Origin of the sequence: Flavobacterium hiemivividum, assembly GCF_004349145.1 — a bacterium.
Classification (GTDB): domain Bacteria; phylum Bacteroidota; class Bacteroidia; order Flavobacteriales; family Flavobacteriaceae; genus Flavobacterium; species Flavobacterium hiemivividum.
The window spans coordinates 57,672-115,342 of the sequence record NZ_SMFO01000004.1 but is presented as its reverse complement, the minus strand read 5'-3'; the positions used below and the strand labels follow the sequence as shown (position 1 = coordinate 115,342).

Here is a 57,671-nt window from a genome sequence, read left to right as displayed (position 1 = left end):
ATGAGACCTAATAAAGTAACGTACATTAATGCAATTCCCATTTTCACCATGCCTGTACCTTCGTGCACCAATTCTCTAAAAGTAATATTAACAGTTTCAATTTTAATCTTTTTAACGTACAACCATAAAAAAAAAACACTTGAGAATACTGTTATGATAAGAGAAGGCACAATGCCATCATAACCTAAATAATAGTAAATTGGAACAGCTGTAATAAGTCCAAAAATAGAGCCAAATACACCTGCTTTGGCAATTGCTTTTAATTGACGAAGTCCTTTAAGTATGGCCAATTGACCCTCACATAAAATATTAAGAAAAACAACAATCGAAAGCCACATAAATGATATTGCGTAATTATCATTTCCAAATGTCAATATGCTCAAATATTTTGATAATAACAGAGTTATTAACGAACCTAAAAGAGCAGTTATCCAAATAAATCTATTGGTTATATTTATAGTTCTTGAAAACTGAACCCTATCCCCAACTCCATTTACCTCTGATATATCTCGAATTGCACTCTGCGAAATACCTAAACCAGATGCTGTAGTAATTAAATTTATTGTTGATTGATAGAGATTAACTAGACCCAAACCTTCTGCACCCAAAAATACAGCAACAGCTTTATTTACTCCAACACGGGCAAGAATATTGAAAACTTGTACAAATCCGAAAAGGAAAGTAGATTTGAAAATTGTTTTATATGATTGTCCATTATCACTCATTTATCACTACTATTTTTAAATTTGTTTTTGTTCTAAGAAAATAAACGCGGTTAATTATATTAAATTCTAATTCCTGAATAATAACAAATTCAACTTTTAAATATTTTAAATTAATTTTCATACAAGTTTATCTATAACTTACTGAACATCAACCCTATAGCTACCAATAAAACATCTAAAATAATTCCTTTAGCGTTTCCACATTTCTCTTTCATTAGGGGTAAAATAGGTCTGTCAATAATCTGAATTAAAGATGTTTCCTTTCGTAAAGTAACTTTAGCCAATTCCGTTTGTTTAACCAAGTCAGTATAGCTTTATTGGCTTGCACATCCAATTGTCTCTTTGCCGAAGGCGCCCTACGCGCATTCATAGCTGGATTTAATCCAAAAGTATTGCCATTGGCAGGCTACACCAGTAATCGCTCCGTTCAGCTCACGTCGAATGGAATCAGTTTGACGCTCTAAAATCAAGATATTTTCTCGATACTTCTTACTTTTTGTATCGATCTAAAAATCAAAAACTTTTTTTGCTAAGGCCTCACAAAAATATCTGGCAAACAATTCATTAGTCGAACTGACATCAATGTTAATAATTGCTATTTTTTAATCTTTTTGTCCCACAGCCAATCCGGTATTAGACAAATTTTGATAAATCAAGCCCAAAATACTGTAATGAACTCTTGTGAAATTTTTTCGATCTACTTCGGGTAAAAACTGAAGTGTTAAATATTGCCACGCTTGGCATTTAAATTTTTTAAAACCTGGTTGATTAAAATATAAAGTAACTGTATCCTCAGTTTCTCTTCTATCTTCTTGAACTTTTAAAGTATAATATTTCATGCTTTATTTATCCATCTGCATACCTCAAAGTACCAAAGATCATAATTTATAAAAAAATATTTTCTTATTTCTTATCCAACTCTTTCTGATGCACCTCTTTTCTCAAACCACTACTTGAAAAACGATGATCTCTTCTATTAAAATACAAGTCTATCAGTTCTTCCTCGCAATATGTCCTTCCTGTAAAATTTTTCTCTTTATATTCATCTCCAACAATACGAACGTCAATTTTAAATGCACGCAAAATATCTTCTAAATCTTGTTCAGTAGAATAAGGAACTATCTCATCAACAAAGCGACAACCTTTCAATTGTATGTAACGTTCAACAACCGTTTGAGCTGGTTTATTTTTTTCTGGACGGTCAATTGTAGGATCTGTCTGCAAGCCAACAATAAGATAATCACATTGTCTTTTCGCTTCTTCGAGCATTTTAATATGTCCCGCATGTAATAAATCGAAAGTACTAAACGTTATTCCTACTCTCAAATTAACTCTTTCCATAATTACGCTAATTGCTTTAATATTCTTCTAAAAATCAAAACAAAAACCGTTAAGAAACCAGCAAGAAATCCTCCCATCAAAATTCCTTTCGACTTTCCAAATTTTTCTTTTTTCAAAGGCAAAATCGGTTGGTCTATAACTTGAATTAAAGGCGTTTCTTTGCGCAAAGTTACCTTAGCCATTTCAGTTTGCTTTACTAGTTCCGTTAAAATAGCGGTATTGGCCTGAACATCGACCTGTCTGCGAGCAGAAGGCGCACGACGCACATTCATGGCTGGGTTTAAGCCAAAAGTATTGTCATTAGCGACAGCTACTCCAGTTATCGCCCCGTTCAATTCCCTACGAATAGAATCCGTTTGACGTTCTAAAATCAACATATTCTCTCTAGACTTCTTGCTCTTAGTCTCAATATAGAAATCAGAAACTTCTTTAACTAAGGCTTCTGTAAAATATTTAGCAAACAATTCGTTTGTAGAGTTTACATCAATCGTGATAATGGCGATTTTTTTATCCTTTTGACCAACAGTTAAACCATTTGTAGATAAATTAGTGTACATCGCACCTAGAATACTATCGTGTACCCTTGTATAATTCTTTCGGTCAGCATTCGGTAAAAATTGAATGCCTTTATGTTGAGCTTTCTTTTCCCAGCTTTCACGCCATTTATTTTCTTGAATGTACATTTCGGCGAGTGAAATGCGCTTGTCTTTATAGACTACAGGAGTCAATAAAGTTTGTTCTACCATCGAGCGGGACTTAAACAATTCTGTTAGATTTGATCCTGTAAAGATGCTTCCACCTCCGCCACCAAGATCCATACCTAATGAACTAGCTAGTCCTAAAGCTCCACCTAAACCTCCACTTTTTTCATCTTCTAATACAAAGGATAAGCTTGCAGTGTATATTGGTTTTTTAGTAAAAGAATACGCTAGGCCAAGTGCTGCTCCTATAATTCCTGCTAGTACAATTATTTTCCATTGTGAAAGAAGGTAACTAAACCACTCTTTCCCTTTCTCTATTAATTCCTTTAACGATATTTCGTCATTCTGTACTTCCATCAATACTATATTTTAATAACTTCCAGCTAATATTTTTTTCGTTTCCCGTTCTCTCGATCATCGTAGCCAGAACACTCTTCGCACCACTCCTCTACCCGCCCTTCTATTTTTAAACTAGAAAATCGCGGCATGAATTTCAGCCTTGGCCGAAGGGAGTGACCCCCGAGTCGAGTGCGCAGCACGAGCGGCTGGGGTCACGATAGGGAAATACATCCGATGATTTTCAGGATAAAAATAGTCAGGCAGTGATTTTTTTGTTTCTTTTTTGATCAAGCAAAAAAGAAAATATATCCTTCAAAAAACCACTTAATATTCACTACTCACGAATCAGAACTCAAAACCCTTCATACCATACTTCTCGATACAATTTTATAAAAACGCTATCACTATTTATAAAATCACTCGAAGTGACGACAACCCACAACCCACAACCGAGAACCGACAACTCACGATTCACTACTTAAACGCCGTTATTATCAATAACGCCAAACTCGAAATAACACTCCCAATTCCTACCCATTCTCCCGTACTCATCTTCTTAACTTCCGGCTTCTCAGGAACTATGATTTGCGAACCTGGCTTAACCTTAGGATAGGATCTAAAGAATAGGAACGAACTTGCGACTGCAGCTTTTCCGTTCGGGTAAATGATATAGGATTTTTTCTTCCATCCTTTGGCATCTACACCTCCTACAGCATTTAGATAATACTTGAAAGAGCGCCCTTTATCATAAGGGATCTCTGAAGTCAACAGCACATTTCCTGCTACTTTGACTCCTTCATTGTATGTAGCAACTTCAATCTCATCACCTTCAAATAAAGTCACATTAGCCGCATTATTCTGATTTTTAAGAATGGCTTTCCAGTCTAAGGGAATGGTGGCAAACTTAAGTTCTTCCTTAAGTTTTATCTCTAATTTATTTTGAATACTGTCTTTTTTACCCAAATTCACATTCACGTTTTCTAGATCTTCAATTTGCTTCGCTTGAATAGGTCTTTTGATTTTAACTCCTTCAATATCTGCCAAGGATGTCAAACCACCTGCTCTTTGAATTATCTCGTACACCCTTGATTTTTTATTGACCAAGGCGTATTTACCGGCATAATGAACAGCACCACTTACAGTAACCTGTTCTGGTTTATCATAGACTGCCATTTTTCGAATACTCACCACATCAAAGGGTCTTAGTTCGAAATTTTTTGCTTGTTCGTTGTTATCTGGACTGATTTCGATTGCAAACAACTCGGCCTTAGTAGGGTTATTCTCATCTATTTCTTCCGAAGTAACCATACGCGCCACCTCAACTCTTTTGGAAGCCGAACCTGTTAAGCCACCCACCTGAACAATTAGATCGTTTAGGGTTAGATTATCATAATAATCATAGGTACCTGGGTTTCTTACTTCACCATCGATAGTTATTTTATATTCTTCTCTAAAGTCTAAAATAGAGTATATGGTAACCACATCCTCCCTCTTCAAGAGTATATCTTCGTTTGCCTCTCCAGCCAACGCTTTTGCAACATCAAAATTGACGATCTCTGTTGTCAGATCTGATTGTAAACGAACAATTGTTCCTCTTTGACTATAGGCATCTTCTTTTATTCCCTCTGCTTGCGCTATTAGGTCGGAAACATGCATTCCTTCTGTAAACGAATAAAAATCAGGTCTGAAAACCGCTCCTTCAATTTTGATTCTGTTTTCAAATCGGTTTAAAATTTTAGAGACTTTTATAAGATCACCTGATTTTGGCTGGTAACTATTAAATTCGCTTTCCTTAACATCACGAACTTTAAACTCCTTACCCGTTTTTTGCAAAATATTAACTGAGGCCGCGTAGGCAAACTCATTGAATCCCGAAGCAAACGTTAATAGGTCTGCAAAAGTCTCTCCTTTTTTCATTTCGAAAATACCGGGACGTTTTACCTCGCCTTCTACCGTAACCCTTTGGCTATAAGCCGGAATACGAATTACGTCATTATCCTTCAAGCCTACATTGTCAGACTGATCACCGTTTACTAAAAAATGATAGATGTCAATCGTTCGATACACTTTATTATCACGTAATAACTCAATATTTCTATAACTGCCATTAACTCCTGGTCCACCACCTAAGAATAATGCATTATACACCGTTGCTAGAGAAGAAATGGAGTAATTTCCAGGTTGCGCACTTCCAATAATCGTTACTTTGATGGTACGAATGCGGCTTAAACTAACGCTTACTTGAGATAGTCCTGAACTAACAGTGCTATATACTCTAGCCATAGCATTTCTAATTTTTTGGGTTGCTGCTTCAATGCTAATCCCCGAAACCGCAATTTCCCCTACATATTGTATGGCAACTTTTCCCTCAACGCTTACTGGAATACTGGCATTAAATTCCTGAACACCATAAACACTCACCTGCAGTTCATCACCGGGGCCTAAAACATAATTAACGGGAGTCGCTAATTTAAGATTTGGCTCAAAATTTAATGTTGGGTTATCAAACAGTTCCGAACCAAAAACCAAAGGATTTACCTTGTCTTTATTTTTGGCATTGACTATTTCTTCCTGCTTTCTACCCGAGTCTTTCTTGTCTGCAGCAGCGGCATTATTCTCACTACTATTCCCAGTACTGGCAATTCGCGTTTTTAATTTTGCAAATTCGCTAGCCGACATTCCTTTAGCTAAAGCCATTGGTTCTGCTTGCTGAATTGTCATATTATTTGATTGTAGCTGTGCCTTGATTTTCAAAACATCACTATCTGATAAATTATCTACTTGCAGAGTACTTAAATCACTACTTTTTAATAGATCCTGAGCCATGATCGTTAAGGGCTGAAAAAGAGCTACAAAGAGTATAACAACGGTAATAATTTTTTTCATAGGTATGTATTTGAAGAAAAATAGCACTGGAAAATTGGTGCTGTTTCATACTTGTTTTTTTATGCTTTACTAGAACTAAAAAGTTAGTCTTGTAAATGGCTTCGCCCTTGTGACTCCCATTGCTGGCTCACTAACTTTGAATTTTAATTAGATTCTATTCCTTTGTGGTTAAAAACACAAATTCATTTAAATTCCATTTTTGCAAATGTAGTCTTAAAATTTTAAAATTGAAACTTTGTTTTTGCAATCGCTTGATACTGTATTTACACCTCAATAAAGTCTAAAAATAAATCACTAATAACCAATACATTAGATCCTCGGAAGTGAAAACATAGCCAAGTGAATATCACTAAATTTAGTGAGGGATTTTCTTGAGTCGTCAGCCTGCAGTGTTTACGCTGCACATTTCAGTCCCAATAGCTGTCGGGATCAGTGGTCAGTGATCAGAAAACAGACAAAAGATAACCCATAACCCATAACAGATAACCGATAACTCATAACAGATAACAGAACACAAACTATACGGAGATCCCTCCTCTGTCGGGATGACAAACTGTGTGTCGAAGGCAGCCGACTTCTAACACATAACGGATAATCCATAACACTAAACCGATAACAGACAACTCCTAAGAGATAACCACCCAGTCTGTCACGCTGGAAGCGTCTCCCACAAACCATGAAACACAACGTTTGAATTCAAAATTATCCACCCTGCTTACCCACCAGTCTGTCACGCTGGAAGCGTCTCAAACAAACCATGAAACACATCATTTGGCTTCAAAAATTATCCACAAAAGTTTAACCACCCACTTTGTCACGCTGGAAGCGTCTCAAACAAACCTTAAAACATTTAGTTTGTCACAGAGAACCGCCTCTGCAATTTACTTATTGGAGTTCGATATTACTTCTCGTGTTCGTGCAAACCCTCGAGTCCTCCGAAATAACACGCTGTGTCTCGAACTAACTCACAACAGAGTCCAGTGATCAAAAAACGGTAACTCATAACAGACAACCGATAGCAGACAACCGACAACAGAGAACAGAGAACAGAGAACAGAACTCAAACCATACGGAGATCCCTCCTTTGTCGGGATGACAAACTGTGTATCGACGGCAGCCGACTTCTAACGCATAACGGATAACTCACAACAGTAAACCGATAAAAGACAACTCCTAAAAGATATCCACCCACTTTGTCACGCTGGAAGCGTCTCACACAAACCTTAAAACATCTAGTTTGTCACAAAGAACTGTCTCAGCAATTTGCTTATTGGAGTTTAAGATTGCTTCGCCTGTTCAGGTAAACCCTCGAGTCCTCCGAAATAACACGCTGTGTGTCGAACTAACTCACAACAGATAACAGAAAACCGAAAACTCATAACAGACAACCGATAACACAAACTATACGAAGATTGCTTCGCCTGTTCGGGTAAACCCTCAAATCCTCCGGAATGACAAACTAATAGAAAGGGTTTGTGTTTTTAAAACCGAATTATTAATTTTGATAAAAGCAAAAACCAATGATTGAATATACAGAAGGTATTTATAACTTTTATGTTTATATTTTAACCAATAGAAGTAGAACTGTCTTATACACCGGTGTGACTAATGATCTTAGACGTAGGTTGAAAGAACATAAAGATAAGATTAATCAAAACAGTTTTACGGCTCGTTACAATTTAGATTTTTTGATTTATTATGAACATTTTGGATGGATTCAACTTGCGATTGCTAGAGAAAAAGAAATTAAAGACTTGCGAAGAGAATTGAAACTAGATTTAATAAAAGATTTTAATCCAGAAATGGTATTTTTAAATTCTCAATTTGAGTAGTTCTTCTAATTTCGTTTTGATTCCTTCTGAATGAAAAGCAGGTTGTTGAAGCAAAACTTTTATCCTCACATTTTTCCGAGCAGTTTGTCACGCTGGAAGCGTCTCACACAAACCATGAAACACGATGTTTAACTTCAAAATTATCCACCCAGCTTACCCCTAGTCTGTCACGCTGGAAGCGTCTCAACAAAGGTAGACACTCCACAGGAAACCGTCTCAAAAATAGGTTTGTAGGGATTTGAGATCGCTTCGCCTGTTCAGGTAAACCCTCGAGTCCTCCGCAATAACACGCTGTGTGTCGAACTAACTCACAACAGCGTTCAGTGATCAAAAAAACGGTAGCTCATAACAGAGAACAGAACACAAACTATACGGAGATCCCTCCTTTGTCGGGATGACAAACTGTGTGTCCAAGGCAGCCGACTTCTAACGCATAACGGATAATCCACACTAAACCGATAACAGACAACTCCTAAGAGATAACCACCCAGTTTGTCACGCTGGAAGCGTCTCACAAAAACCTTAAAACATCTAGTTTGTCACAAAGAACTGTCTCAGCAATTTGCTTATTGGAGTTTAAGATTGCTTCGCCTGTTCGGGTAAACCCTCGAGTCCTCCGGAATAACACGCTGTGTGTCGAACTAACTCATAACAGATAACAGAAAACCGATAACTCATAACAGACAACCGATAACAGAGAACAATCAACAGAAAACTGCGTTCAGTGGTCAGTAATCGGATAGAAGTGTTCAGAAAACAGAAAAACCGACAACAGATAACCGATAACAGCAAACCTATTCCAACAACCCCGGATTCCTTCTTTCTAATTCATTATACACACTCTTTACATCCTGAGAAAATTCCTTTTTTAGAATTAAGTTGGCTGTTGGTGTATAAACAAAAATGGTGTCTTTTACTCCAATGAAAGCAGTGTAATTAGTAGTTCCAATCACCATATTGCCATTTTCATCTACTGGATGACCAATGGTAATTAAATAATCATAGACTGATTCAAATGACCCTAAATCAGACCAATCAAAATGCGAGGCCACCACTTTTATTTTTTTAGATCGTTCCATTATAGCATAATCTACACTAATTGAAGGAATGCTAAGTGATAGTGCCAAATCCAAATTTCCGTTGCTGTTATTATCCCAGGCCCGTTTTGATGTTTCATACACTACTGGAGCATAGACTTGCAACTCTTCCAAAAATACCGAAGCTTTAAAACAAAACATACCGCTGTTCCACAGAAAATTTCCTTTGGCGATAAAATCTCGAGCTGATACTTGGTTTGGTTTTTCTCTAAAAGAAAGAACATTATCGCCGTTCCGCTCAATATATCCGTATCCCGTTTCTGGTTTAGTAGGAACAATTCCAAAAGTAACAATCGATCCTTGGGCTGCTTTATCTACTGCTTCCTGAATCGCTTCTTCATAGCGGTCCATTTTTCCAATAATATGATCCGAAGGTGTGACGATCAATATATCATCTGGCTCAGAGGCAAAAGCTGCAAAGGCAATCGCAGCGGCAGTATTCCTAGGCGTAGATTCTATGATGTCTATATAAGATGTATTTGATTTCTCTAATACTTTTTTACTCAAATGACAATTATCGATATTACCAACTACCATTACTTTATCAGCAATATCGCGGTTACGATCGACTGTCATTTCGAACAACGACTTTCCATCAAAAATATCCAAATATTGTTTGGGTTGACTTTTACGTGATAATGGCCACAAACGGCTACCAACACCTCCAGTTAGTATGACATGGGTAACCGAAATTTTATTTTCCATAGTATTCAATATTCTTCTTCTAATGCAAATCTACTGATAAAATCCATTAAGTCATAATTGAGAGTTTGAGAAGTGAGTGAGCAGTGGTCAGGGTACAGTCTAATATCCCCGGAATTTTTTCCATACCACCAATCAAAACGGAAAACCTTATCATTAGCAGTCTTAACCCCGCCCTACTATTTTTATATGTAAAATTACGGCGTGAATTTTAGCGTTGGCAGGCGGGAGTGTGCAGATTATTTCGTCCCTCGGATGACAAAGCATCTGTTAATTTGTAACGTTCATTCTCAAAGTTTGTCACGCTGGAAGCGTCTCACACAAACCAGGAAACACACAGTTTACACTACACCGTTTACCAAGTTGTAATCGTCTTTGCAATTGGCTTATTGGAGCGTGAGATTCCTCCGGAATGACAAACTAGATGTTAATTTGTAACGTTTAACTTCAAAATCACCCACACAAGTTTAACCACCCAGTCTGTCACGCTGGAAGCGTCTCAGCAATTTGATTATTGGAGTTTAAGATCGCTTCGCCTGTTGCGGTAAACCCTCGAGTCCTCCGGAATGACACGCTGTGTGTCGAACTAACTCACAACAGATAACAGAAAACCGACAACCGATAACAGAACTAAAACTATGTGGAGATTGCTTCTCCTGTTCGGGTAAACCCTCGAGTCCTCCTCTGTCGGGATGACAAACTGTGTGTCGAACTAACTCACAACAGATAACGGAAAACCGACAACAGATAACAGATAACAGACAACCGATAACCCATAACTTACAACCTCCCATCAACCTCATCCCCCAAAACCCCTTTCACATCATACAACACACTTTTTGTATTCTGCAATTGTGACAAGTCCAACTTTAAAAATGCGGTATGCGCGACACCCAGAACAATGGCATCAAATTTTTGATTGGGTACTACCGCAATAGTTTTTAATTTATATTCGTGGTATACGGAATCCGGATTAGCCAAAGGATCATAAATCGTAAATGTAATTCCATAATCAGCTAAGGCTGAAATCACATCTACAATTTTAGTATTGCGAACATCAGGACAATTTTCTTTAAAAGTAATTCCTAGCATTAAAAGCGTAGCGCCATTAACCGAAATTCCTTTTTTAATCATCAATTTCACGATTTGAGAAGCAACATAATCCCCCATACTGTCATTCAAGCGTCTGCCCGCTAGAATAATTTCTGGGTGATACCCTAATTCTTGCGCTTTTTGAGCCAAGTAGTAAGGGTCGACACCAATACAATGTCCGCCAACCAGTCCTGGTTTAAAAGGTAGAAAATTCCATTTGGTTCCAGCAGCTTTTAATACTTCTTGAGTATCAATATCCATTAAGTTGAAGATTTTAGCCAACTCATTAACAAACGCTATATTTATATCCCGCTGTGAGTTCTCAATCACTTTAGCAGCTTCGGCTATTTTTATCGAAGGCGCCAAGTAGGTACCTGCGGTAATCACAGACCGGTACAATTGATCTACCTTTTGACCGGTTTCAGCTGTGGAGCCCGCAGTAACTTTCAATATTTTATCAACAGTATGTTCTTTATCTCCAGGATTAATTCGTTCTGGCGAATAGCCCGCAAAAAAATCAACATTAAATCGCAATCCCGAAATTCTTTCTAATACAGGCACACATTCCTCCTCGGTAACTCCGGGATAAACAGTTGACTCATAAATAACAATATCTCCTTTTTTCAAGACCTTAGCAACCGTTTCAGATGATTTATACAAAGGAGTTAAGTCAGGACGGTTATTTTTATCTACTGGCGTAGGAACCGTAACAATGTAATAATTGCAATCTTTGATATCGACAATGTCCGAAGAACAAAACAAACCATTTGCTTCTGAAGGATTCGAAACCAAAACTTGTTTCAGCACCGAATCAGAAACTTCTAAGGTATGATCTATACCGCAACGTAATCCATCAATTCTGCTTTGGTTGATATCAAAACCTACAACAGCATAGTTTGTTGCAAATAAACGTGCCAAAGGCAATCCTACATAACCCAACCCAATAACTGCTATTTTTATTCTAGAACTCATATTTTTTCTATTAGTTGCAACCTATAATTACATTCCAAATTATTACGATTACTTGATCTTCATTTTCAAAACACAACCCAAAGACTCCAAGACTAATATATAATGCGTTTTATTCACTTCCTGAACAACAGCTTCTTGCGTAGAAAACGGCCCCGATTCTAAAGTAATTTTATCTCCAACTTGTATTGCATCTATCGAAATATCATATACATCAGGCGTATCCAACCATTTTTTAATAGTTGCAATCTCTTCATCACGAACAATAGCAGCTTTCCCCAACCAAAACAAATACCGCACCGCCCCCGCTGATTGGAATACTAAATTCCGCTCGGAATCTTCCAACTGCACAAAAATATAGGAGTTAAAAAGAGGTACCGTTACCTTCTTTTTTCGGTCAGACCATTGTCGTACCTGCGTTATCATAGGACAATAACACTCAAGTCCAAACTTTGTTAGTTGCTCCGCTACTTTTTTCTCCCATTTGGGTTTTGTATAGACTACGTACCAGTTCATTTTGTATTTTATTTTCGAATAAAAATCCAGTTCTTATTCCTTTATTTCGAATATTTAATTGATGAAGCTTATTTTTTTTACCACAAATTACACTAATTAGCACTAATCTTATGCATCATTAAGCTGCCCGACTAAGATATCGGTTATATATCCAGAAGTTTAATCAATCATTTATATGTCAGTTCGACTATTTTTATAAAGTAGCGATAGCTTTTTTTTTTACTATCTTATTAGCATCCGTCAGTTCGAATGTTTTAATAAAATAGCGACAGCTTTTTTATTACTATCTAATTAACACACCTCAGTTCGAGTATTTAATAAAATAGCGACAGCTTTTTTATTAAAATACAGCAAAAAACTCACCCGTAGTTATCCTCAACAAACGTTTAATTTGCCTAAATTATATCATATACACACAACACTTTTCACCACTTCGTCTCCCTCTCCTCCCGATAATTATCGGGAGGAGAGGGCCGGGGTGAGGATTTCACGAACCTATCCCCTGATAAATAAACCCAATTTTCTCTAAAACAGCACCCTCTAATACATTTCTACCATCGAAAACAAATGCCGGCTTTTGCATCGAATCATAAATACGCTGCCAGTCGTACTGAGCAAACTCATCCCATTCCGTAAGCACCGCTATGGCATGCGCCTCTTTGCAGGCTTCATAAGGATCTTCAAATGACAGAATTGCATTTGCATTATTCTCTGCTTTTCTAGATTCCAAATAATCCAAATCAGCTAAGATTTTCTTTCTGGAAACCTTAGGATCGTATACCGCAATTTTTGCGTTTTCATTAATCAGATCGTCAGCTACATAAATAGCAGCCGACTCTCTAGTGTCGTTTGTGTCTTTTTTGAAAGCCCAACCTAAGAACGTAATTTTTTTATCAGAAACTGTGTTGTAAAGCGTTTGTACGATATTACTCGAAAAACGTCTTTTTTGATGATCGTTCATGATAATCACCTGTTCCCAATAATCGGCCACTTCATTCAATCCGTAGGATTTAGCGATATAAACCAAATTCAGAATGTCTTTTTGGAAACAAGAACCACCAAAACCTACAGATGCTTTCAGAAATTTTGGCCCTATACGACTATCCATTCCAATGGCTCTGGCAACTTCATTTACATCAGCCCCTGTTTTCTCACAAAGCTCCGACATCGCATTTATAGACGAAATCCTTTGTGCCAAAAACGCATTTGCAGTCAACTTCGACAATTCAGACGACCACACATTAGTAGTCAATATCTTGTCGACCGGCACCCAATTAGCGTAAACATCAACAAGAGTTTGAATCGCTTCTTGACCTTCGGCAGTGGTGTCTCCACCAATCAATATTCGGTCTGGATTTAATAAATCCTGCACCGCAGTTCCCTCCGCCAGAAACTCTGGATTAGATAAAATTTGGAATTGCACCCCATTTCCGGTATTGTCTAGAATACTTTTAATCGCTTCAGCAGTTCGCACCGGAAGCGTCGATTTCTCCACCACTATTTTATCATCCTTGGCAATTTTAGCAATTTGTCTGGCGCATAACTCAATGTATTTCAAGTCGGCTGCCATACCTTTTCCTTTACCGTAAGTTTTGGTAGGAGTATTCACCGAGATAAAAATGATTTGCGCCTCGTCAATTGCTTTTTCAACCTCAGTCGAAAAGAATAAGTTTCTTCCTCTTGCTTCCCCCACAATTGCATCTAGTCCCGGCTCGTAAATTGGAATATTATTTAAATCTTCATCATTCCATGCCGCAATACGCTCTGCATTCAAGTCCACTACTGTAACTTGAATATGCGGGCATTTTTGTGCTATCACTGCCATTGTTGGCCCACCAACATATCCCGCTCCAATGCAACAAATTTTTGTAATTTTCATTTCTTCTATTTTCGGTTTTCGGTTTTCGGTTTTCGGTTTTCGGTTTTCGGTTTTCGGGGTTTTCGGTTTTCGGTTTTCGGTTTTCGGTTTTCGGTTTTCGGTTTTCGGTTTTCGGTTTTCGGTTTTCGGTTTTCGGTTTTCGGTTTTCGGTTTTCGGTTTTCGGTTTTCGGTTTTCGGTTTTCGGTTTTCGGTTTTCGGTTTTCGGTTTTCGGTTTTCGGCACTTCGTGCCTCACTCTCTATAGCAATCAATTCTCAATCGGATAACTCAAATCCAATAACGGATAACAGATAACAGACAACACATAACTAACAACAGACAACTCTCTATTCAAATTTATTCCAATTATTTTCAACATAACGTAAAAATGAAAATAATTTCGCCCCCAAGATATCATACTCTTTTTGAAGCAAAATCAGATCCACTGATAAGTATGGATAAAGTATTATTAATTTTTACAGATGGCAAATTGTTTCTAAATTACTCGCGTGAGAATATGTTAAAAACTTGATAAAATCCATCTTATATCGTTTTCTTCCGTAACCTTCAACAATATTAGTTGCAACAGAATCAGAAGACCTCCTGATTTGGCTCCCTAGTTCGTATAATTCATACTTTGGCAAAGTTAAAGAAAGTCTATGTGTTCTGTAAAACAAAGACAACGCTAAATTGTAAACATCTAAATCTTTATAGCTTTTCATATTTTCGGTTTTCGTGCCTCATTCTCAATCGGATAACAGACAACACATAACCATAACGGATAACTACTAACGGATAACAGATAACTGACAACAGAAAACTACCTCAAATTACCCCAATACCACTCAACCGCTTCTTTCAAACCTTCTTGCAACGAATACCTCGGCTCATAACCCAACAACTCTTTTGCTTTAGCGATACTAGCCAAAGAATGCGGAATATCTCCCGCTCTGTTAGGACCATGCGAAACTTCTACTTCTGCTATTTCAGGATCATATTCCGATAAATATTCTTTTAAATAGTTTACCAAATCATTTAATGTATTTCTATCTCCATAGGCTGTATTATACACCGTATTCACAGCACCTGAATTTTCTGTGGTCATCGCCAATTCATTCATCTGAATGACATTCTCAATATAAGTAAAATCACGGGAATGATTTCCGTCTCCATTGATGGTGATCGTTTCATGATTCATTAATTGCATCACAAACTTCGGAATTACGGCCGCATACGCGCCATTAGGATCCTGCTTCCGACCGAAAACATTAAAATAACGCAATCCTATTGTTTCTAAACCATATGTTTTACTAAAAATATCAGCATAGAGTTCGTTTACATATTTTGTTATCGCATAAGGAGAAAGCGGCTTTCCTATGACATCCTCCACTTTTGGCAACCCCACAGAGTCTCCATAAGTAGAAGAGCTAGCTGCATAAATAAAGCGTTTCACTTTAGCATCTGTAGCTGCTACCAGCATATTCAAAAAACCAGATACATTGACATCATTGGTAGTAACCGGATCATTAATAGATCGCGGCACAGATCCCAAAGCTGCCTGATGCATCACATAATCAATTCCTATTACTGCATTCTGGCAATCAACAGCATCCCGAATATCACCTTCAATCAACTGAAAATTTGGATTATCGATACAGTCTTTCAAATTATGCCTGTGTCCCGTAGCAAAATTATCCAAACAAACTACGCGATGCCCTTTCGATAAAAAATACTCACAAAGATTAGAACCGATAAACCCAGCTCCACCGGTAATTAATATCTTACTTTTTATTCCCTCTTTCATTTATATTAATTTAAAATCCTGCTTTTATTTTTTTCGTTTTACCCTCAATTTTCTTCGAATTACTTCAAATAAGTTTCTTGGCTTATCTTCTTCGTTGTATCCATTGGAGTAGGCACCATAGCCATAGCCGTAACCGTAGCCATAACCGTAACCATAACCCGCACCATATTTAGCCTTGTTTTCAAAACCATTAAAAATAATACTGGCATTGTCTAGTTCCCCACGTTTTACCCTATTGTTTAACAAAGTGATCATTTCTTTTTTAGAAAAATTCTGCCTTACAATATATAGCGTAACATCTGAATATTGAGATAATTCTAAAGCGTCAGAAACCAATCCCACTGGCGGAGTATCTAAAATGATATAATCATAAGTTTTCTTTAATTCCTCAATCAACTCTCCAAAACTATCACTCATTATCAATTCTGAAGGATTAGGAGGGACAGGTCCTGAAAGAATCACATCAAGATAAGGAATCTGAGTGTGATTGATAATATCGTCTACAGTTTTTTGCTTGATTAAATAGTTTACGATTCCAACCTCATTAGACAAATTAAACTCTTCAAATAATTTGGGTTTTCTTAAATCACAACCTATGATAACTGTCTTTTTTTCGCTTAAAGCAAAAACAGTAGCGATATTTATAGAACAGAATGTCTTTCCTTCTCCACTGACTGATGATGTAATCATCAATGTCTTACCACCATCTACATTTTGTTTTTTATACAAATACTGAAGTGAAGAGCGTATCGCTCTAAAAGATTCAGATAATGCAGATTTAGGCCTGTCATAGACCGCCAAATCTGAAGTTTCTTTATTCAAACCTACTACTCCAATCAATGGAATACTTGTAAGTTTCCCTATATCGTCTGTATTTTGAATGGAATTGTTAATAAAGAAAATAAAAAACACAAACAACAAGGGGAACAGAATTCCAAGAAAAAGTGCTAAAACATAATTAGCGGAAGTTCGTGGACCAATTTGGCCGCCACCTACATCTTTTGCTGGATCAATAAAATGAATATCTGATAAATTTGCCGCTTTTACAATATCAGCCTCGCTTCTTTTTTGAAGAAAAGTATTGTAAATATTATCGCTTAAATCATACTTTCTTTTTATTTTTATCAATTCCTGTTGGTCATCTGGAAGTGTTTTAATGGTACTTTCGGTTTGACCAATTTTATTATTAATCAATGCCAGATCATATTGTAACGAAGCTTTAGCCGATGCAATATTTTCTAGCAATACGTTCTTAATCGCCGCCATCTGGTTGTCAAAATCTTTAAATATCTTATCACTTTTTACAGCATAAGCCATTTCGGATCGTTGGCCTGAAAGTGAAATCAATTTAGAAACATTGGTCACCACATTTGGATCGTCAATACCCGCGACTGAGGGAGCAGGAAGTTTTGAGTAATCAACGCTATTCTTTAGATACGACTTTAAGCTATTATAGTAGGATATTTTGCGGGTTACTTCATCTCTTTTGACATCAAATTCGAGCATTTTATCAGAAAACTTAGCTCCACCATCTTCAATATCGTAGATGTTCTTGCCTTGTCTAAATGATTTTAGCTCATTTCCGGTTTCTTTCAACTGCGACTCCATCGCAATTAAGGTACTGTCAATAAAAGCGATTGTATTTGTGGCAAACTGGTTCTTACTGTCGAGCTGTCTTTTGATCAACATTTTTACGGTCGAATTCAGGTATTCTACCATTCGTGCCTTATTCCCGCCTTGCATCCCAAGTGTAATTATGGAACCACCTTTATCATCTGAACGAACATTTATTCCCTTATAAGCCGCAACAGTGCCATCAAAATCACTAAATGAAACGAAATACTCATTGCCTTTATAGAAGCCTGGGTTGTCATTTATTTGTAATTTCCAATTCAGAAACGGTAAAGACACGCGTTCTCCTACTTTATATCGCTTGACGAAATCCCCTGTTGCAACGGCGGTATTATTATATGAATTATCAGAATACGTAATTAATGAGGCATTTTGACTTTCAAAAGGGATTCTAATTTCATAGACACTTTCACTCAAAAAGGTAATCCCGATTAGACTTCCTGCCAGCTGCCCTTTTGTCTTATCGATTTCGACATAAAAAGGAACAGCGCCATAAGCGTCCTCGAGCGCATATTCTCCCTGAACTAAGTAATTGATATAATACTGTAGTTTATCAACCACTAATTCATTATGTGATCTGGACTGTATTGTGGTTGAAATGGTTTGAACCTGGTCAGATGTGCCGCCCCAATTAAAAACAAGACTGGTATTAGAAGTAAACAAAGGATTGCTTTCTTCTTTTACAGAAATAAGTGTCTCCATACTATACACCTTCCCTTTACGAATATTCACCTGATAGGCTATAGTAAAAGTGATGATTAAACTTACTAAAAACCATTTCCAGTAACTCCCGATTTTTATCAAAAACCCTTTAAAGTCAAAACTAAGCTCGTTTTCAAAAATCGAAAAATCTTTTATATCTAACATTTTTTGATTTCTGTTTTAGTTTTTAAATAACAAGAAAAAAGTCGTTGTTGCCAATGATAATACTGTAATAAAAGTTCCCAGCGATTCTATTCCAGTCTTTCCTGTTCCCCAAGTTTTTTGCTTGAGTGGTTTGACATATATATAATCATTAGGCTGTAAATAAAAATAAGGAGAATTCATCACCTTGATATCTGTAAGATCGAGATCGTGCATTTCCACTCCCGTTGGTGATTTTCTAATAATGGTAACGGCCTTTCTGTTTCCTGTAATAGTGATATCTCCCGCGTTTGCAATCGCTTCCATAATAGTCACGTTTTCCTGAAACAAGGTTTTTGTTCCCGTACTCCCTATTTCTCCATTAATGGTGTACTTGAAGCCCGCTAATTTTACAATTACAAAAATATTAGCTTCTTTTTTAAAATAGTCCTCCAGCAATTGCTTTTCGATTCTAACTCTTACTTCATCCAAAGTATAACCAATAACATTTAATTCTCCTAAAACAGGCATTCTAATATTTCCGTGATCATCAACTGTAAAACCATCAAAATACAATCCAGATTCTGATTTCCCAGCTTCTCCCTGATTTGTAGTACTGAAAATAGCAACTAATTTTGGATCAATCGCCTTAATACTAATACTTAGCACATCGTTAGTTTGCAATCGATAGGGCTTAGCAACAACAGCTGAAATGCCAGTTTCTAAATCCGAAGTACTCTTTTTTTGTAAATAAATTAAATCCTGCGTAGGAATACAAGACGTAAACAACATACTTATAATTAGTAACAAATAGAATATATGCTTGCTCATATTTATATTTTATTTAACAAATATAGCTTTTCATTTACTATATCAAAAGTTTAGTTATTTATTAGCGCAATTAATTATTTTTGAAAGACTTTTCGAAAGGAACGCGCTGAAGTATGCTCCTTCCTAAAGTCACTTCATCTGCATATTCTAACTCGTCCCCAACTGCAATTCCGCGTGCAATTGTCGAAATTACAATTTCGGTATCAGCGATCTGCTTATAAATATAAAAATTAGTGGTATCGCCTTCCATTGTTGAGCTTAAAGCAAAAATAACTTCGTTTACACTTCCCGCTTTTACTTTTTCGACCAAGGTACCAATTCGCAACTGACTTGGCCCAACGCCGTCAATTGGCGATATTTTTCCTCCTAAAACATGATAAACTCCTCTAAATTGCCCTGTGTTTTCGATTGCCATGACATCACGTATGTCTTCTACGACGCACACAATCTGATGATTCCGACTTTTATTAGCGCAAATTTCGCAAATCTCACTATCCGAAATATTGTGACAATTTGTACAATACTTAATATCTTCACGCATATTAAGCAATGCCTGAGCTAGAAAACCAGTTTGTTCTTTGGGCTGTTTCAATAAATGCAGCACTAACCGCAAGGCAGTTCTCTTGCCAATTCCTGGCAATTGAGAAATTTCGTTAACCGCTTTTTCTATTAATTTTGATGAAAATTCCATAACTACAAATGTAGTAATTTGTTTATTTCTTTAAATGCTTATTTAAATAATCGCTGTTACAAATTCTTATGCTTTCAAATAAAATAACGGCCAAATAACGGATTAGCTAAAAAATTGGCTTTTGCTTTCTAATGTTCTTGGTGATTGTTTTTTTCAACTCTGTCAACGACAGCTCAGTGGTAGGAATGATTTTCAGAATTGCTTCTTATACCTACGGTCCATTACTAGGATTGTATGGATTCGGTTTATTTATGAAAACAAAAACGGTGAAAGATCAATTTGTACCGCTCATTTGCTTGCTTTCTCCAGCACTAACATTGCTGCTAAGTGAAAATTCAAAAGTATTATTTTTTGGATATGTATTCGATAATGAACTGATTATCATAAACGGACTAATAACCTTCATAGGACTACTACTGATTAGCAAACCCGCAGTAGAAGAAACTCGGTTTTAATTTTGATTTAAACCACGCAAGACAAAAGGTTATAATTGCATTTCGTCTCGGTTTTAAAACGGAGACGAAATCAATATCTTATTAAGTTATTCAGCTACTTAATACCTATTTGTAGTCAATAAAACCAATGTACAAGCTACTTCTGACTTAATGTTATTTAGCTCTAATAGTTGGTACAATTCTGGGTTCTCTGTTCCTGGATTAAAAAGCACCCGTTTTGGTTTCGTTTCAACTATGTAGTTGTAATAATCTTTTTGACGGGTCGGATTTAGATATAAAGTAATTGTGTCAATATTTTTTAAAGGAATCGCTTTAGTATTAATCTTGATACCGGCTACTTCTCCTGCATTTTGTCCAATGGCAAGAACTGAATGTCCTTTATCAACTAACATAGTAATCGCTTTGTATGCATATTTCTCTGGTTTTGTCGATGCACCAAGGACTAAAGTCTTCTTATTTTTCATTATTTTATTATTTTTCTGTAAAAGTACTAAAATACTATAGTCCGTTTTAATATAAATTAATATCTTTCGTTTTCTTATGCTTTATAATTATGATGCGACTCCGTCTATTATAATCTTTTCTTAGTCTAAAAATTGCTTCGAGAGGCACGAACACTAACTAATTTCGAGAAAAACCATGGAACTTTTTATATATTTATTTGCTGCTCTTTTTTCGGTCTTAAATCCCATTGGAACTGTCCCTATATTTGTTGGGCTAACCCAAGATGACAGCAAAAAAGAACGTTCGCGCATATCTTTATGGACAGCTATTAATGTATTTATTATTCTTATCGTATCCTTTTTTATTGGACAATATGTTTTGGTATTTTTCGGAATTAGTATCGATGCGCTTAGAATTGCCGGTGGAATAATTATTGTAAGTTCAGGATTCTCGTTGCTTTCCGGAGAATTTTCTAAGAAAAGAGGTATCACTAAACAAGCAGAATCTGATGCACAAGGCCGAAATGATATTGCTTTAACGCCGCTTGCTATCCCTATGCTTGCTGGTCCTGGATCGATTTCTCTATTAATTGCGTTTTACCAAGAACATCATTCTACAAGTGAAATAATTATTTCTTCGCTAGCCATTCTTGCCATTGCGATTGCCATTTTTATAATTTTAAAAAGTGCTCACTATTTAGCTAAAATACTAGGTGCGTCAGGAATTGTTGCTATATCGAGAATCGTGGGATTTATTGTAATTGCGATTGGAATTCAATATATAGTAAGTGCGATCATCAATATTATCAAAACAAATCTTTTATAACTAAAAAAAAATCTGACTTCGAATATTCTGAGTCAGATTTTTTTTTAGAATTAGTTAATTTTTAGGTAGAAATATTTCTGCCATCATGCATCTGGCGCTTCCACCGCCACAAGCTTCGATAGTATCTAAACTTGAGCTAAGAATCGCAGCATGTTTTTCTAACTGTTCTATTTGCTTTGGCGTTAGACTTTGATGTGCCGCCGAACTCATTACGATATATCTTTTATCATCGGCGCCGCGTACTTCCAGCATGTTTCCAGCAAAATTATTTACTTGTGCTTCTGTGATTGTGATTACTTCTTTATTGTCTTTCTTAAGGTTATCCAGAACCATTTTGCGTTCTTTTTTGTCATCGATACTGTCTGTACAAATAACAGCAAATGTTTCTCCCAAACACATCATAACGTTCGTATGGTAAATCAATTTACGTTCTCCATCTACAGTATGAAAAGCTTCGAAAACAACAGGTGCATAGTCAAAATCCTCACAGAACTCAATAAATAGTTCTTCATCAGCTCGAGAAGACAAGGCGCAATATGCTTTTTCATTCACTCGATCAAGAAGCAAGCTTCCGGTTCCTTCTAAGAAAAAACCATCCTCTTCGGCAGAAGTATAATCTACAATATTTTCGATTTTAAAACCTTTTTCTTCTAAGGTGTCCAAAATTTCCTCACGGCGTTCCTCACGGCGATTCACCGCAAACATTGGATACAGCGCCACATCTCCATTTTCATGAAAAGAAACCCAGTTATTCGGAAAAATACTATCTGGAGTATCTGGATTTAAAGTATCATCGACCACGATTACGTCAACACCCACAGCACGCAATTTTTCGACAAAAACATCAAATTCTTGTTGCGCTTTTGCATTTACTGTTGCTGGTAAAAGTCCCTCAATTACTTTTTGATAATAATTATTAACTGCCGTTTGTTCGTTCATTCTAAACGCCACCGGGCGAATCATCAATATCGAATTTGTAGTTTGTCTCATAATATTTATTTTTTTTTAAAGTTTAAGATTTAAAGATGCGAACTGCTATTAGAAACCTTAAACTTTGAATGTTTTTTTTTAATCTCTAATTAAAGGTAATGTGGAACAGCGTAATAATCCTTCTTGCTTAGAAATCTCCGCATAAGGAATTTCCTCTACTGTAAATCCAGAAGATCGCAACCAGTTATTTAACCGAGTGAAGTTTTTTTCAGAAACCACCACATTCGAATCAATAGAAAACACATTTGAATTCATATTGTACATCTCTTCTCTTGTGACATGAAACAAGTTATCTTTGCCAAAGAGCTTAACAAGGTACATATAATCCGCTTCTTCACGGAACCCCCTTTTGTATATAATTCCTTTATTAGGACCTACCGGTTGAAAACAGCAATCAAGGTGCAACGCATTATCGCGAGCTTCAATTTTAGATTTAACTAAATCGAATTCCTTAACGGTTTTATGAGGAAACAAGTCTTTTATAAACTGCACTCCTTCCTTATTTGTTCTTGCGGTAATATACTCTTTATAATCACTTCCTTTATAAGTACCAATAAAAATATGATCATCCCAAAGCATCACATCTCCGCCTTCGATATGTACTTCTTCAGGAGGACGCACCACTTTTATGGGGTCTATCTGATCAATAATATATTGAATCGCGTCTAATTCTCTTTCACGCTCAGGCAAAATATTCGACTTAATAAAAATGTCGTCAATTACAAAACCGATATCTCTTGTAAATATCTGATTGTAATCAGTCATTAATTCGGGTCTATATATGGTGACATTGTATTTTTGAAGCACTTTATTAAAAACCTCCATTTCGTTTACCATATCACTTTCCAGCGGATAAGTTCCTGCCAATATATGCTCTAACGATTTTGGGTCATAGGCTTCGGCTACCGTTGGCGTTGGTCCATTACTCGCTGCAGTTCCTAGAACCACTGCTCGCAATCTTGAAGTCTCATTCTTAACATTTAATTTTAACATATAGCCAATCAATTTGGACAAAGATAAAAAAAAGCCTCACTAGTTAGTGAAGCTTTTTAAAATTGAATTTATCGTTTATCAACAGTCTTAAAATCTCTTAAAGGAGATCCTGTGTATATTTGTCTTGGTCTTCCAATAGGCTCTTTGTTCTCACGCATTTCTTTCCATTGTGCGATCCAACCCGGTAAACGTCCTATTGCAAACATTACTGTAAACATATCAGTAGGAATTCCTAATGCTCTGTAAATAATTCCAGAATAGAAATCTACATTTGGATATAAGCTTCTAGATTTGAAATATTCATCTTCCAGCGCTAATGCTTCCAATTTTTTTGCAATAGCAAGAATAGGATCGTCAACACCTAAAGTTTCTAAAACTTCATCTGCCGCTTTTTTAATGATTTTAGCACGTGGATCAAAGTTTTTATATACTCTGTGACCAAATCCCATCAAACGGAAAGGATCGTTTTTGTCTTTGGCCTTAGCCATATATTTATCTGTATCCCCACCATTTTTATGGATTTCTTCGAGCATTTCAAGCACTGCTTGATTTGCTCCACCGTGCAGTGGTCCCCAAAGTGCAGAAACACCTGCCGAAATAGATGCAAATAATCCCGCATGAGAGGAACCCACCATTCTTACCGTAGAGGTAGAACAGTTTTGCTCGTGATCACCGTGAAGGATGAACAATTTATCCAATGCATCAATAACAATCGGATTTGCTTTATAAGGCTCCGTTGGTACTTCAAACATTAATCTCATGAAATTCTCAACATATCCTTTAGTATTATCGTAATAATTCAAAGGATAACCCATACTTTTTCTGTACGTCCAAGTTGCTATAACTAGGAACTTACCCATAGTCTTACAAACGGCTTGATACATTTCTTTTTCATTTTCAACATTCACCGACTTAGGGTTAAATGCAGTTAATGCACTAGTTAATGCCGCCAATACACCCATTGGATGTGCTGTTCTTGGAAAACCATCAATGATGTTTTTCATCTCCTCATTAACTAAAGTATGCTTTCTAATATCATCTTCAAATTGTTTCAACTGCTCTACAGTAGGCAACTCTCCAAAGATTAAAAGAAAGGAAACTTCTAGAAAATCAGCTTTGTCAGCCAAGTCTTCAATTGAATATCCTCTATAACGCAATATTCCTAGTTCTCCATCTAAGAAAGTAATTTTACTAGTACAAGAACCTGAATTTTTATACCCTGGATCAAGTGTAATGATCCCAGTTAAATCACGTAATTTGTTAATATCGATCGCTTGTTCGTTTTCAGTTCCCTCTACAACTGGAAGTTCAAACCTCTTGCCATCAATTTCTATTATAGCTGTTTTTGACATAATATTTTGAAAATAAAACTTTATATTTAATAATTTACCAAATCTAAGAATAATAACAGGAAATAAAAAGAGAAATTGACAATGATATTGTTAAAACCAACAAAAAAAAGCCATCCGAATAAATCGAATGGCCTTTGGAATTATAAAAATAAGCCTTATTTTATCTTGAATGCATTTTTACCAGGAAAATAAGCAGTATCTCCAAGTTCTTCTTCGATTCTTAATAGCTGATTGTATTTAGCCATACGATCAGAACGAGATGCAGAACCAGTCTTAATTTGACCGCAATTCAAGGCAACTGCTAAATCAGCAATTGTATTGTCTTCTGTTTCTCCAGAACGGTGAGACATTACAGAAGTATAACCTGCATTTTTAGCCATGTTTACCGCTGCAATTGTTTCAGTTAAAGTACCAATTTGGTTTACTTTAATAAGTATTGAGTTAGCGATTCCTCTTTCGATTCCTGTAGACAAACGCTCTACGTTAGTAACAAACAAATCATCACCTACTAATTGTACTTTATCTCCAATCTTCTCTGTAAGCAATTTCCAACCATCCCAGTCATTTTCATCCATACCATCTTCGATAGAAATAATTGGATACTTAGCCACTAATTCAGCTAAATAATCGACTTGCTCCGCTGAAGATCTTACTTTTCCAGTTTCACCTTCAAATTTAGAGTAATCGTATTTTCCGTTTACATAAAATTCTGCGGCAGCACAGTCTAAAGCAACCATGATCTCATCACCAAAGGTATACCCAGCATTTTCAACTGCTTTTTTGATTGTATCTAAAGCATCTTCCGTTCCTCCAGCTAATGTTGGAGCAAAACCACCTTCGTCACCTACAGCGGTAGAAAGACCTCTATCGTGTAATACCTTTTTTAGGCTATGGAAAATTTCAGTTCCCATTTGCATAGCATGTGTAAAAGATGTTGCTTTTACAGGGAAAATCATGAATTCTTGAAATGCGATAGGCGCATCAGAATGCGAACCTCCATTGATGATATTCATCATAGGAACTGGTAACGTATTAGCCGAAACTCCACCTACATATCTATATAATGGCAAACCTAGTTCGTTAGCAGCTGCTTTTGCAACAGCAAGCGAAACACCCAATATAGCATTTGCACCTAATTTCGATTTATTTGGCGTACCATCTAAATCAATCATCATTTGATCAATTACATTTTGTTCAAAAACTGAAGTTCCTAAAAGCTCTTCTGCAATAAGTGTATTAACATTTTTCACTGCATTCAAAACTCCCTTTCCTAAATAAGCTTTTCCTCCGTCACGTAACTCAACTGCTTCGTGTTCTCCAGTTGAAGCTCCAGATGGAACTGCCGCTCTACCTAAAACACCATGTTCAGTAACTACATCTACTTCTATTGTTGGATTCCCTCTTGAATCGAAAATTTGTCTTGCGTGAATTTTGATAATAATACTCATATTACTTTATTTTAAATTATAAAATACAAATATATCCTATCTTTTGTAATGATAATATGAAAATATTTAATCTTATTAACGAAAACGTTATAATTATGCATAATTAAAAAACTTTTTCACATTTTTAGAAAAATCATCTTAATATTCACCGATTTACCTAAATCAGAACTTCCATTTCTAGCGACATTACTATTTTCGAATAGTATAAATAAAAAAAAGATGCTGACTTTAATTAAAAAGAAAGCATCTGATTTGTGTTCTAAAAAATAAGAAATAGATTCCTATTTTTTAATATTTTCAATAAATTGATCGAATAAATAAGACGAATCGTGAGGTCCTGGACTTGCTTCTGGATGATATTGAACTGAAAAACAATTTTTATCCTTCATTCTCATTCCCGCAACAGTTCCATCATTTAAATGAACGTGCGTGATTTCTAAATCAGCATTTGCTTCTAACTCTTCTTTGTTAACTGCAAAACCGTGATTCTGCGAAGTAATCTCACCTTTACCGGAAATTAAATTCTTAACCGGGTGATTTATCCCTCGGTGACCGTTAAACATTTTATAAGTCGAAATTCCATTTGCTAACCCAATAACCTGATGTCCTAAACAGATTCCAAATAAAGGTTTATTGTTTTCAAGAATCTCTTTTGCTACTTGAATTGCTCCCGCAAGTGGCTCTGGATCTCCAGGTCCATTAGACAAGAAAAAACCATCTGGATTAAAAGAAGCTAAATCATTGTAAGTTGAATCGAAAGGAAAAACTTTAATGTAACAATCTCTTTTGGCAAGGTTGCGAAGTATATTTGTTTTGATCCCTAAATCTAAGGCTGCTATTTTATACGTTGCATTTTCATCGCCGTAAAAATAAGGCTCTTTAGTAGATACCTTAGAAGCTAACTCAAGTCCTTTCATGTCAGGAACATTAGCTAAAGAAGCCTTTAATTCTTCAACAGAAGTTCCATCAGTACAAATAACCGCATTCATAGCGCCATTGTCTCTAATATAACTTACAAGCGCTCTAGTATCTACATCTGAAATACAAATCAGGTTTTGCTTAATGAAGTATTCTTCTAAGCTTTCTGAAGCATCAGCTCTTGAATAGTTAAAACTAAAATTTTTACATACCAAACCAGAAATCTTAATCCCATCTGATTCTACTTCGTTTTCATTCACACCATAATTCCCAATATGAGCATTAGTAGCGACCATTATTTGTCCAAAATAAGAAGGATCTGTAAAGATTTCTTGATAACCAGTCATTCCGGTGTTAAAGCACACTTCTCCAAAAGTAGTTCCGCTAATACCTATTGATTTTCCGTGAAAAATGGTGCCGTCACTTAGTAAAAGTATGGCGCTTTGTCGTGTTGTATATTTCATGTGTAGTTAAATATTGTGCAAATTTAATTTATTAATACAATGGATGCAAACTTTTAAAATTTATTATGAAACAAAATGTGGCGAGACTAACCCTTTTACTTCTACTAGAGTATGAATAATACAGTATTTTAAAACCAAAACATAAACAGCCAATCTCCCAATTTTACTCCTAAAAAAGCAAAAAAAAAGGATAAACTACTAATAGTTTATCCTTATCTTTTATTGAATGGTTATCTTCATAACTATTCAGCAGCTGTTGTAGTTGTGTCAGCATCAGCGGCTGGAGCTTCAGTAGCTTCATCTGCTTTTTTAGCTTTTCCACCACGACGGCTTTTTGCTTTTTTAACTTCTTTCTTACCACCATTGTAAAGTTCGTTGAAATCTACAAGTTCGATCATTGCCATATCAGCATTATCTCCCAAACGATTTCCAACTTTAATGATACGAGTGTATCCACCTGGACGGTCTCCTACTTTAGCAGCTACGTCTCTGAACAAGTCAGTTACCGCATATTTGCTACGTAAGTAAGCGAAACAAATACGACGGTTGTGAGTCGTATCCGTTTTTGATTTTGTTATTAAAGGCTCAACAAATTGTTTAAGCGCTTTCGCTTTAGCCACAGTAGTGTTAATACGTTTGTGCTCAATAAGAGAACAAGCCATATTAGCTAACATAGATTTTCTATGTGCTGTCTGTCTGCTTAAGTGGTTGAATTTTTTTCCGTGTCTCATGACGTGTTTTTTTATACTTTCATCTTGATACTATCCGTTTTGGAGATCAAAATATGAAGTAATTTATTCTTTATCTAGTTTGTATTTCGCTAAATCCATTCCGAAGTTCAAATTTTTAATAGCTACTAGTTCATCTAGTTCTGTTAAAGATTTTTTACCAAAATTACGGAATTTCATTAGGTCATTTTTATTGAACGATACTAAATCTCCAAGTGTATCAACTTCAGCCGCTTTCAAACAATTTAATGCTCTTACAGATAAGTCCATATCAACAAGCTTAGTTTTAAGCAATTGTCTCATATGTAATGATTCCTCATCATACGATTCTGTTTGTGCGATCTCATCAGCCTCGAGTGTAATTCTTTCGTCAGAAAACAACATGAAATGGTGAATTAAAACTTTGGCTGCTTCAGTAAGGGCATCTTTTGGATTGATAGAACCATCAGTTTTTATTTCGAAAACTAATTTTTCATAATCTGTTTTTTGCTCAACACGGAAGTTTTCAATTGAATACTTTACGTTTTTTACCGGAGTAAAAATAGAATCCGTAAAAATGGTTCCAATTGCTGCGTTCTGTTTTTTGTTCTCTTCTGCAGGAACATATCCTCTACCTTTTTCGATTGTTAAATCGAAGTTCAATTTGATTTTTGGATCTAAATTACAGATAACTAGTTCTGGATTCAAAACTTGGAAACCTGAAATAAATTTTTGAAAATCACCAGCTGTTAATTGATCTTTACCTGACACAGAAATAGTAACTGCTTCATTATCTACATCTTCAATTTGACGTTTAAAACGTACTTGTTTAAGATTAAGAATGATTTCGGTAACATCTTCAACAACTCCTGAGATAGTAGAAAACTCATGATCTACACCTTCTATACGAACGGATGTAATTGCATAACCTTCTAATGCTGAAAGCAAAACTCTTCTAAGTGCATTACCAACGGTCAATCCGTATCCCGGTTCTAAAGGTCTAAATTCAAATTTACCTTCAAAATCGGTTGAATCGATCATGATAACTTTATCGGGCTTCTGAAAATTAAATATTGCCATAAATTTCGACTAAGTCAATTATTATTTGTTGTACAACTCTACGATTAATTGTTCTTTAATGTTTTCTGGAATTTGAAGTCTAGCTGGTACAGAAACAAAAGTACCTTCTTTAACATCATTGTTCCAAGTAATCCATTCATAAACATGACTTGAATTAGATAAAGAACGTTCGATAGCCTCTAATGATTTAGATTTTTCACGAACAGCAACTTTGTCACCAGGTTTAAGGTGGTAAGAAGCAATATTTACTACATCACCGTTAACTGTGATATGTCTGTGAGATACAAGTTGTCTAGCGCCTCTTCTAGAAGGAGCAATACCCATTCTAAATACAACGTTATCTAATCTTGCTTCACATAATTGTAAAAGAACTTCACCAGTAACACCTTTAGTAGCTGATGCTTTTTTGAATAAACCTCTGAATTGTTTTTCTAATATTCCGTAAGAATATTTAGCTTTTTGCTTCTCCATTAACTGGATTGCATACTCAGATTTTTTTCCTCTTTTTTTAGCCATCCCGTGTTGTCCAGGTGGGTAACTTCTTCTTTCGAATGCTTTGTCATCTCCGAATATTGCTTCGCCAAATTTACGAGCAATTCTAGTTTTAGGACCAGTATATCTTGCCATTTTAAATTGTTTAAGATTGAGATTATGAATTCAGGTCTGATCCTTCAATAATCGAAATTCAATCTAGGTTATACTATAATTTTGTTTTATAAAAAATACTGATTCGCCGAGGCGAACACAGTATAAATTAAACTCTACGTCTCTTAGGAGGACGACATCCGTTGTGAGGCATTGGGGTAACGTCGATAATCTCAGTCACTTCAATTCCACCGTTATGCAAAGAACGAATCGCAGACTCACGTCCATTTCCTGGTCCTTTAACATAAACTTTCACTTTTTTAAGTCCTGCTTCAATAGCTACTTTACTACAATCTTCTGCTGCCATTTGGGCTGCGTATGGAGTATTCTTTTTAGAACCTCTAAAACCCATTTTACCAGCTGAAGACCAAGAAATAACTTCACCTTTTTTGTTTGTCAAAGAAATGATGATGTTATTGAAGGTAGCAGAAATATGAGCTTCTCCCGTTGATTCAACGATAACTTTACGTTTTTTTGCAGTTGCTTTAGCCATATTACTTATTATTTAGTTGCTTTTTTCTTGTTGGCAACAGTTTTTCTTTTACCTTTTCTTGTTCTAGAATTGTTTTTAGTTCTTTGTCCTCTTAAAGGAAGACCAGTTCTATGACGGATACCTCTATAACAACCAATATCCATTAAACGTTTGATGTTCAAAGAAACCTCAGAACGCAATTCTCCTTCAATTTTGAATTCTGATACTGCTTCACGAATTGCTCCGATCTCATCATCATTCCAGTCTTGAACTTTTTTATCTTGGCTAACTTGAGCTTTTTCTAAAATCTCAATAGCTCTACTGCTTCCTAATCCAAAGATATAGGTAAGTGCTATAACACCTCTCTTATTTTTTGGGATATCTACCCCTGCTATTCTTGCCATAATTATCCTTGTCTTTGTTTAAATCTAGGATTCTTTTTGTTTATAACGTACAATATCCCTTTTCTACGCACAATCTTGCACTCGGGACTTCTCTTTTTTACTGATGCTCTAACTTTCATTGTGAATATCCTTTAATATCTATAAGTAATTCTTGCTTTTGACAAATCGTACGGGCTCATTTCTAGTTTCACTTTATCACCAGGTAATAATTTGATGTAATGCATGCGCATTTTTCCAGATATATGAGCAATTACGATATGTCCATTTTCTAACTCTACACGGAACATAGCATTTGATAATGCTTCAATTATTGATCCGTCTTGTTCTATTGCTGATTGTTTTGCCATAAGATTAAGCTACTGCTTTTCTATTTTTTCCACTCTTCATTAAACCGTCATAATGCTTGTTTAACAAGTATGAATTAATTTGTTGAATTGTATCTATTGCAACACCAACCATAATTATTAATGAGGTACCTCCGAAAAACATTGCCCAAGATTGTTGAACATCCATAAGACTTACAATAATCGCTGGGAACACAGCTATTAAAGCTAGAAATAAAGATCCTGGGAAAGTTATCAATGACATCACTTTATCAAGAAAATCAGAAGTTTCTACACCCGGTCTAATACCTGGAATAAATCCTCCACTTCTCTTCAAATCATCTGACATCTTATTAGTAGGAACTGTAATTGCTGTATAAAAGAATGTAAATACAATTATTAAAGTTGCAAATACAAGATTATACCAAAAACCGAACATGTCACTAAAAGCGCCAACAATTGATTGTGATGCATCTGACTTAGACAACCCAGCTAAAGCAGCAGGAATGAACATGATCGCCTGAGCAAAGATAATAGGCATAACTCCAGAAGCGTTAAGCTTCAAAGGAATCCATTGTCTATTACCACCCATCATATCTTGCTCAAAATCACCTGAAGTCGTACGACGAGCGTACTGAACTGGTATCTTTCTAATTGCCATAGTTAATAAAACACAGGCAACAATAACTAAAAGCCATATAATAATTTCGATAACCAATACCATTGGTCCACCGTTGTTATTTGTAACTCTAGTAGTAAACTCCTGTATAAATGCTTGAGGAAATCTAGCAAGTATACCTACCATGATTAAAAGTGAAATACCATTTCCAATTCCTTTATCAGTTATTTTTTCACCTAACCACATGGCAAATATTGTACCTGTAACTAAGATAATCACTGAAGAAAACAAGAATTCAAAAGAATTAAACCCTAATAAAAATGCACTACTAGGTAAAGTTCTATATAGATTGTAGATGTAAGTTGGTCCTTGCACTAGTGTAATAACAATAGTTAACCAACGTGTTATCTGATTAATCTTTTTTCTACCACTTTCACCATCACTTTGAAGTTTCTGCAAATAAGGAATCGCAATTCCCATAAGCTGCACCACAATAGAAGCCGAAATGTAAGGCATAATTCCTAAAGCAAAAACTGACGCTTTAGAGAATGCACCACCAGTAAACATATCTAGTATAGATCCGATACCACTTTGGGTCTGACCTGCTAAACCATTCAATTGTGTTGCATCGATTCCCGGAAGCGTAACATGTGCTCCAAAACGATAAACTAAAAGCAGACCTAATGTCATTAGGATTCTGTTTCTTAGCTCCTCGATTTTCCAAACATTACTTAATGATTCTATAAATTTCTTCATATAATTTGAAAAATTACATTGTTACAGCTTCTCCACCAGCAGCTTCAATAGCAGCTTTTGCAGTAGCAGTAAATTTGTGAGCAGTTACTTTTAATTTTGCTTTCAATTCTCCTCTTCCTAAAATCTTAACGATTTCATTCTTAGTTGCCAAACGATTTGATACATACACAGTCATATCGACAGTATCTGTAATCACACCATTATCAACTAATAATTGAAGTGTATCAAGATTCACACCTTCGTATTCTTTACGATTGATGTTTGTAAAACCAAACTTAGGCACACGTCTTTGAAGTGGCATTTGCCCTCCTTCAAAACCAATCTTTTTAGAATATCCAGAACGAGATTTTTGTCCGTTGTGTCCTCTTGCCGAAGTACCACCTTTTCCAGAACCTTCTCCTCTACCTAATCTTTTATTTTGACTGTGTGTTGAACCCTCAGCTGGTTGTAAGTTACTTAAATTCATAACAGTATTTGTTATTTAGTTTCCTCTACAGAAACTAAGTGTTTAACTTTGTTTATCATCCCAAGGATTGTAGGGTTTGAATCATGCTCTACAATTTGTCCCATTTTACGCAGACCTAAAGCTTCCAATCCTCTTTTTTGATCAAGTGGACAGTTGATTTTACTTCTAACTTGTTTTACTAATAATTTAGCCATAATTTCCTTGAATTAACCTTTAAAAACTTTTTCTAAAGAAACTCCTCTTTGTTTTGCAACACTATAGGCGCTTCTCATTTGTAACAACGCGTCAAAAGTTGCTTTAACAACGTTGTGAGGATTTGATGATCCTTGAGATTTCGATAATACATCGTGAATCCCAACAGACTCAAGAACTGAACGAACAGCTCCTCCTGCAATAACTCCTGTACCATGAGAGGCAGGAATCAAGAATACACGTGCTCCACCAAATTTTCCTTTTTGTTCGTGTGGCACTGATTTTCCATTCAAAGGAATCTTTACTAAATTTTTCTTAGCATCTTCTACTGCTTTCGCAATTGCTTCAGAAACATCTTTAGATTTCCCTAATCCATGACCTACAACACCATTCTCATCACCTACAACTACAATAGCAGAAAAACCGAAAGCTCTACCACCCTTTGTAACTTTAGTAACACGATTAACACTAACCAAACGATCTTTTAATTCAAGACCACTTGGTTTTACCAACTCTACATTCTTGTATTTATTAGACATAATATATTAGAATTTAAGTCCAGCAGCTCTCGCGCCTTCTGCTAATGATTTAATACGACCGTGATACAAGTAACCTCCTCTATCGAATGTTACTACTTCTATCCCAGCTTTTAACGCTTTCTCTGCTACAAGTTTTCCAACTGCAATAGCAACATCTACATTAGTACCTTTTTCTATTTCTTTTTCTCTTGAAGAAGCAGCCAAAATAGTAACTCCGTTTACGTCATCAATAAGTTGAGCATAAATTTCTTTGTTACTTCTAAATACAGATAGTCTTGGATTTGTAGCAGTACCACTAATCGTCTTTCTAATTCTGAATCTAATTCTCTGTCTTCTTTCAGGTTTTGATAATGACATAATCTTATTTTTTAAGCTGATTTACCTGCTTTTCTTCTTAATACTTCACCCACAAATTTAACACCTTTTCCTTTGTACGGCTCAGGCTTACGGAAAGCTCTAATTTTTGCCGCAACTTGACCTAAAAGTTGTTTGTCAAACGATGTAAGTTTAACAATTGGGTTTTTACCTTTTTCAGATATAGTCTCTAAAGTTACTTCAGGAGCAACTTGCAAAACGATATTGTGAGAGTATCCAAGAGCTAAATCTAATTTTTGTCCTTGATTAGAAGCTCTGTAACCTACTCCTACCAATTCTAATGATTTTGTAAAACCTTCAGTCACACCGATAATCATGTTATTGATTAAAGATCTGTACAAACCGTGTTTTGCTCTTTCGTCTTTGTGATCAGACAATCTGTCCACTTGAACTTGACCGTCTTCAACTGTTACAGTTACGTCCGAAAACTCCTGTGTAAGTTGACCATTTTTTCCCTTTACTGTAATAATACCGTCTTTAACTTCTACAGTTACACCAGCAGGGATTACAATTGGACTTTTACCTATTCTTGACATCTTATAGTCTATTTATTAGTATACGTAACAAATTACTTCACCACCAACATTTAATTGTTTCGCTTTCTTTCCAGTCATAAGACCTTTAGATGTAGAAACAATCGCAATACCTAATCCGTTAAGGATTCTTGGTATAGTAGAAGAACTTGAATATTTACGTAAACCTGGTTTACTAATTCTTTGGATATCTTTAATTACTGACTCTTTAGTATCTTTATCATACTTCAAAGCAATTTTGATTGAACCCTGAACAGCGTTGTCTTCAAATTTGTAACTTAAGATATAACCTTGATCAAATAAGATCTTAGTTATTTCTTTTTTTAGATTAGATGCAGGAATTTCGACAACTTTGTGGTTTGCAGCCACAGCGTTTCTAACCCTTGTTAAATAATCTGCAATAGGATCTGTATACATATGTATAAATTTGCGGTTATGGTTTTCGTCAGACCATCTGAAGAACCTTTAACCAATTAAAATTATTATTTTACCAACTGGCTTTTTTAACCCCTGGTATCAATCCGTTATTTGCCATTTCACGAAAAGTAACACGTGAAACACCAAATTGACGCATGTAACCTCTAGGTCTACCTGTTATTTTACATCTATTGTGCAAACGAACAGGTGAAGCGTTTTTAGGTAATTTTTGCAAACCTACGAAATCTCCAGCTTCTAACAAAGCTTTTCTTTTCTCAGCATACTTAGCTACCGTTTTTTCTCTCTTCACCTCACGGGCTTTCATTGATTCTTTAGCCATATCTTAATTCTTTTTAAAAGGTAATCCTAATTCAGTCAATAATGACTTTGCTTCCTTATCTGTTTTTGCAGTAGTTACAAAAGAGATATCCATACCTGATATTTTGTTTACTTTATCAATGTCAATTTCTGGGAAAATGATTTGCTCTAAAACCCCAAGGTTATAGTTTCCTCTTCCGTCAAAACCTGTAGCTTTAATACCACTGAAATCTCTAACACGTGGTAAAGAAGATGTGATAAGTCTATCTAAAAACTCATACATTCTTTCTCCACGTAAAGTAACTTTAGCACCAATCGGCATTCCTTTTCTCAATTTGAAAGATGCAACATCTTTCTTTGAAATTGTAGATATTGCTTTTTGTCCAGTTATCTTTGTCAATTCATCAACCGCATAGTCAATTAATTTTTTATCAGATACTGCTGCTCCAACTCCACGGCTCAAAACGATTTTTTCCAATTTTGGAACTTGCATTACGTTTGTGTATCCGTACTCCTCTTTAAGAGCAGATATTACTCTGTTCTTGTATTCCTCTTTTAGTCTAGGTATATACGCCATTACTATAGTACTTGATTAGATTTTTTTGAAAATCTTACTTTCTTATCTCCTTCAACTCTAACTCCAGTTCTAGTTGCTTCCTTTGTTTTAGGATCAATTAGAGAGATGTTAGAAATTTGAATAGAAGCTTCTTTTTTTACAATACCACCTTGAGGGCTTTTTGCACTTGGTTTCGTGTGTTTTGAAACCATGTTTACACCTTCAACGATCGCTTTGTTTTTCTCACGGTCAACTCGCAATACTTTACCTTCAGCACCTTTATGGTCTCCAGTAATTACTCTTACAATGTCGCCTGTTTTTATTTTTAGCTTTATCATCTTATAACGAATTAAAGCACTTCTGGTGCTAATGATACAATTTTCATGAATTGTTTTTCACGAAGTTCTCTTGCTACCGGTCCAAAAACACGAGTTCCTCTCATTTCCCCTGCAGCGTTCAAAAGAACACATGCATTGTCATCGAAACGGATATAAGAACCATCAGCTCTTCTCACTTCTTTTCTGGTACGTATAACAACTGCAGTTGAAACAGCTCCCTTTTTAACGCTTCCGTTAGGAGTTGTATCTTTGATAGAAACTACAATCTTGTCACCAACTGAAGCATACCTTCTTTTGGTACCTCCTAAAACACGGATAGTTAAAACTTCTTTAGCTCCAGTGTTATCTGCTACTTTTAATCTTGATTCTTGTTGTACCATAATTATTTAGCTCTTTCTAAGATTTCAACTAACCTCCAACATTTTGTCTTACTTAAAGGACGCGTTTCGCTAATCCTTACCGTATCTCCAATGTTACAGTCGTTCATTTCGTCGTGTGCATGATACTTTTTAGTTTTCAACACGAACTTACCGTATAATGGGTGTTTTACTTTACGCACTTCGGCAACAACAATAGACTTGTCCATTTTGTCCGAAGTTACAACACCAACTCTCTCTTTTCTTAAATTTCTTTTTTCTTCCATCTTTCGGCAGATTACAATGATTGCAACTCTCTTTTTGTAAGCTCTGTAGCTATTCTCGCAATTACTCTTCTTACACTTCTAATTTGAAGTGGGTTCTCAATTGGTGATATAGCATGAGCCATTTTTAGGTCAGCATATGTTTTCTTAGTCAAACTAAGCTTCTCTTGCAACTCCGCTGCAGAAAGATCTTTTATTTCTGATTGTTTCATAATATAATATAGATTATGCTTCGAAATCTCTAGCAACAACGAATTTAGTTTTTACTGGAAGCTTTTGAGCCGCAAGACGTAACGCCTCTTTTGCAACTGACAAAGGAACTCCTCCAACTTCAAACATAATTCTTCCGGGTTTAACAACGGCAGCCCAATACTCAACTGCACCTTTACCTTTACCCATACGTACCTCAAGAGGCTTCTTAGTAATTGGTTTGTCTGGAAATATTTTGATCCATAATTGTCCCTCTCTTTTCATGAAACGAGTTGCAGCGATACGCGCAGCTTCAATTTGACGAGAAGTTAGAAACATTCCATCTTCATGTACAGATTTAATACCAAACATCCCATTAGAAAGTTCATGTCCTCTTCCAGAGTTCCCTTTCATTTTACCTTTTTGTACCTTACGGTATTTTGTTCTTTTAGGCTGTAACATTTTTCTTTAATTTAAAAATTACTTTCTTTTACGAGCGTCTGGTTTTCCACCTTTATTAAAGTTAGATTTACCACGAGGAGCATCTCCACCTTTTCCGCCAGATTGTTTTTTGTCCATTCCAGCAAGCGGAGAAAGATCTCTCTTTCCGTAAACTTCACCTTTCATGATCCACACTTTGATACCCATTCTACCATAAGTAGTATGCGCTTCAGCTAATGCATAATCAATATCGGCTCTGAAAGTTGATAAAGGAACTCTTCCTTCTTTGAAACCTTCTGAACGTGCCATCTCAGCACCATTCAAACGACCAGAAATCAAAACTTTGATACCTTCAGCGTTCATACGCATAGAAGCAGCAATAGCCATTTTGATTGCACGTCTGTAAGAAATACGGCTTTCGATTTGACGACAGATGCTTGTAGCAACTAGATACGCGTCAAGCTCCGGTCTTTTGATTTCAAAGATGTTGATTTGAACCTCTTTGTCAGTAATTTTCTTAAGTTCTTCTTTCAGCTTGTCTACCTCTTGCCCACCTTTTCCGATAATGATACCAGGTCTAGCTGTAGTGATAGTAACGGTTACAAGCTTCAAAGTTCTCTCGATGATTACTTTTGATACACTAGCTTTTGATAAACGAGCATGGATATACTTTCTGATTTTGTGATCTTCGGCAAGTTTATCACCATAATCATTTCCACCATACCAGTTTGAGTCCCATCCTCTGATGATACCAAGTCTATTTCCAATTGGATTTGTCTTTTGTCCCATCTTGTATTAAATTGCTTGTGTGTTATTAATAGATCCTAATACGATTGTAACGTGATTAGAACGTTTTCTTATTCTGTGTGCACGACCTTGTGGTGCTGGACGAAGTCTTTTCAACATCATTCCACCATCAACTGTAATCGTTTTAACAAATAAACCTGCTTCTTCCATATTAGCGTCAGGGTTTTTTGCTTGCCAGTTAGCAATAACAGATAAAACCAATTTTTCTAATTTTCTTGAAGCTTCTTTAGAACTAAATCTTAAGATGTTTAATGCTCTCTCTACCTTCTGACCTCTTACCAAGTCCGCTACTAAGCGCATTTTTCTAGGTGAAGTAGGGCAGTTATTCAATTTCGCGAAAGCAATAGACTTATTAGCCTCTTTTCTCGCATCTGCTGTTTCTCTTTTACGAACTCCCATTGCTTCTTATTTTTTACCTTTATTTTTTGCTCCAGCATGACCTCTAAAAGATCTAGTTGGTGAAAATTCTCCTAATTTGTGACCTACCATGTTTTCAGTTACGTAAACTGGTACAAATTGACGACCGTTATGAACTGCGATAGTTTGCCCAACAAAGTCTGGAGTAATCATAGAAGCTCTAGACCATGTCTTTACAACTCCTTTGTTTCCACCTGCTATGTTTTCTTGAACTTTCTTGTCTAACTTATAATGAACGAAAGGTCCTTTTTTTAATGAACGTGCCATATCTTAATTATTTCTTTCTACGTTCTACGATATACTTGTTACTCGGGTTTTTCTTAGAACGAGTTCTATAACCTTTTGCTGGTATTCCATTTCTTGAACGTGGATGTCCACCAGAAGAACGTCCTTCACCACCACCCATTGGGTGATCGACAGGGTTCATTGCAACAGGTCTTGTTCTAGGTCTTCTACCTAACCATCTTGTTCTACCTGCTTTACCAGATACAACTAATTGGTGGTCTGAATTAGAAACAGCTCCAATAGTAGCAGCACAAGTTAACAAGATTAATCTTGTTTCACCTGAAGGCATTTTGATTGTTGCGTATTTCCCGTCTCTTGCCATTAATTGAGCAAATGTTCCAGCTGAACGAGCAATTACTGCTCCTTGACCTGGTCTTAACTCAATACAAGAAATAACAGTTCCTAATGGAATTCTGCTTAACGGCATTGCATTACCTATTTCCGGTTGAGATTCTGGACCAGAAACTAATTTCTGACCTACTTTCAATCCGTTTTGAGCAATAACATATGTTTTCTCACCATCAGCATAAGCTAACAATGCTATAAATGCAGTACGATTTGGATCATATTCAATTGATTTCACTGTCGCAGGAATTCCTTCCTTACTTCTTTTGAAATCAATAATACGATATCTCTGCTTGTGACCACCACCCGTATAACGCATGGTCATCTTTCCTTGACTATTTCTACCTCCAGAGTTTTTTATCGGCGCTATCAAAGAGCGTTCCGGCTTATCAGTTGTAATGGCGTCATAACCATTCACAACTCTAAATCGCTGACCTGGGGTAATAGGTTTTAATTTTCTTACTGACATTTTTCTATCTTAGATATTGTTGTAAAAATCAATTGTTTCTCCTTCTTGTACTTGAACAATTGCTTTTTTAATTGCATTAGTCTTTCCACTGATCAAACCACTTTTAGTGTATTTTGTAGTTCTATCCGGTCTTACGTTCATCGTGTTAACACTCAAAATAGTCACACCATAAGCAGCTTCAATAGCTTTCTTAATCTCAACTTTATTTGCTTTTTTGTTAACAACGAATCCGAAGCGGTTTAAAACTTCACTTTCTTTGGTTACTTTTTCCGTTACTATAGGTTTAATTATGATGCTCATATCCTATTATTTACTTAAGTTTTCTTCAATTATCTCCAAAGAGCTTTCTAAAAGAACTAGGTTATTAGCATTTAGTATAGCATAAGTGCTTAATTCTAAGCTACTTACAACGCTAGATGCCTTTAAATTGCGTGACGACAAATATACATTTTTATTCGTATCGCCCAACACAAATAGAGATTTTTTATTTTCTAACTCTAAAGCCTTCAAAACATTAATGAAATTTTTAGTGTTTGGAGTTTCAAAATTAAAGTCTTCAAGAACGATAATGTTTGACTCTTTTGCTTTCATTGAGAATGCAGATTTTCTTGCCAAACGTTTCAAGCTTTTATTCAGTTTAAATGAATAACTTCTTGGTCTAGGTCCAAAAACTGTTCCCCCACCTTTAAACAATGGATTTTTTGCACTACCCGCACGAGCAGTACCAGTTCCTTTTTGTTTTTTAATCTTACGTGTACTTCCCGCTACTTCAGCTCTTTCTTTTGCTTTGTGCGTTCCTTGTCTTTGATTAGCTAAATACTGCTTAACATCAAGATATACTGCGTGATTATTTGGTTCAATTGCGAATACTGAATCAGAAAGTTCAACCTTTCTTCCAGTATCTTTTCCGTTGAAATCTAATACTTTTACTTCCATTACTTGTGAATGATTACATAAGAGTTGTTATGACCAGGAACACATCCTTTTATAACAAGTAGGTTCTTTTCAGTAACTACTTTTAATACTCTAAGGTTTTGAACGTTTACATTTTCTCCTCCCATTCTTCCAGCCATACGCATTCCTTTGAATACTCTAGATGGATAAGAAGAAGCTCCTACAGAACCTGGCGCTCTTAAACGGTTATGTTGACCATGAGTTGCTTGACCAACACCACCAAAACCGTGACGTTTTACAACCCCTTGAAAACCTTTACCTTTAGATACACCTTGTACATCTACAAATTCTCCTTCTACAAACATAGAAACATCGATAAGATCTCCTAGTTTTTGTTCTGTTGCAAAATTCTGAAATTCAACGACTTTTTTCTTAGCTACAGTTCCCGCTTTCTTAAAGTGACCTAAAGCCGCTTTTGTGGAATGTTTCTCGTTTTTGTCATCGAAACCCAGTTGCAACGCTTCGTACCCGTCAACACCAATGGTTCTGACTTGGGTAACAACACATGGACCAGCTTCAATTACTGTACAAGGAATGTTCTTCCCGTTTTCATCGAAAATACTAGTCATGCCGATTTTTCTACCAATTAACCCAGACATAAATATTAATTATTAATTATTAAATATAAAAATAGAACACATCATTTAAGTGGAGCTTATTTTTAAAGTGGTGCAAAAGTATAACTTATTTACACACAATCCAAAAAAAACTTCCACTTAAACAAAGTGCCCTTTTTACTCTTAAGTAAATCCTTAAACTTTGATCTCTACTTCAACTCCACTAGGCAATTCTAATTTCATTAAAGCATCAATAGTTTTAGATGAAGATGAATAAATATCAATCAATCTCTTGTATGACATTACTTCAAATTGCTCTCTCGCTTTTTTGTTAACGTGCGGAGAACGTAGTACTGTAAAAAGTTTCTTGTGAGTAGGCAATGGAATTGGTCCTGTTACTACTGCACCGGTACTCTTAACCGTTTTTACAATCTTTTCAGCAGACTTGTCTACTAGCATGTGATCGTAAGATTTTAGTTTTATTCTGATTTTTTGACTCATTTTCTTTAAGATTAAGCGTTTCCTTTTGCTTTTTTGATTACTGCTTCCGAAATATTAGAAGGAGTTTCCGCGTAATGTGAAAATTCCATAGTAGATGTTGCTCTACCAGATGATAACGTTCTTAATGTTGTCACATAACCAAACATTTCTGATAATGGCACATCTGCCTTAATAGTCTTCGCGCCATTTCTATCTCCCATGTCATTAACCTGACCTCTACGACGGTTAATATCACCTACGATATCTCCCATGTTTTCTTCTGGTGTAATAACTTCCATTTTCATGATCGGCTCAAGAATAACAGCACCCGCAGCTTTAGCAACTTCTCTATACCCCATTCTTGCAGCTAATTCAAAAGAAAGAGCATCAGAATCGACAGGGTGAAAAGATCCGTCAGTTAAAGTTACTTTCAAACTATCTACCTGATAACCAGCTAGTGGTCCAGTTTTCATAGCTTCACGGAAACCTTTTTCTACAGATGGAATATATTCTTTAGGAACGTTACCACCCTTAACAGCGTTAACAAATTGTAATCCATTAGGCACTTTTCCATCAACTTCATCCGCTGGCTCTAATTTAAATACGATATCACCGAATTTACCACGACCACCTGATTGTTTTTTGTATGTCTCTCTATGTACTGCTGATTTAGTAAAAGCTTCTTTGTACTCAACTTGAGGCTCACCTTGGTTCACTTCAACTTTGAATTCACGCTTCATACGATCTACTAAGATATCTAAGTGAAGCTCACCCATTCCTGAGATAATAGTCTGCCCTGAAGCTTCATCAGTTCTAACAGTAAATGTTGGATCTTCTTCTGCTAATTTAGCCAAAGCCATACCCATTTTATCAACGTCAGCTTTAGTTTTAGGCTCAATTGCAATACCAATTACTGGTGCAGGAAATTTCATTGACTCAAGAATAATTGGGTGTTTTTCATCACACAATGTATCTCCAGTTTTGATATCCTTAAATCCTACTGCAGCTCCAATATCACCTGCTTCGATAAAATCGATTGGGTTTTGCTTGTTAGCATGCATTTGGTATATACGAGAGATTCTTTCTTTGTTTCCTGAACGAGTGTTCAGAACATAAGAACCTGCATCTAGACGTCCTGAATAAGCACGGAAGAAAGCCAAACGACCTACGAATGGGTCAGTAGCAATCTTAAACGCTAAAGCAGCAAAAGGCTCTTTAACATCTGGCTTACGCAAGATTTTAGTTTGATCTTCTTCTAACAATTCAACATCATCAGGATGAATTCCTTCGATACCTTCTTTATCCATTGGAGATGGCAAGTACTTACATACTGCATCTAACATGAATTGCACTCCTTTGTTTTTGAAAGAAGAACCAGCAACCATAGGAATGATAGCCATATCCATAGTAGCAGCTCTTAAAGCTATGTTGATTTCTTCCTCAGTAATTGAGTCTTCATCTTCCATAAACTTCTCTAATAAATTCTCATCGTAGTCAGCAACTGCTTCAATAAGAATAGATCTATACTCTTTAACATCAGCAATCATATCCTCAGGAATAGGCACAATCTCGTAAGTTGCTCCCATACCTGCGTCATCCCAAACGATAGCTTGGTTTCTTACTAAATCCACAACACCTTTAAAATCATTTTCCTCACCAATTGGCAAAGTGATCGCAACAGCATTCGATTTTAGCATATCTCTAACTTGTTGACACACGTTCAAAAAGTTAGCCCCTTGTCTGTCCATTTTATTAACAAACCCAATACGCGGTACTCTATATTGATCAGCAAGTCTCCAGTTAGTTTCTGATTGAGGCTCAACACCATCAACAGCACTAAACAAGAAAACCAACCCATCAAGTACACGCAAAGAACGATTTACTTCAACAGTAAAATCAACGTGTCCTGGGGTATCGATAATATTAAAGTGGTACGGTAATGTTTCTGGCAAAAGCTTCCCTTGTGTCGTTGGAAAATTCCACTCACAAGTAGTAGCTGCAGAAGTAATTGTAATACCTCTTTCCGCTTCTTGTTCCATCCAGTCCATTGTTGAAGCACCATTGTGCACCTCACCAATTTTGTGTGTTTTACCCGTGTAAAAAAGGATACGCTCAGTTGTTGTTGTTTTACCAGCATCAATATGAGCAGCAATTCCTATATTTCTTGTATATCTTAAATCTCTAGCCATTTTTCTATGAATTAAAATCTAAAGTGAGAGAAAGCTTTATTAGCTTCTGCCATTTTGTGAGTATCCATTCTTTTCTTAACAGCCGCTCCTTCTTCTTTAGCCGCAGCTAAACATTCTGAAGCTAACCTTTGAGCCATAGATTTTTCATTTCTTCTTCTAGAATAAAGTATCAACCACTTCATTGCCATAGAAATTTTTCTATCTGGTCTAATTTGCATCGGAATTTGGAATGTAGCTCCACCCACTCTACGACTACGTACTTCTACGTGTGGCATAACGTTTGTCAAAGCATCTTTCCAGATTTCTAATGATGGTTTTTCTGCATCTTGCTTTTTAGATTCTATAATGTCAATTGCATCATAAAAAACTTTAAAAGCTGTTGATTTCTTACCGTCCCACATTAAGTTGTTCACAAAACGCGTTACCAATTGGTCATTAAACCTTGGATCTGGTAAAAGTGGTCTTTTCTTTGCCGCTCTTTTTCTCATGTCTTTTTTTTAATAAAATGCTACACCTATACCATCACGAAAAATTCGCAACACTATAAGAATAACGCTTTAAATTACTTTTTTGCTTCTTTTGGGCGTTTAGCACCATACTTAGATCTCCTTTGCGTTCTTCCTGCTACTCCTGATGTATCAAGTGCACCACGAACGATGTGATATCTAACTCCTGGTAAATCTTTTACCCTTCCACCCCTAACTAATACTATCGAGTGCTCTTGTAAATTGTGTCCTTCACCAGGGATGTAGGCATTTACTTCATTACCATTTGTCAAACGTACACGCGCTACTTTACGCATTGCAGAGTTTGGTTTTTTTGGTGTTGTAGTGTAAACACGCGTACAAACCCCTCTTCTTTGAGGACAAGAATCTAAAGCAACCGATTTACTCTTCTTAGTTATCTGAGTTCTTCCTGTTCTTACTAATTGTTGAATTGTTGGCATAATTAATACTAAAAATTTATTATGTATATTTAATTCCCGCTTTTTACGGGGTTGCAAATGTAGATTTTTTTTTTCACTCTACAAACGTTAATTCATTATTTTTTTTCCGAAGTAAACAATTGTTATTTAATGGTATATAGAATCACCCATCTATCAACGAACAGGAACAATTTCTCAATTCCATAGTGATTTTTTGACAATCAGAAAGCAGCTTGACTTTTACTACAAACTTTCGATATTTACATTACTTTTATAAAAACTTAAACACAAATTGAAAAACTTCCTAATTTATATTTCTCTACTTGCATACACCGCAACTTGCTATTCGCAAAATTTTAAACTGCAACTAACAGGCATTTCCAGACAGGAAACTCAAACAATAGACTCTCTAAACTACATTTCGAAACATAAAAATGCACTCTCAATAAAATCAGAGCTTGAAACCACCTCTCAAAGACTGTCACAATTAGGATTTATCGAAAATAAAATTACCAACCAACTTAAAGAAAATGATTCTACCTATACAACACAAATTAGCTTAGGCATAAAAATAAAACATATACATATAAATATAGGTACAAATAATGCGTTTACTAAAACACTATTTAATAACACGACACAAGACAGCATTTTTATACCATACCTCGAAATAGAAAAATTTCTAAACCAAAATACCATTGCCCTAGAAAGAAAAGGATTCCCTCTAGCAAAACTGAAGCTAACAAATATTCAACGAAAAGAAAACATACTATTTGCCAATCTACAATTCGAAACAGAAAATCAAAGACAACTAAACACTATTGTAATAAAACAAACAGACAACCCGACTAAAAACAGTTTTCCCAGTAACTATTTAACCCAAATAAACAGAAAATACAAAAACAAAACCTTCAACCAAGAACTCTTAACGAAAATTCATGAGGAATTTCGAAAAATTAGTTTCGTAAGCCAACCCAAACAACCCGAAATATTATTCACAAAAGACAGTACCAAAGTGTACGTTTACCTCGAAAAAAGAAAATCGAATACTTTTGACGGCTTCCTTGGATTCAGCAACAATGAAAATAAAAAAATCGTCCTCAATGGATACCTTGATCTTACTCTAGAAAACACCTTAAAAGTAGGAGAACAATTTTCACTTTATTGGAAAAGCGACGGCGACCAACAAAAAACATTCAACACCTCCTTAGAACTTCCCTATTTATTCAAAACTCCGATTGGACTAAAAGCACAGTTAAACATTTTCAAGCAAGACAGCACCTATCAAAACACAAAGACTCAGATCGACCTGAGTTATTTTATCAATTACAACACCCGTTTCTATTTGGGATATCAATCAACAGCATCGAGCGACATTCAAAACACAAACAGCACCACACTAGCCGACTACAATAACACCTTTATAACTTCAAAACTAAACTTTTCACAATTTGATTATTCCAAGACGCTTTTTCTAAAAAAATCCTCCCTTGATATAACTGCTGGATCCGGAAAAAGAGAAACAAACAATCAATCAGAATTAAACACAAAATACAAGCAGTTTTTTATCGAACTACAGGCGATGCACACCTTTTATTTAAACACAAAGAACAATATTAACATAAAAAGTTATAATTATTTCCTTTACAGCTCGAACTATCTTGACAACGAATTATACCGTTTTGGAGGAATTAACTCTATCAGGGGATTTAGCGAAAATAGTTTGCAAGCAAATCTCATGACTACTATCATTACCGAATACCGCTACATCATCTCACCGAGCGTATACTTCAATACAATCCTTGATTACTGCAGCTTCCGAAGCCCTAGCTCAATCAAAAACAAAACAGATCTACTCGGTTTCGGACTTGGATTTGGAGTCCAAACTGCAAACGGTTTACTCAAAATATCCCTCGCTAATGGTAGCGAAAAAAGCACAAAAATTGATTTTTATAACACAATTATCCATATTAGTTATAATGTTAAATTTTAGATGCGTGCATAAAAAAGCCTTATTTTAATTAGGAATCTTAACAAATTATTAAGAATTTTGTGAGACTAATTCAAAATAATTAAAAATGAAACTAAAGTTCAATGGAATCTTAGTACTACTTGTAGTACTGATGGCGCAACTAACTTTTGCGCAAGAGAGAGTTGTGACGGGGGTTGTTTCTGACGATGCAGGCATGCCAATACCAGGCGTGAATGTATTGGTTAAAGGAACCAATTCTGGCACACAAACTGATTTTGACGGGAAATATGCTATTAAAGCTACCCCAACTCAAATTCTAGTTTTTAACTACATCGGGATGAAAACCCAATCTGTAGTCGCTTCTAAATCTAACGTAAACATCTCAATGATGTCATCTACCGTAGAACTAGAAGGGGTAGTAGTAACTGCCTTAGGAATTAAAAGAGAGAAAAAAGCACTTGGATACGCAACGCAACAAGTAGGCGGTGAAGAAGTTTCAAATGTAAAAAGCTCGAATTTTGTAAACTCACTTTCAGGTAAGGTTGCAGGTTTAGAGATTAAAACTTCTGGAAACTTCGGTGGATCTACTAACGTTGTTATTAGAGGGAATAGTTCTATCGCTGGTAATAACCAGGCTTTATTTGTTGTTGATGGTGTTCCAATTGATAATGGAAACTCAAACACAGGAACGCAAAAAGCAGGTGGAGGTGGTTACGATTACGGTAATGCTGCATCTGACATTAATCCTGATGACATCGAATCTATCAACGTTCTAAAAGGAGCAGCTGCGACTGCACTTTACGGATCACGTGCATCTAACGGTGTTGTAATGATTGTAACTAAAAAAGGAAAAAGCAGAAAAGGCCTTGGAGTTACAATAAATTCTAGTATCACTGTAGGGAATGCTGACAGCACTACTTTACCAAGATACCAGAACAAATATGGAGCAGGTTACGGTCCTTATTACGGTCCGAATGAAGATCAATACTTCAACGAAGCCGACATCAACGGAGATGGAATTGACGATTTAACAACTCCATTTACTGAAGATGCTTCTTACGGTGCAGCATTTGATCCAAATTTAATGATTTACCAATGGAACTCACTTTACCCACAATTGACAGCAACTTACCAAAAAGCAACTCCATGGGTAGCAGGTAAGAACAATCCAAACTCAGTTTGGGGAACAAGTAGTACTGCAGTAAACTCTGTATCCTTAGATGGAGGTACTGAAACTAGTGCATTTAGATTAGGTTTTACTAATTTATTAGCTGAAGGTAACTTACCAAACAGTAACATTAGAAGAAATACAATAGCTTTTTCAGGATCTCAAGATCTTACTGATAAATTAACCGCTTCTGCTAACTTCAATTATGTAAAAACAGACGGTAAAGGTAGAAATGGAACAGGATATTCTTCTGGAAATGTGATGCAACAATTTAGACAATGGAATCAAATGAACGTTGACTACGGTGCACAAAAAGACGCATACTTTCTTACGGGTGATAATATCACTTGGAATCCCAATGGTCCGGACAACACAAAACCTATCTATTCTGACAATCCATATTGGACATTTTACGAAAATTATCAAACCGATACAAGATCAAGATATTTTGGTAATGTTACTTTAGACAACAAAATTAATGATTGGCTTAGTGTAATGGCAAGGTTCTCATTTGACACTTACGCTGCATTACAAGAAGAAAGAATTAACGTAGGTAGTGCTGATGTATCTAGCTATTCAAGATTTAACAATAACGTTTCTGAGTACAACTATGATTTGATGTTAAACTTCAACAAAGATATAACTGAAAAATTAAACTTAGAAGGAAACGTTGGTTTCAACTTAAGAAACAACGTAGCTAACAGCATCTTTGCAGCGACAAATGGAGGATTAAATTTAAGAGGTTTATACGCATTATCTAATAGTGTAAACCCTATTAACGCTCCGACAGAATACGACGCAAGTAGCATGGTAGATGGTGAATATGTTAGAGCAAGTTTAGGATATGATGACTTCGCTTACTTAGAAGGATCATTTAGAACTGACCGTTCTTCTACATTACCAAAAGATAACAATAGATTTGATTATTTTTCAGTTTCTGGAAGTTTAATCTTCTCTCAATTTATTGACACCCCTTGGTTGTCATTTGGTAAAGCAAGAGCGAATTACGCTGAAGTAGGTAGTGCAACTGATCCATACAGAGTTTTCAATACATTTGCAATTGGAACTCCATTTAATGGGAATGGTATTGCATCAAACCCAGGAACTCAAGCAAACAGAGAGCTTCTACCTGAGAGACAAAACAGTTATGAATTTGGAGTAGAAATGTCGTTTCTAAACAGACGCGTTGGTTTTGATGTGTCTTACTATAACAATCAAAACATCAACCAAATTACAGCTATTCCATTATCTACATCTACTGGATATAGTTCAGCTATTCTAAACGCTGGAACAATTGAAAACAAAGGTGTGGAGGTACAATTTAATGCTACTCCATTTAAAACTACTGATTTCAGATGGGATTTAAACTTAAACTGGTCACAAAACAAAAGTTTAGTTGTTGAATTGTTAAACGGAATTGAAAACTTACAATTAGCAAGTTTACAAGGTGGTATCTCAATAAACGCAACTCCAGGACAACCTTACGGAACGATTAGAGGTAGTGATTTTATTTACGCTGCAAATGGACAACCTATTGTCAACCAAACAGGAAGTGCTAGTAGAATTGGTACATATCAAAGAACTGCTGCAAGTAACGAAGTAATTGGAGACATTAATGCAGACTGGAAAGCAGGTCTAAACAATAGTTTTACTTATAAAAACTTAAATTTAAGTTTCTTAATTGACATGCAAAAAGGTGGAGATGTATTCTCTCTAGATACTTGGTACGGTTACGCTACTGGTATGTATGATTTCTCTGCAGCAAACAATGAATTAGGAAACCCTGTTAGAGATGCAGTTGTAGGAACTCCTGGTAACTATGGCGCTAACTCTGGTGGTGTAATAGTAGATGGTGTTGCTCCTGATGGATCAAAAAATACAGTTAGAGCTAATGCTAATGTTTACACAACTCCTTGGGGTTACGCAAGAGCTCCTAACAAACTACATGTTTATGACGCTGGTTATATTAAGTTACGTGAAGCAAGTTTAACATACAATTTTGGTGAGAAAACATTAGCTCAATTGCCTTTCACTAGTGCTTCTTTTTCAATCATTGGAAGAAACTTATGGATTATTGACAAAAACACTCCATATGCAGATCCTGAAGCTGGTTTAAGTTCTGGAAATGTTCAAGGTTACCAATCTGGTGCTTACCCTTCTATTAGAGAAATTGGAGCGAGTCTTAAATTACAGTTTTAAAAAATAAAATTATGAAAAAAATCATATTAACAGCGTTATCTATTTTCACTCTAGTATCGTGTCAAACTAATGACGCATACGAAGATTTAAATAGAGACCCAAAGAATCCAACTCAAGTTGATGCATCTTTTTTATTTACAAGTGCAACGAAAAGCTTAGTTGATCAAATGACAAGCACCAATGTAAATACTAATATTTTTAGAATGTTAGGACAACACTGGACTGAGACTACGTATGTTGACGAAGCCAATTACGACTTTAATACACGTAACATCACTAACGCGCATTGGTCAGAAATGTACAGAGACGTAATTCTAGATTTAGCTACTGCTAAAGAAAACACGGAGGCAACTCCCGTAACTGCTAGTTTTACTCAAGAAACTAAAGACACGAGAAAAGCTCAAATAGAGATTTTAAGTGTTTATGCTTGGGCTAATTTAGTTGAGACATTCGGAGATGTACCCTATTCTCAAGCATTAGACCCAGGGAAATACGTTTTACCTGTATACGACGATGCAGCTACAGTTTATGCTGATCTATTTACACGTTTAAATGCTGCGATTCCAGCTATAACTAATGACGGTTTCGGTGCAGCAGATCCAATTTATGGCGGAACAGCTAGTGCTTGGAAAAAATTTGGTAACTCATTAAAATTAAGAATGGGTATTCGCGTGATCGATGTTGCTGCAATGTCTGCAACAGCACAAGCTGCGATTACAACTGCTATTAGTGGTGGTGTATTTACTTCAAATGCAGACAACGCTTCAATGGCATACTCAAATGCATCTCCTAATACTAACCCTGTATGGGTAGATTTAGTACAATCAGGAAGATCTGATTTCGTTGCTGCTAATACATTAGTTGATTTCATGAACAATCTTGCTGACCCTAGAAGAGCGGTTTTCTTTAAACAAAATTTAGGCGCAGGAGTATACAAAGGTGGAACCTATGGCGCAGTAAGTAGTTTTACTACTAACACGCAACTAGGAGATAAAGTATATGACCCTACAAATCCAGCATCTTTGATTGACTATGCAGAAGTAAGTTTTTACCTAGCAGATGCTGCCGAACGTTCTATTTCAGGAACTCCAGCATTAGCAGCTGGATTTTACAACAATGGTGTTACAGCTTCATTCGACGATTGGGGAGCTACTGGAGTTATCGCTTACTTAGCTAATCCTAACGTAAACTATCTTACAGCACCTGGATCATGGAAAGTAAAAATTGGTAATCAACTTTGGTTAGCTATGCACAATAGAGGTTACGAGGCTTGGACAGCTTGGAGAACTTATGACATGCCAGGTTTTAACCTACCGGCTGTATCTGGACTTCCAGTTCCTACAAGATATACGTATCCTATTAGTGAGCAAAACTTGAACAAAACCAACTATACTGCAGCTTCTACTGCAATAGGTGGTGACAAGCAAACAACTAAAGTTTTCTGGGATAAATTCTAGAAATCCAATAAATATTATTAAAACCACCACCTTTAAAAGTGGTGGTTTTTTTTTATATCTTTGCACCATGGAAAAAGAACATCAAATATTTGGGATTAGAGCTATAATAGAAGCGATTCAAGCTGGTACAACAGTAGATAAAGTCTATATTCAAAAAGAAGCGAGCAGCGAACTGATGAAAGACTTAATGAAAGTGATGAAGCGTGCCAATGTAAACTTCTCTTACGTTCCTGTAGAAAAACTAAACAGATTAACTCCTAACAATCACCAAGGTGCTGTAGCGAGCATCTCCCCTATTTCCTTTTTTGACTTAGAAACCTTGATTGACACTGTTGTTGAAAACGGAAAAAAACCATTATTCCTTATACTAGATCAAATTTCTGACGCCCGTAACTTTGGAGCTATCATCAGAACTGCCGAATGTACTGGAGTAAATGGAATAATCGTTCAAAAAGCTGGTTCAGCGCCTGTAAATGGTGACACAGTAAAAACATCAGCAGGAGCAGTATTTAATATCCCTATTTGTAAAGTAGAACATATTAAGGATGCAATCTTTCTTTTGCAAGCAAGCGGAATTAAAACAATTGCTGCAACAGAAAAAACAGAACAAACCATTTATGATATTTCTCTAAATGAAGGAGTAGCCATCATTATGGGATCTGAAGATCGTGGAGTAAACCCATCGGTTTTGAAGATCGTCGATGAAAAAGCAAAACTACCTATGTTTGGAACTATCGGTTCCCTAAATGTGTCGGTTGCTTGTGGTGCTTTTTTATATGAAGCGTTGAGACAAAGAATATAATTCCCCCTACCCCCGAAGGGAGAACTAACATATAGCGGAATAAAAAACGAATCAAGACTCAGGTCTTGATTCGTTTTTTTCGTTTACTACGATATCATAATCGACAGTGTAATTTGAAGTGAAATAACTTGACAGTGGCTCAACTTCCTCTTCGTCTATTTCTACAACTGGTAAATTCACAAAATTACCATTCTCATCAAACCGTTCCATGAACTTATCTTCCGCGGGATCAAATTCAGGCCGTTCCCACTCATATTTAATCGGTTTCTTAAATTCTGGAGTCTTATACATTATAGATAGCACCAACCCGCTAATCAATCCTGCCAAATGTCCTTCCCAAGAAATAGTATCATCTACTTCTGGAAAAATATACCACAGCATTCCTCCATATAACATTATAACAGCGAGTGATAATGCTACCAAACGATAGTAGCGCGTCAATATTCCTTTAATAAAGATAAACGACACTAAAACATAAATCAAACCGCTCGCTCCAATATGGTAACTAGATCTTCCTATAAACCAAGTCAAAATCCCCGACATTAAAATTCCAAATCCTATTACCGCATAAGACTGTTTTGCATAAAAGAATTGCAAAGCAGCTAACAGGACTAATAAAGGCAAGGAGTTATTATAGAGATGCTTCAAATCAGAATGGATAAACGGACTAAATAACACGCCTTGCAATCCTGAAAATGTTCTTGGATAAATTCCATTTCGAACAAAATCAAAACCAAAACGAATTTCCAACCAATAGATGAACCAAAGCAACAACACAAAGAAAAGTGGCACTCCTAAAACAGCATTAGTAAATTTAAATTGATTATCCATCTAGTCATTTTTATTTTAAAAGCTAAATCAAATATTTATCCAAAAGCAATTTAATGCTATTTTGTCAGATAAACGAGAATCCAATCTAAAAATGAAGCATAGAAATTCCTAAAGTCAAGAATTCGAAAAGAAGCATAGAACCAATTAGCGCCTAAGAAATGGAGAAAAAAGCGAACTTACCGCATGGTTTCCTTTCGAAACAAAAGATATAATACAGACCCAGAATAGCTAAAATAAAAATAGTAATTTTGTAAAATGGAAGCACCACTTGCAGAACGCATTCGACCTCAAAAACTAGAAGACTACATCAGTCAATCCCACCTTATAGGAGAAAACGGATCGTTGACTCAACAAATAGCCAAAGGAATTATTCCCTCCTTAATTTTATGGGGACCACCAGGAACAGGTAAAACTTCCTTAGCACAAATTATTGCTCAGGAATCAAAACGTCCTTTTTATATATTAAGCGCCATCAATTCGGGTGTGAAAGACATTCGGGATGTTATCGAAAAAGCCAAACAAAGCGGCGGTCTATTTACCACTAAGAATCCTATTTTGTTTATAGATGAAATTCATCGTTTTAGCAAATCACAACAGGATTCCTTGCTTGCTGCAGTCGAAAAAGGATGGATCACTTTAATAGGCGCCACTACAGAAAACCCAAGTTTTGAAGTTATTCCCGCCTTATTGTCCCGTTGCCAAGTTTACATATTAAACGCTTTTACAAAAGACGATTTAGAATCTCTATTACAACGCGCTTTGACAACCGATACCTATATGGCATCTAAAAACATCGAGCTGCGAGAAACAGAAGCGCTATTGCGACTTTCTGGGGGGGATGGACGAAAGCTATTGAATATATTTGAATTGGTCGTAAACGCATCCGCTGAAGACCAAATAATCATCACTAACGACCGTGTGTTTGAACTAGTACAGCAAAACACCGTTTTGTATGACAAAAGTGGCGAACAGCATTATGACATCGTTTCTGCATTTATAAAATCGATTCGTGGAAGCGATCCTAATGGAGCCGTTTATTGGTTGGCTCGAATGATTGAAGGTGGAGAAGATGTGAAATTTATCGCCAGACGAATGCTCATTCTATCGAGTGAAGATATAGGAAATGCAAACCCTACAGCTTTTATAATGGCCAACAATACATTTCAAGCCGTGGCAACCATTGGCTATCCAGAAAGCCGAATCATACTAAGTCAATGTGCGATTTATCTAGCAACTTCTCCAAAAAGCAATGCTTCTTATCTTGCCATTGGAACTGCACAGCAACTTGTAAAACAAACTGGAGATCTCCCCGTTCCTATTCATTTGCGAAATGCTCCAACTAAATTAATGAAGGAATTAGGTTATGGAGACGAATATAAATATTCACATAATTACGCCAACAATTTTGCCGATCAGGAGTTTCTACCTGATGCAGTAAAAAATACTCCTTTATATGTTCCCGGAACGAACTCCAGAGAAACAACAACCAGAGAATTCTTGAAAAACCGCTGGAAAGGCAAATACGGTTATTAAACAAAAAGGTTCTAAAAAGCATCATTTAACTGTACTTCTTAGAACCTTTTTATTTTATCATAAATTGTATTAAAACTTAACCGCTATTTTTTCTGAAATAAGATTTTCGTTTTTATAGTATTGAAAAATCCAACCTTCTTCAGTCCCAAGTAAAACACCCTCGTTATCTCCTTTTATTGCGATAAAACAACTAGGACTGGCCGTTTTAAACACTTTCATCACTACTTTTGGCGTTGTATCGATCAATTGAAATCCATTAGCAACTGGCTGCGCATATAAGTATTTAACTGATGTATCTGTATTACTTACTGCATTAACTACAGCAGCTTTCTCAACTGCAACCGCTCGTACTTCAATTACTTCCTGCTTGACCGGTACTTCCTGCTTAACCGGCTTAGCGTCCACTTTAGCTTCAGCATTTGCACCACTGTATTTGTAATTTAAAGCGTCTATGGAAGCAAAAGCCTGATTTAGACATTCATTATAAGCAGTTTCATAGTCTTTCTCCTTACTTTTCCCAGTAACCGATTGATAGATGATTTTCCCATTACAATCTTTTAAGGTTATGAAAAGCTTAGTGATCAAAAAACCGTTTTCTTTTTGCAAATCAAAATACAATAAATCGCACCTCTCGCTAAAACCTTTTGGAGTCGTTTCATTGCTGTAGAAAGCTTCAAAACCAGCTTTTTTCAAATTGAATTTGGACAAGGTAGTAAGGCGGTATTGATTTTCCTCTTTTTGGAAATCAAATTTCACGGGAACAATTACTGCTTTGTAATCATTTACAGACTGTGCATAACTCTTTCCTGCAAGAACTAATAGGAATAATAAAATATATTTTTTCATAATTTAAAGGTAATTTTTAAGTTCTAATAAATGATTTATTTGTTTAATTTTATTGCCCACTGGGGTCTTGTTTTCATTAAAATATATTGCATCTAATCCCATGTCTAACGCTCCTTGAACGTCAGCATCTAGAGAATCACCAATCATAATACTGTTTTCTTTTTTGGCTTTGGCCAAATCTAAAGCATATTCAAAAATAATAGGATTGGGTTTCTTCACACCTGCCATTTCTGAATTAGTAATGGTATGAAAATAATCATGCAACTTCGAATTTTCAATTTTTCTTTTTTGAACATCAGCGAAACCATTGGTGATAATGTGCAGCTTATAGTTTTTATTTAAATAATCTAAAATCTCAAATGTCCCATCAAAAAGATGATTATTATCTGGCAACAAATGAATATACTCATTAGAAATACTATCAATCTGTTCATCAGAAACAGCATAATTAATAGCATCAAAGGAATCTTTTAATCTGTTGTATCGCAACTCTTCATGTGTAATCTTATCGTACTGATACAACTTCCAGCAAGCCTGATTGATAGGCACGTACTTTTCGATAAACATTTTAACTTCTATCTCGGGGTGATTTCTTTGAAAGATACGCTCAAAGGTCATCTCTGAATTTTTATCAAAGTCCCAAAGTGTGTGATCTAAATCAAAAAAAACGTCTGTTATATTGGTAATCTTCATTATAATTTTCTTTTAAAATATTCCTTCGTCAACAAAACTAAAATAACCAAATTCGGTCACAATTAAATGATCTAATACTTTTACTTCTAAGCTGTCTCCAGCCGTTTTTAACTTCTTGGTGATTTGTTTGTCGGCATCACTTGGTACTAAGGTTCCCGAAGGATGATTGTGACATAGAATCAAAGCAGTAGCACCTATTTCAAGCGCGTTTTTAAACACGATTCGTACATCTACTAAAGTTCCCGTTATACCACCTTTGCTCAATTGCAATTTGGATAGAATCTTATTCGAATTATTCAAATAAATAATCCAAAATTCTTCATGTGGCAATTCGCCAATCATGGGTTGCATAATTTCAAAAATCATTTTACTAGAAGTAATTTTAATCAATTCGACTGCATCTTCAGATCTTCTTCGTCTTCCTAATTCTAAAGCTGCAATAATAGAAATCGCTTTGGCTTCTCCTATGCCTTTGAAATTCATCAACTGAGAAATCGACAACTTACCTAAAGCATTTAGGTTATTGTCCACGCTTTTCAAGATCCTTCTACTCAAATCCACTGCCGATTCACTTCGACTACCTGAACCAATTAAAATAGCGATTAGCTCGGCATCACTCAAAGCACTTTTACCTTTCAGCATTAGTTTTTCTCGCGGCTTATCGTCTTCGGACCAATTGGTAATAGGAAAAAAAGCATTTTCATCCATACTGTCGTCTTAAAATTAGTCCATCTTAAAAATATTTATTTCTCAATCATTCCTTTTACCTCATCAAAATTTAATCCACCATAATTTCCTGAACTCATCAACAGTAACGCCGAATTATCCAAATTTAAATTAAACAAATACTCTTTGAAGTCTTTTGGATTGGTGTAAATAACCAAGTCTTTTCTATTAAAAGCAGTTGCAATTTGGTCGTATGTAACTTCTTCTAGTTGCTTAATTTTTACCGCGTCTGGCGAATAGAAAACTACAGCAACATCT

Annotated in this window: 65 protein-coding genes and 1 pseudogene (2 of these 66 cut by a window edge); 8 read left to right on the top strand and 58 right to left on the bottom strand. The window is 35.9% G+C overall.

Features of this window, described 5'->3' with window-relative positions:
- The 6 genes from E0F98_RS07815 to E0F98_RS07795 form a co-directional block, all read right to left on the bottom strand.
- Positions 1–725, bottom strand: the 5' end (the start) of a protein-coding gene (locus E0F98_RS07815; protein WP_132110175.1) for an oligosaccharide flippase family protein. It extends 760 nt beyond the left edge of the window; the window shows 725 of its 1,485 coding nt (coding positions 1–725); it begins with the start codon at positions 723–725; the stop codon falls past the left edge of the window.
- Positions 726–856: 131 nt separating this feature from the next.
- Entirely contained in the window at positions 857–1,009 is a 153-nt protein-coding gene (locus tag E0F98_RS16175) for a hypothetical protein (RefSeq protein WP_243699211.1), read from the bottom strand.
- A gap of 318 nt (positions 1,010–1,327) precedes the next feature.
- The gene (locus E0F98_RS16170) at positions 1,328–1,564 is read right to left on the bottom strand and encodes a ferredoxin reductase domain-containing protein (RefSeq protein WP_243699210.1); all 237 of its coding nucleotides are present in this window, start codon (positions 1,562–1,564) and stop codon (positions 1,328–1,330) included.
- A 64-nt stretch (positions 1,565–1,628) separates the two neighbouring features.
- Complete coding sequence (locus tag E0F98_RS07805; protein WP_132110455.1) at positions 1,629–2,051, bottom strand: adenylyltransferase/cytidyltransferase family protein; 423 nt, start codon at positions 2,049–2,051, stop codon at positions 1,629–1,631.
- A 17-nt stretch (positions 2,052–2,068) separates the two neighbouring features.
- The gene (locus E0F98_RS07800; RefSeq protein ID WP_132110173.1) at positions 2,069–3,124 is read right to left on the bottom strand and encodes a Wzz/FepE/Etk N-terminal domain-containing protein; all 1,056 of its coding nucleotides are present in this window, start codon (positions 3,122–3,124) and stop codon (positions 2,069–2,071) included.
- A 456-nt stretch (positions 3,125–3,580) separates the two neighbouring features.
- A complete protein-coding gene (locus tag E0F98_RS07795) occupies positions 3,581–5,992 on the bottom strand; it encodes an SLBB domain-containing protein (protein ID WP_132110171.1) in 2,412 nt (803 codons plus the stop codon).
- Between the two features lie 1,520 nt (positions 5,993–7,512).
- Between E0F98_RS07795 and E0F98_RS07790 the strand changes: the two genes are divergently transcribed.
- On the top strand, positions 7,513–7,824 hold the full coding sequence (locus E0F98_RS07790) for a GIY-YIG nuclease family protein (protein WP_132110169.1): 312 nt from the start codon (positions 7,513–7,515) through the stop codon (positions 7,822–7,824).
- A gap of 794 nt (positions 7,825–8,618) precedes the next feature.
- Here the strand turns inward: E0F98_RS07790 and E0F98_RS07785 are convergent.
- From E0F98_RS07785 to recR, 9 genes are all read right to left on the bottom strand, one after another.
- Positions 8,619–9,626, bottom strand: coding sequence for a mannose-1-phosphate guanylyltransferase (locus tag E0F98_RS07785; RefSeq protein ID WP_132110167.1), 1,008 nt, complete (start codon positions 9,624–9,626; stop codon positions 8,619–8,621).
- A gap of 777 nt (positions 9,627–10,403) precedes the next feature.
- The gene (locus E0F98_RS07780; protein WP_165929294.1) at positions 10,404–11,687 is read right to left on the bottom strand and encodes a nucleotide sugar dehydrogenase; all 1,284 of its coding nucleotides are present in this window, start codon (positions 11,685–11,687) and stop codon (positions 10,404–10,406) included.
- 48 nt (positions 11,688–11,735) lie between these two features.
- Positions 11,736–12,200 carry a UpxY family transcription antiterminator gene (locus E0F98_RS07775; RefSeq protein WP_132110165.1) on the bottom strand — a complete coding sequence of 155 codons (465 nt, stop codon included), beginning with the start codon at positions 12,198–12,200 and terminating at the stop codon, positions 11,736–11,738.
- A gap of 487 nt (positions 12,201–12,687) precedes the next feature.
- The gene (locus E0F98_RS07770; protein WP_132110163.1) at positions 12,688–14,079 is read right to left on the bottom strand and encodes a UDP-glucose 6-dehydrogenase; all 1,392 of its coding nucleotides are present in this window, start codon (positions 14,077–14,079) and stop codon (positions 12,688–12,690) included.
- A 455-nt stretch (positions 14,080–14,534) separates the two neighbouring features.
- Positions 14,535–14,780 carry a four helix bundle protein gene (locus E0F98_RS07760; protein ID WP_243699209.1) on the bottom strand — a complete coding sequence of 82 codons (246 nt, stop codon included), beginning with the start codon at positions 14,778–14,780 and terminating at the stop codon, positions 14,535–14,537.
- A 98-nt stretch (positions 14,781–14,878) separates the two neighbouring features.
- Positions 14,879–15,862: an SDR family oxidoreductase gene (locus E0F98_RS07755; protein WP_132110159.1), complete on the bottom strand. Its 984-nt coding sequence runs from the start codon at positions 15,860–15,862 to the stop codon at positions 14,879–14,881.
- Between the two features lie 24 nt (positions 15,863–15,886).
- Entirely contained in the window at positions 15,887–18,361 is a 2,475-nt protein-coding gene (locus E0F98_RS07750) for a polysaccharide biosynthesis tyrosine autokinase (protein ID WP_132110157.1), read from the bottom strand.
- A gap of 15 nt (positions 18,362–18,376) precedes the next feature.
- Positions 18,377–19,168: a polysaccharide biosynthesis/export family protein gene (locus E0F98_RS07745; RefSeq protein WP_132110155.1), complete on the bottom strand. Its 792-nt coding sequence runs from the start codon at positions 19,166–19,168 to the stop codon at positions 18,377–18,379.
- Between the two features lie 70 nt (positions 19,169–19,238).
- Positions 19,239–19,859 (bottom strand): recombination mediator RecR, encoded by a 621-nt coding sequence (gene recR / locus E0F98_RS07740; protein ID WP_132110153.1) that lies wholly within the window; start codon positions 19,857–19,859, stop codon positions 19,239–19,241.
- 113 nt (positions 19,860–19,972) lie between these two features.
- Between recR and E0F98_RS07735 the strand changes: the two are divergent.
- Positions 19,973–20,314 (top strand): annotated as a pseudogene (locus E0F98_RS07735) (sodium:solute symporter); the annotation flags it as partial.
- Positions 20,315–20,412: 98 nt separating this feature from the next.
- Here E0F98_RS07735 and E0F98_RS07730 read toward each other — a convergent pair.
- Positions 20,413–20,778, bottom strand: a complete 366-nt coding sequence (locus E0F98_RS07730) for a CoA-binding protein (protein WP_132110151.1) — start codon at positions 20,776–20,778, stop codon at positions 20,413–20,415.
- 175 nt (positions 20,779–20,953) lie between these two features.
- On the opposite strand from E0F98_RS07730, the gene E0F98_RS07725 reads away from it, so the two are divergent.
- On the top strand, positions 20,954–21,583 hold the full coding sequence (locus tag E0F98_RS07725) for a MarC family NAAT transporter (protein ID WP_132110149.1): 630 nt from the start codon (positions 20,954–20,956) through the stop codon (positions 21,581–21,583).
- Between the two features lie 54 nt (positions 21,584–21,637).
- On the opposite strand, the gene ctlX is transcribed toward E0F98_RS07725, so the two are convergent.
- The 37 genes from ctlX to rpsL all read right to left on the bottom strand — a co-directional run bounded on the left by ctlX (position 21,638) and on the right by rpsL (position 45,207).
- Complete coding sequence (gene ctlX / locus E0F98_RS07720) at positions 21,638–22,573, bottom strand: citrulline utilization hydrolase CtlX (RefSeq protein WP_132110147.1); 936 nt, start codon at positions 22,571–22,573, stop codon at positions 21,638–21,640.
- Between the two features lie 78 nt (positions 22,574–22,651).
- Positions 22,652–23,566: a dimethylarginine dimethylaminohydrolase family protein gene (locus tag E0F98_RS07715; RefSeq protein ID WP_132110145.1), complete on the bottom strand. Its 915-nt coding sequence runs from the start codon at positions 23,564–23,566 to the stop codon at positions 22,652–22,654.
- Between the two features lie 68 nt (positions 23,567–23,634).
- Positions 23,635–24,918 (bottom strand): citrate synthase, encoded by a 1,284-nt coding sequence (locus E0F98_RS07710; protein WP_132110143.1) that lies wholly within the window; start codon positions 24,916–24,918, stop codon positions 23,635–23,637.
- 155 nt (positions 24,919–25,073) lie between these two features.
- Positions 25,074–26,366: a phosphopyruvate hydratase gene (eno, locus tag E0F98_RS07705; protein ID WP_132110141.1), complete on the bottom strand. Its 1,293-nt coding sequence runs from the start codon at positions 26,364–26,366 to the stop codon at positions 25,074–25,076.
- A gap of 281 nt (positions 26,367–26,647) precedes the next feature.
- Positions 26,648–27,748 carry a glutamine-hydrolyzing carbamoyl-phosphate synthase small subunit gene (gene carA, locus E0F98_RS07700; RefSeq protein ID WP_132110139.1) on the bottom strand — a complete coding sequence of 367 codons (1,101 nt, stop codon included), beginning with the start codon at positions 27,746–27,748 and terminating at the stop codon, positions 26,648–26,650.
- 242 nt (positions 27,749–27,990) lie between these two features.
- Positions 27,991–28,479 (bottom strand): 50S ribosomal protein L17, encoded by a 489-nt coding sequence (gene rplQ / locus E0F98_RS07695; protein WP_132110137.1) that lies wholly within the window; start codon positions 28,477–28,479, stop codon positions 27,991–27,993.
- Positions 28,480–28,542: 63 nt separating this feature from the next.
- A complete protein-coding gene (locus tag E0F98_RS07690) occupies positions 28,543–29,535 on the bottom strand; it encodes a DNA-directed RNA polymerase subunit alpha (protein ID WP_132110135.1) in 993 nt (330 codons plus the stop codon).
- 21 nt (positions 29,536–29,556) lie between these two features.
- Positions 29,557–30,162, bottom strand: coding sequence for a 30S ribosomal protein S4 (rpsD, locus tag E0F98_RS07685; protein ID WP_066334062.1), 606 nt, complete (start codon positions 30,160–30,162; stop codon positions 29,557–29,559).
- A gap of 127 nt (positions 30,163–30,289) precedes the next feature.
- Positions 30,290–30,673 carry a 30S ribosomal protein S11 gene (gene rpsK, locus E0F98_RS07680; protein WP_007136543.1) on the bottom strand — a complete coding sequence of 128 codons (384 nt, stop codon included), beginning with the start codon at positions 30,671–30,673 and terminating at the stop codon, positions 30,290–30,292.
- Positions 30,674–30,681: 8 nt separating this feature from the next.
- Positions 30,682–31,056 carry a 30S ribosomal protein S13 gene (gene rpsM / locus E0F98_RS07675; protein ID WP_101137088.1) on the bottom strand — a complete coding sequence of 125 codons (375 nt, stop codon included), beginning with the start codon at positions 31,054–31,056 and terminating at the stop codon, positions 30,682–30,684.
- Between the two features lie 2 nt (positions 31,057–31,058).
- Positions 31,059–31,175 carry a type B 50S ribosomal protein L36 gene (gene ykgO, locus E0F98_RS07670; RefSeq protein ID WP_074724333.1) on the bottom strand — a complete coding sequence of 39 codons (117 nt, stop codon included), beginning with the start codon at positions 31,173–31,175 and terminating at the stop codon, positions 31,059–31,061.
- A gap of 12 nt (positions 31,176–31,187) precedes the next feature.
- A complete protein-coding gene (gene infA / locus E0F98_RS07665; RefSeq protein WP_007136545.1) occupies positions 31,188–31,403 on the bottom strand; it encodes a translation initiation factor IF-1 in 216 nt (71 codons plus the stop codon).
- Positions 31,404–31,407: 4 nt separating this feature from the next.
- The gene (gene secY, locus E0F98_RS07660) at positions 31,408–32,754 is read right to left on the bottom strand and encodes a preprotein translocase subunit SecY (RefSeq protein ID WP_132110133.1); all 1,347 of its coding nucleotides are present in this window, start codon (positions 32,752–32,754) and stop codon (positions 31,408–31,410) included.
- Positions 32,755–32,767: 13 nt separating this feature from the next.
- Entirely contained in the window at positions 32,768–33,220 is a 453-nt protein-coding gene (gene rplO, locus E0F98_RS07655) for a 50S ribosomal protein L15 (RefSeq protein WP_016989313.1), read from the bottom strand.
- Between the two features lie 11 nt (positions 33,221–33,231).
- Positions 33,232–33,414, bottom strand: a complete 183-nt coding sequence (rpmD, locus tag E0F98_RS07650) for a 50S ribosomal protein L30 (RefSeq protein WP_132110131.1) — start codon at positions 33,412–33,414, stop codon at positions 33,232–33,234.
- Between the two features lie 12 nt (positions 33,415–33,426).
- Positions 33,427–33,951, bottom strand: a complete 525-nt coding sequence (rpsE, locus tag E0F98_RS07645) for a 30S ribosomal protein S5 (protein ID WP_074724336.1) — start codon at positions 33,949–33,951, stop codon at positions 33,427–33,429.
- A 6-nt stretch (positions 33,952–33,957) separates the two neighbouring features.
- Positions 33,958–34,308, bottom strand: coding sequence for a 50S ribosomal protein L18 (gene rplR, locus E0F98_RS07640; RefSeq protein WP_132110129.1), 351 nt, complete (start codon positions 34,306–34,308; stop codon positions 33,958–33,960).
- Positions 34,309–34,319: 11 nt separating this feature from the next.
- Positions 34,320–34,862, bottom strand: a complete 543-nt coding sequence (rplF, locus tag E0F98_RS07635; RefSeq protein WP_132110127.1) for a 50S ribosomal protein L6 — start codon at positions 34,860–34,862, stop codon at positions 34,320–34,322.
- A 15-nt stretch (positions 34,863–34,877) separates the two neighbouring features.
- Positions 34,878–35,276 carry a 30S ribosomal protein S8 gene (gene rpsH, locus E0F98_RS07630; protein WP_066081018.1) on the bottom strand — a complete coding sequence of 133 codons (399 nt, stop codon included), beginning with the start codon at positions 35,274–35,276 and terminating at the stop codon, positions 34,878–34,880.
- A gap of 70 nt (positions 35,277–35,346) precedes the next feature.
- Positions 35,347–35,616: a 30S ribosomal protein S14 gene (gene rpsN, locus E0F98_RS07625; protein WP_074724338.1), complete on the bottom strand. Its 270-nt coding sequence runs from the start codon at positions 35,614–35,616 to the stop codon at positions 35,347–35,349.
- 3 nt (positions 35,617–35,619) lie between these two features.
- A complete protein-coding gene (gene rplE / locus E0F98_RS07620; RefSeq protein WP_132110125.1) occupies positions 35,620–36,171 on the bottom strand; it encodes a 50S ribosomal protein L5 in 552 nt (183 codons plus the stop codon).
- Between the two features lie 2 nt (positions 36,172–36,173).
- On the bottom strand, positions 36,174–36,488 hold the full coding sequence (gene rplX, locus E0F98_RS07615; RefSeq protein ID WP_132110123.1) for a 50S ribosomal protein L24: 315 nt from the start codon (positions 36,486–36,488) through the stop codon (positions 36,174–36,176).
- A gap of 11 nt (positions 36,489–36,499) precedes the next feature.
- Positions 36,500–36,868 carry a 50S ribosomal protein L14 gene (gene rplN / locus E0F98_RS07610; RefSeq protein ID WP_132110121.1) on the bottom strand — a complete coding sequence of 123 codons (369 nt, stop codon included), beginning with the start codon at positions 36,866–36,868 and terminating at the stop codon, positions 36,500–36,502.
- A gap of 2 nt (positions 36,869–36,870) precedes the next feature.
- The gene (gene rpsQ, locus E0F98_RS07605; protein WP_066081027.1) at positions 36,871–37,131 is read right to left on the bottom strand and encodes a 30S ribosomal protein S17; all 261 of its coding nucleotides are present in this window, start codon (positions 37,129–37,131) and stop codon (positions 36,871–36,873) included.
- An 11-nt stretch (positions 37,132–37,142) separates the two neighbouring features.
- Positions 37,143–37,340, bottom strand: a complete 198-nt coding sequence (gene rpmC / locus E0F98_RS07600) for a 50S ribosomal protein L29 (RefSeq protein WP_132110119.1) — start codon at positions 37,338–37,340, stop codon at positions 37,143–37,145.
- A 13-nt stretch (positions 37,341–37,353) separates the two neighbouring features.
- Positions 37,354–37,779 (bottom strand): 50S ribosomal protein L16, encoded by a 426-nt coding sequence (gene rplP / locus E0F98_RS07595; protein WP_016989325.1) that lies wholly within the window; start codon positions 37,777–37,779, stop codon positions 37,354–37,356.
- 18 nt (positions 37,780–37,797) lie between these two features.
- Positions 37,798–38,547: a 30S ribosomal protein S3 gene (gene rpsC, locus E0F98_RS07590; protein ID WP_132110117.1), complete on the bottom strand. Its 750-nt coding sequence runs from the start codon at positions 38,545–38,547 to the stop codon at positions 37,798–37,800.
- 6 nt (positions 38,548–38,553) lie between these two features.
- Positions 38,554–38,964, bottom strand: a complete 411-nt coding sequence (gene rplV, locus E0F98_RS07585) for a 50S ribosomal protein L22 (RefSeq protein ID WP_007136561.1) — start codon at positions 38,962–38,964, stop codon at positions 38,554–38,556.
- Between the two features lie 6 nt (positions 38,965–38,970).
- Entirely contained in the window at positions 38,971–39,249 is a 279-nt protein-coding gene (gene rpsS / locus E0F98_RS07580; RefSeq protein WP_007136562.1) for a 30S ribosomal protein S19, read from the bottom strand.
- Between the two features lie 7 nt (positions 39,250–39,256).
- Positions 39,257–40,081, bottom strand: a complete 825-nt coding sequence (rplB, locus tag E0F98_RS07575; RefSeq protein WP_132110115.1) for a 50S ribosomal protein L2 — start codon at positions 40,079–40,081, stop codon at positions 39,257–39,259.
- A 9-nt stretch (positions 40,082–40,090) separates the two neighbouring features.
- A complete protein-coding gene (gene rplW / locus E0F98_RS07570) occupies positions 40,091–40,381 on the bottom strand; it encodes a 50S ribosomal protein L23 (protein ID WP_007136564.1) in 291 nt (96 codons plus the stop codon).
- A gap of 6 nt (positions 40,382–40,387) precedes the next feature.
- Positions 40,388–41,017, bottom strand: coding sequence for a 50S ribosomal protein L4 (rplD, locus tag E0F98_RS07565; RefSeq protein WP_132110113.1), 630 nt, complete (start codon positions 41,015–41,017; stop codon positions 40,388–40,390).
- The gene (gene rplC / locus E0F98_RS07560; protein WP_132110110.1) at positions 41,017–41,634 is read right to left on the bottom strand and encodes a 50S ribosomal protein L3; all 618 of its coding nucleotides are present in this window, start codon (positions 41,632–41,634) and stop codon (positions 41,017–41,019) included. The genes rplD and rplC overlap by 1 nt, the downstream gene beginning before the upstream one ends.
- 153 nt (positions 41,635–41,787) lie before the next feature.
- On the bottom strand, positions 41,788–42,093 hold the full coding sequence (rpsJ, locus tag E0F98_RS07555; protein ID WP_011963470.1) for a 30S ribosomal protein S10: 306 nt from the start codon (positions 42,091–42,093) through the stop codon (positions 41,788–41,790).
- Between the two features lie 11 nt (positions 42,094–42,104).
- A complete protein-coding gene (gene fusA / locus E0F98_RS07550) occupies positions 42,105–44,261 on the bottom strand; it encodes an elongation factor G (protein WP_132110108.1) in 2,157 nt (718 codons plus the stop codon).
- Between the two features lie 11 nt (positions 44,262–44,272).
- Positions 44,273–44,749: a 30S ribosomal protein S7 gene (gene rpsG / locus E0F98_RS07545; protein WP_035668130.1), complete on the bottom strand. Its 477-nt coding sequence runs from the start codon at positions 44,747–44,749 to the stop codon at positions 44,273–44,275.
- A 74-nt stretch (positions 44,750–44,823) separates the two neighbouring features.
- Complete coding sequence (rpsL, locus tag E0F98_RS07540) at positions 44,824–45,207, bottom strand: 30S ribosomal protein S12 (protein WP_007136570.1); 384 nt, start codon at positions 45,205–45,207, stop codon at positions 44,824–44,826.
- Between the two features lie 271 nt (positions 45,208–45,478).
- Here rpsL and E0F98_RS07535 point away from each other — a divergent pair, with 271 nt between their 5' ends.
- From E0F98_RS07535 to rlmB, 4 genes are all read left to right on the top strand, one after another.
- Positions 45,479–47,179 (top strand): BamA/TamA family outer membrane protein, encoded by a 1,701-nt coding sequence (locus tag E0F98_RS07535; RefSeq protein ID WP_132110106.1) that lies wholly within the window; start codon positions 45,479–45,481, stop codon positions 47,177–47,179.
- 85 nt (positions 47,180–47,264) lie between these two features.
- A complete protein-coding gene (locus E0F98_RS07530) occupies positions 47,265–50,525 on the top strand; it encodes a SusC/RagA family TonB-linked outer membrane protein (protein ID WP_132110104.1) in 3,261 nt (1,086 codons plus the stop codon).
- 11 nt (positions 50,526–50,536) lie between these two features.
- Positions 50,537–51,982, top strand: coding sequence for a SusD/RagB family nutrient-binding outer membrane lipoprotein (locus tag E0F98_RS07525; RefSeq protein ID WP_132110102.1), 1,446 nt, complete (start codon positions 50,537–50,539; stop codon positions 51,980–51,982).
- A 67-nt stretch (positions 51,983–52,049) separates the two neighbouring features.
- Positions 52,050–52,784, top strand: a complete 735-nt coding sequence (gene rlmB, locus E0F98_RS07520; RefSeq protein WP_132110100.1) for a 23S rRNA (guanosine(2251)-2'-O)-methyltransferase RlmB — start codon at positions 52,050–52,052, stop codon at positions 52,782–52,784.
- 51 nt (positions 52,785–52,835) lie between these two features.
- Here the strand turns inward: rlmB and E0F98_RS07515 are convergent, their stop codons facing one another.
- Positions 52,836–53,615 carry a rhomboid family intramembrane serine protease gene (locus E0F98_RS07515; protein ID WP_132110098.1) on the bottom strand — a complete coding sequence of 260 codons (780 nt, stop codon included), beginning with the start codon at positions 53,613–53,615 and terminating at the stop codon, positions 52,836–52,838.
- Positions 53,616–53,870: 255 nt separating this feature from the next.
- On the opposite strand from E0F98_RS07515, the gene E0F98_RS07510 reads away from it, so the two are divergent.
- Positions 53,871–55,148, top strand: a complete 1,278-nt coding sequence (locus tag E0F98_RS07510) for a replication-associated recombination protein A (RefSeq protein WP_132110096.1) — start codon at positions 53,871–53,873, stop codon at positions 55,146–55,148.
- 69 nt (positions 55,149–55,217) lie between these two features.
- Here the strand turns inward: E0F98_RS07510 and E0F98_RS07505 are convergent, their stop codons facing one another.
- The 4 genes in view from E0F98_RS07505 to E0F98_RS07490 are tightly spaced (at most 35 nt apart) and all read right to left on the bottom strand, a layout consistent with a single transcriptional unit that may run on beyond the window.
- A complete protein-coding gene (locus tag E0F98_RS07505) occupies positions 55,218–55,994 on the bottom strand; it encodes a hypothetical protein (RefSeq protein ID WP_132110094.1) in 777 nt (258 codons plus the stop codon).
- Between the two features lie 3 nt (positions 55,995–55,997).
- Positions 55,998–56,687, bottom strand: a complete 690-nt coding sequence (locus E0F98_RS07500) for a YjjG family noncanonical pyrimidine nucleotidase (protein WP_132110092.1) — start codon at positions 56,685–56,687, stop codon at positions 55,998–56,000.
- 12 nt (positions 56,688–56,699) lie between these two features.
- A complete protein-coding gene (gene radC / locus E0F98_RS07495) occupies positions 56,700–57,395 on the bottom strand; it encodes a RadC family protein (protein WP_132110090.1) in 696 nt (231 codons plus the stop codon).
- Between the two features lie 35 nt (positions 57,396–57,430).
- Positions 57,431–57,671, bottom strand: the final stretch of a protein-coding gene (locus E0F98_RS07490; RefSeq protein ID WP_132110088.1) for a UDP-N-acetylmuramate--L-alanine ligase. The gene runs 1,118 nt beyond the window's last position; the window shows 241 of its 1,359 coding nt (coding positions 1,119–1,359); the start codon falls outside the window, past its right edge; its stop codon occupies positions 57,431–57,433.

Coding starts and splice junctions, on each gene's coding strand:
- E0F98_RS16170 (WP_243699210.1), bottom strand. CDS start 1,564: ATGAAATATTATACTTTAAAAGTTCAAGAAGATAGAAGAGAAACTGAG.
- E0F98_RS07800 (WP_132110173.1), bottom strand. CDS start 3,124: ATGGAAGTACAGAATGACGAAATATCGTTAAAGGAATTAATAGAGAAA.
- E0F98_RS07795 (WP_132110171.1), bottom strand. CDS start 5,992: ATGAAAAAAATTATTACCGTTGTTATACTCTTTGTAGCTCTTTTTCAG.
- E0F98_RS07790 (WP_132110169.1), top strand. CDS start 7,513: ATGATTGAATATACAGAAGGTATTTATAACTTTTATGTTTATATTTTA.
- E0F98_RS07785 (WP_132110167.1), bottom strand. CDS start 9,626: ATGGAAAATAAAATTTCGGTTACCCATGTCATACTAACTGGAGGTGTT.
- E0F98_RS07780 (WP_165929294.1), bottom strand. CDS start 11,687: ATGAGTTCTAGAATAAAAATAGCAGTTATTGGGTTGGGTTATGTAGGA.
- E0F98_RS07775 (WP_132110165.1), bottom strand. CDS start 12,200: ATGAACTGGTACGTAGTCTATACAAAACCCAAATGGGAGAAAAAAGTA.
- E0F98_RS07770 (WP_132110163.1), bottom strand. CDS start 14,079: ATGAAAATTACAAAAATTTGTTGCATTGGAGCGGGATATGTTGGTGGG.
- E0F98_RS07760 (WP_243699209.1), bottom strand. CDS start 14,780: ATGAAAAGCTATAAAGATTTAGATGTTTACAATTTAGCGTTGTCTTTG.
- E0F98_RS07755 (WP_132110159.1), bottom strand. CDS start 15,862: ATGAAAGAGGGAATAAAAAGTAAGATATTAATTACCGGTGGAGCTGGG.
- E0F98_RS07750 (WP_132110157.1), bottom strand. CDS start 18,361: ATGTTAGATATAAAAGATTTTTCGATTTTTGAAAACGAGCTTAGTTTT.
- E0F98_RS07745 (WP_132110155.1), bottom strand. CDS start 19,168: ATGAGCAAGCATATATTCTATTTGTTACTAATTATAAGTATGTTGTTT.
- recR (WP_132110153.1), bottom strand. CDS start 19,859: ATGGAATTTTCATCAAAATTAATAGAAAAAGCGGTTAACGAAATTTCT.
- E0F98_RS07730 (WP_132110151.1), bottom strand. CDS start 20,778: ATGAAAAATAAGAAGACTTTAGTCCTTGGTGCATCGACAAAACCAGAG.
- E0F98_RS07725 (WP_132110149.1), top strand. CDS start 20,954: ATGGAACTTTTTATATATTTATTTGCTGCTCTTTTTTCGGTCTTAAAT.
- ctlX (WP_132110147.1), bottom strand. CDS start 22,573: ATGAGACAAACTACAAATTCGATATTGATGATTCGCCCGGTGGCGTTT.
- E0F98_RS07715 (WP_132110145.1), bottom strand. CDS start 23,566: ATGTTAAAATTAAATGTTAAGAATGAGACTTCAAGATTGCGAGCAGTG.
- E0F98_RS07710 (WP_132110143.1), bottom strand. CDS start 24,918: ATGTCAAAAACAGCTATAATAGAAATTGATGGCAAGAGGTTTGAACTT.
- eno (WP_132110141.1), bottom strand. CDS start 26,366: ATGAGTATTATTATCAAAATTCACGCAAGACAAATTTTCGATTCAAGA.
- carA (WP_132110139.1), bottom strand. CDS start 27,748: ATGAAATATACAACACGACAAAGCGCCATACTTTTACTAAGTGACGGC.
- rplQ (WP_132110137.1), bottom strand. CDS start 28,479: ATGAGACACGGAAAAAAATTCAACCACTTAAGCAGACAGACAGCACAT.
- E0F98_RS07690 (WP_132110135.1), bottom strand. CDS start 29,535: ATGGCAATATTTAATTTTCAGAAGCCCGATAAAGTTATCATGATCGAT.
- rpsD (WP_066334062.1), bottom strand. CDS start 30,162: ATGGCAAGATATACTGGTCCTAAAACTAGAATTGCTCGTAAATTTGGC.
- rpsK (WP_007136543.1), bottom strand. CDS start 30,673: ATGGCTAAAGCAACTGCAAAAAAACGTAAAGTTATCGTTGAATCAACG.
- rpsM (WP_101137088.1), bottom strand. CDS start 31,056: ATGGCAAGAATAGCAGGGGTAGATATCCCAAAAAATAAGAGAGGTGTT.
- ykgO (WP_074724333.1), bottom strand. CDS start 31,175: ATGAAAGTTAGAGCATCAGTAAAAAAGAGAAGTCCCGAGTGCAAGATT.
- infA (WP_007136545.1), bottom strand. CDS start 31,403: ATGGCAAAACAATCAGCAATAGAACAAGACGGATCAATAATTGAAGCA.
- secY (WP_132110133.1), bottom strand. CDS start 32,754: ATGAAGAAATTTATAGAATCATTAAGTAATGTTTGGAAAATCGAGGAG.
- rplO (WP_016989313.1), bottom strand. CDS start 33,220: ATGAATTTAAGTAACTTACAACCAGCTGAGGGTTCAACACACAGTCAA.
- rpmD (WP_132110131.1), bottom strand. CDS start 33,414: ATGGCTAAATTATTAGTAAAACAAGTTAGAAGTAAAATCAACTGTCCA.
- rpsE (WP_074724336.1), bottom strand. CDS start 33,951: ATGTCTAATAAATACAAGAATGTAGAGTTGGTAAAACCAAGTGGTCTT.
- rplR (WP_132110129.1), bottom strand. CDS start 34,308: ATGTCATTATCAAAACCTGAAAGAAGACAGAGAATTAGATTCAGAATT.
- rplF (WP_132110127.1), bottom strand. CDS start 34,862: ATGTCAAGAATAGGTAAAAGTCCAATTGTAATCCCTGCTGGTGTAACT.
- rpsH (WP_066081018.1), bottom strand. CDS start 35,276: ATGTATACAGATCCTATTGCAGATTATTTAACAAGGGTTAGAAACGCT.
- rpsN (WP_074724338.1), bottom strand. CDS start 35,616: ATGGCTAAAGAATCAATGAAAGCCCGTGAGGTGAAGAGAGAAAAAACG.
- rplE (WP_132110125.1), bottom strand. CDS start 36,171: ATGGCGTATATACCTAGACTAAAAGAGGAATACAAGAACAGAGTAATA.
- rplX (WP_132110123.1), bottom strand. CDS start 36,488: ATGATAAAGCTAAAAATAAAAACAGGCGACATTGTAAGAGTAATTACT.
- rplN (WP_132110121.1), bottom strand. CDS start 36,868: ATGGTACAACAAGAATCAAGATTAAAAGTAGCAGATAACACTGGAGCT.
- rpsQ (WP_066081027.1), bottom strand. CDS start 37,131: ATGGAAGAAAAAAGAAATTTAAGAAAAGAGAGAGTTGGTGTTGTAACT.
- rpmC (WP_132110119.1), bottom strand. CDS start 37,340: ATGAAACAATCAGAAATAAAAGATCTTTCTGCAGCGGAGTTGCAAGAG.
- rplP (WP_016989325.1), bottom strand. CDS start 37,779: ATGTTACAGCCTAAAAGAACAAAATACCGTAAGGTACAAAAAGGTAAA.
- rpsC (WP_132110117.1), bottom strand. CDS start 38,547: ATGGGACAAAAGACAAATCCAATTGGAAATAGACTTGGTATCATCAGA.
- rplV (WP_007136561.1), bottom strand. CDS start 38,964: ATGGGAGTTCGTAAAAGAGAAACAGCAGATGCGAGAAAAGAGGCTAAT.
- rpsS (WP_007136562.1), bottom strand. CDS start 39,249: ATGGCACGTTCATTAAAAAAAGGACCTTTCGTTCATTATAAGTTAGAC.
- rplB (WP_132110115.1), bottom strand. CDS start 40,081: ATGTCAGTAAGAAAATTAAAACCTATTACCCCAGGTCAGCGATTTAGA.
- rplW (WP_007136564.1), bottom strand. CDS start 40,381: ATGAGCATCATAATTAAACCTATAGTAACGGAAAAAGTAACCAAAGAA.
- rplD (WP_132110113.1), bottom strand. CDS start 41,017: ATGGAAGTAAAAGTATTAGATTTCAACGGAAAAGATACTGGAAGAAAG.
- rplC (WP_132110110.1), bottom strand. CDS start 41,634: ATGTCTGGGTTAATTGGTAGAAAAATCGGCATGACTAGTATTTTCGAT.
- rpsJ (WP_011963470.1), bottom strand. CDS start 42,093: ATGAGTCAAAAAATCAGAATAAAACTAAAATCTTACGATCACATGCTA.
- fusA (WP_132110108.1), bottom strand. CDS start 44,261: ATGGCTAGAGATTTAAGATATACAAGAAATATAGGAATTGCTGCTCAT.
- rpsG (WP_035668130.1), bottom strand. CDS start 44,749: ATGAGAAAAAGAGCGGCAAAGAAAAGACCACTTTTACCAGATCCAAGG.
- rpsL (WP_007136570.1), bottom strand. CDS start 45,207: ATGCCAACAATTCAACAATTAGTAAGAACAGGAAGAACTCAGATAACT.
- E0F98_RS07530 (WP_132110104.1), top strand. CDS start 47,265: ATGAAACTAAAGTTCAATGGAATCTTAGTACTACTTGTAGTACTGATG.
- E0F98_RS07525 (WP_132110102.1), top strand. CDS start 50,537: ATGAAAAAAATCATATTAACAGCGTTATCTATTTTCACTCTAGTATCG.
- rlmB (WP_132110100.1), top strand. CDS start 52,050: ATGGAAAAAGAACATCAAATATTTGGGATTAGAGCTATAATAGAAGCG.
- E0F98_RS07515 (WP_132110098.1), bottom strand. CDS start 53,615: ATGGATAATCAATTTAAATTTACTAATGCTGTTTTAGGAGTGCCACTT.
- E0F98_RS07510 (WP_132110096.1), top strand. CDS start 53,871: ATGGAAGCACCACTTGCAGAACGCATTCGACCTCAAAAACTAGAAGAC.
- E0F98_RS07505 (WP_132110094.1), bottom strand. CDS start 55,994: ATGAAAAAATATATTTTATTATTCCTATTAGTTCTTGCAGGAAAGAGT.
- E0F98_RS07500 (WP_132110092.1), bottom strand. CDS start 56,687: ATGAAGATTACCAATATAACAGACGTTTTTTTTGATTTAGATCACACA.
- radC (WP_132110090.1), bottom strand. CDS start 57,395: ATGGATGAAAATGCTTTTTTTCCTATTACCAATTGGTCCGAAGACGAT.